The organism is Alteromonas sp. K632G (assembly GCF_017653625.1).
Lineage (GTDB): Bacteria > Pseudomonadota > Gammaproteobacteria > Enterobacterales > Alteromonadaceae > Alteromonas > Alteromonas naphthalenivorans.
This window is the reverse complement of record NZ_JAGGDM010000001.1, coordinates 57,672-115,342: the sequence shown is the minus strand read 5'-3', so window position 1 is coordinate 115,342 and position 57,671 is coordinate 57,672. Positions and strand designations below refer to the sequence as shown.

The 57,671-nt window shown below is 43.4% G+C and carries 54 protein-coding genes (2 of these 54 cut by a window edge); 22 read left to right on the top strand and 32 right to left on the bottom strand.

From position 1 onward, the window contains the following. Positions 1 to 1,728 carry the start of a phosphoribosylformylglycinamidine synthase gene (purL, locus tag J5X92_RS00525; protein WP_208804194.1) on the bottom strand. Its footprint begins 2,172 nt before the window's first position, so 1,728 of the gene's 3,900 nt are visible here — the first part of the coding sequence; it begins with the start codon at positions 1,726 to 1,728; the stop codon falls past the left edge of the window. A 176-nt stretch (positions 1,729 to 1,904) separates the two neighbouring features. Between purL and mltF the strand changes: the two genes are divergently transcribed. Further along, on the top strand, positions 1,905 to 3,272 hold the full coding sequence (gene mltF, locus J5X92_RS00520) for a membrane-bound lytic murein transglycosylase MltF (RefSeq protein WP_013785168.1): 1,368 nt from the start codon (positions 1,905 to 1,907) through the stop codon (positions 3,270 to 3,272). A 292-nt stretch (positions 3,273 to 3,564) separates the two neighbouring features. Here the strand turns inward: mltF and tadA are convergent, their stop codons facing one another. Next, on the bottom strand, positions 3,565 to 4,107 hold the full coding sequence (gene tadA, locus J5X92_RS00515; protein ID WP_126872023.1) for a tRNA adenosine(34) deaminase TadA: 543 nt from the start codon (positions 4,105 to 4,107) through the stop codon (positions 3,565 to 3,567). 396 nt (positions 4,108 to 4,503) lie between these two features. Here tadA and J5X92_RS00510 point away from each other — a divergent pair, with 396 nt between their 5' ends. Continuing rightward, positions 4,504 to 4,731 (top strand): hypothetical protein, encoded by a 228-nt coding sequence (locus J5X92_RS00510; RefSeq protein WP_126872083.1) that lies wholly within the window; start codon positions 4,504 to 4,506, stop codon positions 4,729 to 4,731. Between the two features lie 93 nt (positions 4,732 to 4,824). Here the strand turns inward: J5X92_RS00510 and J5X92_RS00505 are convergent, their stop codons facing one another. After that, positions 4,825 to 6,792 (bottom strand): cation:proton antiporter, encoded by a 1,968-nt coding sequence (locus J5X92_RS00505; protein ID WP_013785171.1) that lies wholly within the window; start codon positions 6,790 to 6,792, stop codon positions 4,825 to 4,827. Between the two features lie 262 nt (positions 6,793 to 7,054). Between J5X92_RS00505 and J5X92_RS21350 the strand changes: the two genes are divergently transcribed. Further along, positions 7,055 to 7,954, top strand: coding sequence for a GGDEF domain-containing protein (locus J5X92_RS21350; protein WP_013785172.1), 900 nt, complete (start codon positions 7,055 to 7,057; stop codon positions 7,952 to 7,954). 331 nt (positions 7,955 to 8,285) lie between these two features. On the opposite strand, the gene tilS is transcribed toward J5X92_RS21350, so the two are convergent. The 17 genes from tilS to rpsB form a co-directional block, all read right to left on the bottom strand. After that, on the bottom strand, positions 8,286 to 9,599 hold the full coding sequence (tilS, locus tag J5X92_RS00495) for a tRNA lysidine(34) synthetase TilS (protein WP_126872024.1): 1,314 nt from the start codon (positions 9,597 to 9,599) through the stop codon (positions 8,286 to 8,288). Positions 9,600 to 9,630: 31 nt separating this feature from the next. Continuing rightward, positions 9,631 to 10,587, bottom strand: coding sequence for an acetyl-CoA carboxylase carboxyl transferase subunit alpha (accA, locus tag J5X92_RS00490; protein ID WP_013785174.1), 957 nt, complete (start codon positions 10,585 to 10,587; stop codon positions 9,631 to 9,633). A gap of 68 nt (positions 10,588 to 10,655) precedes the next feature. Further along, the gene (dnaE, locus tag J5X92_RS00485) at positions 10,656 to 14,120 is read right to left on the bottom strand and encodes a DNA polymerase III subunit alpha (protein WP_208804192.1); all 3,465 of its coding nucleotides are present in this window, start codon (positions 14,118 to 14,120) and stop codon (positions 10,656 to 10,658) included. Positions 14,121 to 14,122: 2 nt separating this feature from the next. After that, positions 14,123 to 14,698: a ribonuclease HII gene (gene rnhB / locus J5X92_RS00480; RefSeq protein ID WP_129736955.1), complete on the bottom strand. Its 576-nt coding sequence runs from the start codon at positions 14,696 to 14,698 to the stop codon at positions 14,123 to 14,125. Beyond that, entirely contained in the window at positions 14,691 to 15,839 is a 1,149-nt protein-coding gene (gene lpxB, locus J5X92_RS00475; protein WP_208804190.1) for a lipid-A-disaccharide synthase, read from the bottom strand. Before lpxB ends, rnhB begins: the two co-directional genes overlap by 8 nt. Positions 15,840 to 15,854: 15 nt before the next feature. After that, a complete protein-coding gene (lpxA, locus tag J5X92_RS00470) occupies positions 15,855 to 16,625 on the bottom strand; it encodes an acyl-ACP--UDP-N-acetylglucosamine O-acyltransferase (RefSeq protein WP_126872026.1) in 771 nt (256 codons plus the stop codon). A 1-nt stretch (position 16,626) separates the two neighbouring features. Continuing rightward, on the bottom strand, positions 16,627 to 17,076 hold the full coding sequence (gene fabZ / locus J5X92_RS00465; protein ID WP_013785179.1) for a 3-hydroxyacyl-ACP dehydratase FabZ: 450 nt from the start codon (positions 17,074 to 17,076) through the stop codon (positions 16,627 to 16,629). Between the two features lie 174 nt (positions 17,077 to 17,250). Then, positions 17,251 to 17,766 carry an OmpH family outer membrane protein gene (locus J5X92_RS00460; protein ID WP_208804189.1) on the bottom strand — a complete coding sequence of 172 codons (516 nt, stop codon included), beginning with the start codon at positions 17,764 to 17,766 and terminating at the stop codon, positions 17,251 to 17,253. Between the two features lie 56 nt (positions 17,767 to 17,822). Beyond that, a complete protein-coding gene (gene bamA, locus J5X92_RS00455; RefSeq protein ID WP_208804186.1) occupies positions 17,823 to 20,300 on the bottom strand; it encodes an outer membrane protein assembly factor BamA in 2,478 nt (825 codons plus the stop codon). Positions 20,301 to 20,358: 58 nt separating this feature from the next. Next, complete coding sequence (rseP, locus tag J5X92_RS00450) at positions 20,359 to 21,711, bottom strand: sigma E protease regulator RseP (protein WP_208804184.1); 1,353 nt, start codon at positions 21,709 to 21,711, stop codon at positions 20,359 to 20,361. Beyond that, complete coding sequence (gene ispC / locus J5X92_RS00445; protein ID WP_208804182.1) at positions 21,705 to 22,892, bottom strand: 1-deoxy-D-xylulose-5-phosphate reductoisomerase; 1,188 nt, start codon at positions 22,890 to 22,892, stop codon at positions 21,705 to 21,707. The genes rseP and ispC overlap by 7 nt, the downstream gene beginning before the upstream one ends. Further along, a complete protein-coding gene (locus tag J5X92_RS00440; protein ID WP_208804180.1) occupies positions 22,892 to 23,755 on the bottom strand; it encodes a phosphatidate cytidylyltransferase in 864 nt (287 codons plus the stop codon). Before J5X92_RS00440 ends, ispC begins: the two co-directional genes overlap by 1 nt. Before the next feature lie 54 nt (positions 23,756 to 23,809). Beyond that, positions 23,810 to 24,592 (bottom strand): polyprenyl diphosphate synthase, encoded by a 783-nt coding sequence (uppS, locus tag J5X92_RS00435; protein ID WP_013785185.1) that lies wholly within the window; start codon positions 24,590 to 24,592, stop codon positions 23,810 to 23,812. Positions 24,593 to 24,600: 8 nt separating this feature from the next. Beyond that, the gene (gene frr / locus J5X92_RS00430; protein WP_013785186.1) at positions 24,601 to 25,158 is read right to left on the bottom strand and encodes a ribosome recycling factor; all 558 of its coding nucleotides are present in this window, start codon (positions 25,156 to 25,158) and stop codon (positions 24,601 to 24,603) included. A gap of 22 nt (positions 25,159 to 25,180) precedes the next feature. Further along, complete coding sequence (gene pyrH, locus J5X92_RS00425; RefSeq protein WP_013785187.1) at positions 25,181 to 25,918, bottom strand: UMP kinase; 738 nt, start codon at positions 25,916 to 25,918, stop codon at positions 25,181 to 25,183. 241 nt (positions 25,919 to 26,159) lie between these two features. After that, entirely contained in the window at positions 26,160 to 27,032 is an 873-nt protein-coding gene (tsf, locus tag J5X92_RS00420) for a translation elongation factor Ts (RefSeq protein WP_013785188.1), read from the bottom strand. A gap of 123 nt (positions 27,033 to 27,155) precedes the next feature. Beyond that, the gene (rpsB, locus tag J5X92_RS00415; protein WP_013785189.1) at positions 27,156 to 27,887 is read right to left on the bottom strand and encodes a 30S ribosomal protein S2; all 732 of its coding nucleotides are present in this window, start codon (positions 27,885 to 27,887) and stop codon (positions 27,156 to 27,158) included. Positions 27,888 to 28,249: 362 nt separating this feature from the next. Here rpsB and map point away from each other — a divergent pair, with 362 nt between their 5' ends. The 3 genes from map to dapD all read left to right on the top strand — a co-directional run bounded on the left by map (position 28,250) and on the right by dapD (position 33,000). Continuing rightward, positions 28,250 to 29,044: a type I methionyl aminopeptidase gene (gene map, locus J5X92_RS00410; RefSeq protein WP_013785190.1), complete on the top strand. Its 795-nt coding sequence runs from the start codon at positions 28,250 to 28,252 to the stop codon at positions 29,042 to 29,044. A gap of 483 nt (positions 29,045 to 29,527) precedes the next feature. Next, on the top strand, positions 29,528 to 32,179 hold the full coding sequence (glnD, locus tag J5X92_RS00405; RefSeq protein WP_013785191.1) for a [protein-PII] uridylyltransferase: 2,652 nt from the start codon (positions 29,528 to 29,530) through the stop codon (positions 32,177 to 32,179). Further along, entirely contained in the window at positions 32,176 to 33,000 is an 825-nt protein-coding gene (dapD, locus tag J5X92_RS00400) for a 2,3,4,5-tetrahydropyridine-2,6-dicarboxylate N-succinyltransferase (RefSeq protein WP_013785192.1), read from the top strand. Before glnD ends, dapD begins: the two co-directional genes overlap by 4 nt. 85 nt (positions 33,001 to 33,085) lie before the next feature. Here the strand turns inward: dapD and J5X92_RS00395 are convergent, their stop codons facing one another. From J5X92_RS00395 to J5X92_RS00385, 3 genes are all read right to left on the bottom strand, one after another. After that, the gene (locus tag J5X92_RS00395; protein ID WP_013785193.1) at positions 33,086 to 33,535 is read right to left on the bottom strand and encodes a flavodoxin; all 450 of its coding nucleotides are present in this window, start codon (positions 33,533 to 33,535) and stop codon (positions 33,086 to 33,088) included. Positions 33,536 to 33,603: 68 nt separating this feature from the next. Then, complete coding sequence (gene truC, locus J5X92_RS00390; protein WP_208804178.1) at positions 33,604 to 34,401, bottom strand: tRNA pseudouridine(65) synthase TruC; 798 nt, start codon at positions 34,399 to 34,401, stop codon at positions 33,604 to 33,606. 3 nt (positions 34,402 to 34,404) lie between these two features. Then, positions 34,405 to 34,788: a YqcC family protein gene (locus J5X92_RS00385; RefSeq protein WP_208804176.1), complete on the bottom strand. Its 384-nt coding sequence runs from the start codon at positions 34,786 to 34,788 to the stop codon at positions 34,405 to 34,407. 102 nt (positions 34,789 to 34,890) lie between these two features. Here J5X92_RS00385 and J5X92_RS00380 point away from each other — a divergent pair, with 102 nt between their 5' ends. Together J5X92_RS00380 and J5X92_RS00375 are read left to right on the top strand one after the other, a co-directional pair. Beyond that, positions 34,891 to 35,937: a DUF3549 family protein gene (locus J5X92_RS00380; RefSeq protein ID WP_208804174.1), complete on the top strand. Its 1,047-nt coding sequence runs from the start codon at positions 34,891 to 34,893 to the stop codon at positions 35,935 to 35,937. 3 nt (positions 35,938 to 35,940) lie between these two features. Then, on the top strand, positions 35,941 to 36,246 hold the full coding sequence (locus J5X92_RS00375; RefSeq protein ID WP_013785197.1) for a DUF3301 domain-containing protein: 306 nt from the start codon (positions 35,941 to 35,943) through the stop codon (positions 36,244 to 36,246). Positions 36,247 to 36,816: 570 nt separating this feature from the next. On the opposite strand, the gene J5X92_RS00370 is transcribed toward J5X92_RS00375, so the two are convergent. Beyond that, the gene (locus J5X92_RS00370; protein ID WP_158306774.1) at positions 36,817 to 36,984 is read right to left on the bottom strand and encodes a hypothetical protein; all 168 of its coding nucleotides are present in this window, start codon (positions 36,982 to 36,984) and stop codon (positions 36,817 to 36,819) included. Positions 36,985 to 37,328: 344 nt separating this feature from the next. On the opposite strand from J5X92_RS00370, the gene J5X92_RS00365 reads away from it, so the two are divergent. Both J5X92_RS00365 and J5X92_RS00360 read left to right on the top strand, forming a co-directional pair. Further along, positions 37,329 to 37,742, top strand: a complete 414-nt coding sequence (locus J5X92_RS00365) for a S24 family peptidase (protein ID WP_013785200.1) — start codon at positions 37,329 to 37,331, stop codon at positions 37,740 to 37,742. Next, the gene (locus tag J5X92_RS00360) at positions 37,742 to 38,998 is read left to right on the top strand and encodes a Y-family DNA polymerase (RefSeq protein WP_013785201.1); all 1,257 of its coding nucleotides are present in this window, start codon (positions 37,742 to 37,744) and stop codon (positions 38,996 to 38,998) included. The genes J5X92_RS00365 and J5X92_RS00360 overlap by 1 nt, the downstream gene beginning before the upstream one ends. A gap of 58 nt (positions 38,999 to 39,056) precedes the next feature. On the opposite strand, the gene J5X92_RS00355 is transcribed toward J5X92_RS00360, so the two are convergent. From J5X92_RS00355 to J5X92_RS00345, 3 genes are all read right to left on the bottom strand, one after another. After that, positions 39,057 to 39,485, bottom strand: a complete 429-nt coding sequence (locus tag J5X92_RS00355) for a GFA family protein (RefSeq protein WP_126872031.1) — start codon at positions 39,483 to 39,485, stop codon at positions 39,057 to 39,059. Between the two features lie 67 nt (positions 39,486 to 39,552). After that, a complete protein-coding gene (locus J5X92_RS00350; RefSeq protein ID WP_126872084.1) occupies positions 39,553 to 40,215 on the bottom strand; it encodes a GNAT family N-acetyltransferase in 663 nt (220 codons plus the stop codon). A gap of 141 nt (positions 40,216 to 40,356) precedes the next feature. Further along, positions 40,357 to 40,722 (bottom strand): DUF3192 domain-containing protein, encoded by a 366-nt coding sequence (locus tag J5X92_RS00345; RefSeq protein WP_013785204.1) that lies wholly within the window; start codon positions 40,720 to 40,722, stop codon positions 40,357 to 40,359. Positions 40,723 to 40,967: 245 nt separating this feature from the next. Here J5X92_RS00345 and J5X92_RS00340 point away from each other — a divergent pair, with 245 nt between their 5' ends. After that, on the top strand, positions 40,968 to 41,258 hold the full coding sequence (locus J5X92_RS00340) for a hypothetical protein (protein WP_013785205.1): 291 nt from the start codon (positions 40,968 to 40,970) through the stop codon (positions 41,256 to 41,258). A 106-nt stretch (positions 41,259 to 41,364) separates the two neighbouring features. On the opposite strand, the gene syd is transcribed toward J5X92_RS00340, so the two are convergent. Continuing rightward, complete coding sequence (syd, locus tag J5X92_RS00335) at positions 41,365 to 41,922, bottom strand: SecY-interacting protein (RefSeq protein ID WP_013785206.1); 558 nt, start codon at positions 41,920 to 41,922, stop codon at positions 41,365 to 41,367. Positions 41,923 to 42,021: 99 nt separating this feature from the next. On the opposite strand from syd, the gene queF reads away from it, so the two are divergent. The 7 genes from queF (at position 42,022) to J5X92_RS00300 (ending at position 49,821) form a co-directional block, all read left to right on the top strand. Continuing rightward, a complete protein-coding gene (gene queF / locus J5X92_RS00330; protein ID WP_013785207.1) occupies positions 42,022 to 42,873 on the top strand; it encodes an NADPH-dependent 7-cyano-7-deazaguanine reductase QueF in 852 nt (283 codons plus the stop codon). Positions 42,874 to 42,945: 72 nt separating this feature from the next. Beyond that, the gene (locus tag J5X92_RS00325; protein WP_013785208.1) at positions 42,946 to 44,499 is read left to right on the top strand and encodes a GGDEF domain-containing protein; all 1,554 of its coding nucleotides are present in this window, start codon (positions 42,946 to 42,948) and stop codon (positions 44,497 to 44,499) included. Between the two features lie 2 nt (positions 44,500 to 44,501). Beyond that, the gene (gene ppnN / locus J5X92_RS00320; RefSeq protein WP_041452576.1) at positions 44,502 to 45,860 is read left to right on the top strand and encodes a nucleotide 5'-monophosphate nucleosidase PpnN; all 1,359 of its coding nucleotides are present in this window, start codon (positions 44,502 to 44,504) and stop codon (positions 45,858 to 45,860) included. A gap of 166 nt (positions 45,861 to 46,026) precedes the next feature. Beyond that, positions 46,027 to 46,401, top strand: a complete 375-nt coding sequence (locus J5X92_RS00315; protein WP_129736873.1) for a DUF3192 domain-containing protein — start codon at positions 46,027 to 46,029, stop codon at positions 46,399 to 46,401. Beyond that, positions 46,358 to 48,064, top strand: coding sequence for a histidine kinase (locus J5X92_RS00310; RefSeq protein ID WP_208804172.1), 1,707 nt, complete (start codon positions 46,358 to 46,360; stop codon positions 48,062 to 48,064). The genes J5X92_RS00315 and J5X92_RS00310 overlap by 44 nt, the downstream gene beginning before the upstream one ends. 201 nt (positions 48,065 to 48,265) lie before the next feature. Next, positions 48,266 to 49,273: an isocitrate dehydrogenase gene (locus tag J5X92_RS00305; RefSeq protein WP_129736869.1), complete on the top strand. Its 1,008-nt coding sequence runs from the start codon at positions 48,266 to 48,268 to the stop codon at positions 49,271 to 49,273. Positions 49,274 to 49,503: 230 nt separating this feature from the next. Next, complete coding sequence (locus J5X92_RS00300; RefSeq protein WP_129736867.1) at positions 49,504 to 49,821, top strand: helix-hairpin-helix domain-containing protein; 318 nt, start codon at positions 49,504 to 49,506, stop codon at positions 49,819 to 49,821. Positions 49,822 to 49,931: 110 nt separating this feature from the next. On the opposite strand, the gene galU is transcribed toward J5X92_RS00300, so the two are convergent. From galU to wecA, 4 genes are all read right to left on the bottom strand, one after another. Then, positions 49,932 to 50,825 carry a UTP--glucose-1-phosphate uridylyltransferase GalU gene (gene galU / locus J5X92_RS00295; protein ID WP_129736865.1) on the bottom strand — a complete coding sequence of 298 codons (894 nt, stop codon included), beginning with the start codon at positions 50,823 to 50,825 and terminating at the stop codon, positions 49,932 to 49,934. 383 nt (positions 50,826 to 51,208) lie between these two features. After that, positions 51,209 to 52,078: a glycosyltransferase family 2 protein gene (locus tag J5X92_RS00290; RefSeq protein ID WP_208804170.1), complete on the bottom strand. Its 870-nt coding sequence runs from the start codon at positions 52,076 to 52,078 to the stop codon at positions 51,209 to 51,211. Continuing rightward, a complete protein-coding gene (locus J5X92_RS00285; protein WP_208804169.1) occupies positions 52,075 to 52,962 on the bottom strand; it encodes a glycosyltransferase in 888 nt (295 codons plus the stop codon). Before J5X92_RS00285 ends, J5X92_RS00290 begins: the two co-directional genes overlap by 4 nt. A gap of 127 nt (positions 52,963 to 53,089) precedes the next feature. Beyond that, complete coding sequence (gene wecA / locus J5X92_RS00280; RefSeq protein WP_208804167.1) at positions 53,090 to 54,145, bottom strand: UDP-N-acetylglucosamine--undecaprenyl-phosphate N-acetylglucosaminephosphotransferase; 1,056 nt, start codon at positions 54,143 to 54,145, stop codon at positions 53,090 to 53,092. Positions 54,146 to 54,565: 420 nt separating this feature from the next. Here wecA and J5X92_RS00275 point away from each other — a divergent pair, with 420 nt between their 5' ends. The 4 genes in view from J5X92_RS00275 to J5X92_RS00260 are tightly spaced (at most 49 nt apart) and all read left to right on the top strand, a layout consistent with a single transcriptional unit that may run on beyond the window. Continuing rightward, complete coding sequence (locus J5X92_RS00275; RefSeq protein ID WP_208804165.1) at positions 54,566 to 54,970, top strand: hypothetical protein; 405 nt, start codon at positions 54,566 to 54,568, stop codon at positions 54,968 to 54,970. 49 nt (positions 54,971 to 55,019) lie between these two features. Beyond that, positions 55,020 to 56,798, top strand: coding sequence for a polysaccharide biosynthesis/export family protein (locus tag J5X92_RS00270; protein WP_260563427.1), 1,779 nt, complete (start codon positions 55,020 to 55,022; stop codon positions 56,796 to 56,798). A 41-nt stretch (positions 56,799 to 56,839) separates the two neighbouring features. After that, complete coding sequence (locus tag J5X92_RS00265) at positions 56,840 to 57,580, top strand: ABC transporter permease (protein WP_232363143.1); 741 nt, start codon at positions 56,840 to 56,842, stop codon at positions 57,578 to 57,580. Then, positions 57,577 to 57,671 carry the start of an ABC transporter ATP-binding protein gene (locus J5X92_RS00260; RefSeq protein WP_013785221.1) on the top strand. Its footprint extends 580 nt past the window's final position, so the window shows 95 of its 675 coding nt (coding positions 1-95); it begins with the start codon at positions 57,577 to 57,579; the stop codon falls past the right edge of the window. The genes J5X92_RS00265 and J5X92_RS00260 overlap by 4 nt, the downstream gene beginning before the upstream one ends.

Below are 57,671 nucleotides of genomic sequence, written 5' to 3'. Positions count from 1 at the left end.
TACAACGTAAGGTGCGCGTTCACGGGCGCAAATCGCCTCAAACACCGGCATGTTTTCTGGTGCTACTGACATCACGTAACGTTCTTGTGATTCGTTACACCATAATTCTAGTGGTGTCATACCTGGTTCGTCAGATAATACATTACGCAGTTCAAACTTACCGCCACGTCCGCCATCGTTAACTAATTCAGGCAGCGCGTTCGATAAACCACCCGCGCCCACATCGTGAATAAACTGGATAGGATTGTTATCACCTAACTGCCAGCACGCATCAATAACTTCTTGGCAACGACGCTCCATTTCTGGGTTTTCACGCTGTACCGAAGCAAAGTCTAAATCTTCATTTGACTGACCTGATGCCATGGAAGAAGCTGCGCCCCCACCAAGGCCAATGTTCATTGCAGGGCCGCCAAGTACGATAAGTTTGGCACCTACGGTAATTTCGCCTTTTTCAATATGCTCACGGCGAATATTACCTAAGCCACCAGCAAGCATAATAGGCTTGTGGTAACCACGTACTTCAACGCCATTAAAGCTATTCACTTCTTGCTCGTAGGTACGGAAATAACCAAGCAAATTCGGACGACCAAATTCATTATTAAATGCAGCGCCACCTAGTGGGCCATCTAGCATAATATCTAACGCGCTCACGATACGTTGTGGTTTACCGTAGTCTTTTTCCCACGGCTGTTCTAACCCTGGAATACGTAAGTTAGACACACTAAAACCACCCAAACCTGCTTTTGGCTTAGAACCACGACCGGTAGCACCTTCATCACGAATTTCACCACCTGAGCCTGTTGCCGCACCTGGGAAAGGTGAAATAGCGGTTGGGTGGTTATGGGTTTCTACCTTCATCAGAATATCGATACTCTCATGATGGTATTCATATTGATGAGTTTGTGGGTTCGGGAAGAAACGCCCTGCTTCCCATCCAGACATAACAGCAGCGTTGTCTTTATAGGCCGAATAAACATGATCGGGTAACACTTCAAATGTGTTCTTGATCATTTTGAACAAGGATTTTTCTTGCTCTTGACCGTCGATGGTCCAACTGGCGTTGAAAATCTTATGGCGGCAATGTTCAGAGTTCGCTTGCGCAAACATGTAAAGCTCTACGTCGGTAGGATTGCGCGCCAAACGCGTAAAGCTTTCGAATAAATACTCTATTTCATCATCAGCCAGTGCTAAACCAAGTTGAATATTGGCATCCACAAGCGCTTGCTTGCCATCTTCGAGTATCGCTACTGATGTAAAGGTTTTCGCCTTAGTATGTGCAAACAATACTTCTGCCGCTGCTGTATTAGGAAAAACAGTTTCCGTCATGCGATCATGCAAGTGGGCAGCAAGAAGACTATAGTCAGCATCGCTAAGCGGTTGCGCTGCTTCTATATAAAAAGCACAGCCTCGCTCTATACGATTAATCGTGTTCAGACTACAATTGTTTGCGATATCAGTTGCTTTGGTAGACCAAGGAGAGATGGTGCCTGGTCGGGGTGTTACCACGAAGAGATTGCCAGTTGGCGTTTGGGTTTGTCGGGCAGGCCCGTAGGTAAGCAGCTTTTTAAGTATTTCTAATTGCTGCTGCGAGAGTTCACCTTCTGAATCGATAAGGTGAATATATTCGCTATATAGGTTTTTCACCTTAATGCCGGATTGACCCAGCTTTGCAATCAGTTTAGTTTGGTGAAACTCTGATAGTGCGGGAGCGCCTCGAAGGACCAACATATTGCTTTACCTGGTTGTTCAGAAACAACGACCATCAATGGGACGCGTTGCCTCTGTAATTGATGAATATTTCGGCGCGGATTATAGAGGATTTATGTTCTATTGGTAACCTTCAACATAGGCTATGTTGCAGTTTTTTTTCTCAAAACCCAATTTACAACAATAAGAAAAGGTTTATGCCGTTACAACAATACAAAAAGCGATTAAAAACAACTTTTTTTATCGCATTATGCTTTTTCGCTTCAAGTTGTGGCTCTCCTACCGTTCCGAACGCTCTGTTGTCATTAATTGAGCGCGGTTCAATAAAGGTAGGCACGCTTTATGGCGCGGCGACTTATTATAATGGCGCCGAAGGTCCGCAAGGTTTTGAATATGAATTACTTGCCGGCTTTTCAGATTATGTCGGGGTAACGCTCGACTTATATCCTTTCTACAGTTACGACGCGATGCTAGAGCAACTTGCTGAAGGCAACCTAGATATTGTGGCCACAGGTGACGCGGTTACCGATGCCTTACTGATGCGCTTCACCTATGGTCCTGCATATCAAACTGTTGCGCAACACTTGGTATACCGCGCGGGCACCACACGACCTCGAGAACTTGATAGCCTTGTCGACCCTGTTGTAGCAGTGTCGGGAAGCAGTCAAGCGCAGCTACTTGCAGTATTAAACGGCGCTAGTGAATCCCTGTTAGTCACTACAGAAGATTCTGATGCCGAGGAACTGCTACAAAAAGTGGCTACAGGTGAAATTGCCTATACCCTTGCAGATAGTAACCGTCTTGCGCTGCAACGAAGACGACACCCTAATTTGGCCGTAGGCCTAACCGTACGAGAAGAAATGCCAATGGCATGGGCGCTAAACCCTGAATTAGATGATTCTATTAAAGCCGCCATTATTGAATATTTTGGTACCGTGCATCAATCAGGGTGGTTTACCGTATTAGAAGAAAAGTATTTTGGTCACATTAGGCAATTTGACTACGTAGACAGTCGTGCATTTAATCAATCCGCCGAGTCGCTGTTAAAAGATTACAAAAGTATGTTTCAGCAATATGCAGGTGATTTGGATTGGCGCCTATTAGCCGCAATGAGTTATCAAGAAAGCCACTGGGATCCTGATGCAATCTCTCGTACTGGCGTTCGCGGTTTAATGATGCTGACCATGGACACGGCTAATGACTGGGATGTTGAAGATCGTACCGACGCAGAACAAAGTATTCGCGGTGGCTCTCGCTACTTCGCCAGCTTATTAGGACGAATTCCTGCAAGAATTGGCGACCCGGATAGAACTTGGATGGCAATGGCGGCGTATAACCTTGGCCTAGGTCATTTAGAAGATGCCCGAATTCTTACAGAGCGTCAGGGCGGCAATCCAGATTTGTGGGTAGATGTAAAACAACGGCTTCCACAGCTAAGGCAAAAGAAGTACTACAGAACAACACGTTATGGGTACGCTCGGGGCGATGAAGCGCTTCAGTATGTAGACAATATTCGCCGATATTACGACAGTCTTCTTTGGCTAGATGAACAAGGAAGAATTTAGCTGGCGCCATATTGAATTTTGTCATTATGATGTCATCTAAGATAAGTAATATCGAATGTACCTAGCCTTTTCGGCTAGCTAAGGCATAAGTGCAGAAATGATGAAATGATGAAATGAAATCATGCCTTATTCAATTTCCCAATTTGTATTAACAAGGAGGGCAAAATGAAAAGAAACAAATTATTTAGGAAAGGAATAAAATTGAAAAATAATAATAGACGTAGAGTGATGCTAAAAAGAATGCATCAAAAAGTACTACAACGCCGCAAACTGTTTGTCACCAGTGAGATGTTTACTCAGTTGACCCGCAATTCTTAAGCGCCGCTTGTTTGGCTTTTTTATCTAGTTTTATCTGCGCTCGACGACGTTTAAAAAATGCTGAAATCTTATCAGCACAGTCGTCGGCCAACACCCCTGATATGACATCTACCTGATGATTGAGTGATGGATGGTTCAAAATATTCATCACTGACCCTGCCGCCCCAGTCTTAGCATCGCTGGCACCATATACCACTCGCTTAATTCTGGCGTGAACCAACATTCCTGCGCACATTGAACATGGCTCTAAAGTGACATAAAGCGTGGCATCGGTAGTACGGTAGTTTTGTAAGTGCTTTGCCGCCATTCTTACCGCATTCATTTCTGCGTGAGCGGAAGGATCGCTATCTGTGATAGGCGTATTCCACCCTTCACCTATTAATTCACCATTGTGTACAACACAAGCCCCTACCGGCACCTCTCCCATTGCTTCTGCTTTATCCGCTAGGCTAAGGGCGTGCTGCATCCACTTTGTATGCTTTACCATGCGTTTAGAGTTGTTAATTTCGTCATTCATTCGTTAATTTAACTAATTTTTTGTGAATTAGATTTTCACCAACATAATCCAATTAATAGAAATTACTATAAACAATTGATTTATAGTTAATTTATAACAATGGCAGCCATCTTGCTATCTTTGTTATAGACATACTTGCGAATTACAGAGTGATAACGTAAATACAAACTTGTCCATCGGCTTATTCTATATGAAGTAGCTCAAAAGCTTTAATGTACAGTTACGTATTTATTTACACTTTTTTCCCAAAAAGCGTATTTATAAGCGCTATAGTAACGAAAAAAGTGGGTTTAGCGTAGTCGCTTTGTAAGCTTGGCTTGTAGGAAAGAATACAATTTTTCACCTACACTGAGTGCAGAACAATTCAAAACAAACTGAAGGGAAAGTTCCATGAATATGACCGCCATTGCTATTGTTGCTATTATCGCTTGGGCTATTGTGAGCATCACAGACTCAGTAAAAACAAAAAAGTCGAATAAAGTATCTGACAAGGCATCGAAAGCTTATGAAGCCGAAATCGCATCACTCAAAGAACGGGTTTCTGTGCTTGAAAAAATTGTAACCGATGAAAAATACGACCTGAAAAAACAGTTTGCCGACTTGGAAAAAGACAAAGTTGCATAGGCTTTTTGTAAAACGCTTTTCCTAAGTGCCTTTTTGAAAGCGTGTTCGTACTTCGAATTTTTATCAGAACGGTCTAAAGCATTCTGTTGTCGGCTAGCTGCCTTCCAGTAGTTTTCTCTCAGCGCGTTCTACGCGCCGAGGTTTGCCGGCAATAACCAGCACATCATGGGGTTGCAACACAGCTTCATGGTCGGGATCTTTTACCTCGGTGCCATTTCTTCTTAATCCCCGTACACGAACCCGCATTTTGGCAAAGTCGATATCTTTAATTTTGCTTCCCATGCATGCAGCATGTTCTGAAAGCACCACAGCGTGTATGAATTCGAGTTTATCCTCAGTGCCGTAGCTAATTTCAGTCGTTTCCCCTGGGTAGAATCCATGCAAGTGATCGTAGCGTCCTTTTCGTTCCGCGCGAACACGCTTTAAGATTCGAGACATGGGCACACCGGCGTAATGCAGTACTTGAGAAATAAGCATCAAACTACCTTCTTGCAACTCGGGTACGACTTGATTTGCCCCCGCAGAATATAAACCATCTAACTGATAGTCTCGCTTAGTTCGCACCATAACATCTGCGGTGTTATCTATTTGATGGGTGCCACTAATAACTTGTTTTGCTTTATCAGGTTGGTCAAAGGTGACTAAGATAAGCTTTGCTTTTTCAACATTGGCGCTACTAAGAATGTCTTTTTTACTGGCATCGCCAAACAGCACTGGCTCACCAGCGTTCCTACTTTCATGCACACGAACTGGGTCCATATCAATCGCTATAAATGCAATGCCTTCCATCTTCAGCATGCGAGCTACCGATTGCCCCACCCTGCCAAAGCCACAAATCACAACATGGTTGGTTAAATCGTTATCCACTATTAACGTATTGTGCGCATTGTCTTCACTCTTATTGGCCACAATACGCTTTGCAAATACCAAACTGTTGTTCATTAACCAAGGCGTTAGCGCCATGCTCAATACCCCCATGCTCACAATGAGAGAAGATTGCCCAGTGGTAAGCACACCATAAGTGGTCGCCAATGCAGCAATAACGAAACTAAACTCGCCAATTTGACATAACTTAATACCCGCCGACCATGCATCCAGAGGATTAGTTTTCACAAACGCAGCGGCCATTCTTACCATAAGAATTTTGATAATCATCAGCCCAACAACGCCAAGAACAATGGTAAAGAAGTTACTCCACAGCACATTTATATCGAGCTGCATGCCAACGGTAACGAAAAACAATCCCATTAAAATATCGCGAAAGGGGCGAATATCGGCTTCAAGTTGGTATTTGTATTGGCTCTCCCCTAGCATCATTCCCGCAAGGAAAGCCCCTAGCGCCATCGATAACCCAAAGTAATAGGTTAGGCCGCCAGCCAATAGCGCGATTAAAATTGTGGTAAGAACAAAGAGCTCATCGGTGCGGGTTTTGGCTATTTCTCTAAAGACCCAAGGCAACACCCACTTGCCTACCGACATTAAAAACGCGATGACAAATATACCTTTTAACAAGGCTTCACCTAAGGCAAACGCAATGCTCACCTCGCCGCTTTGAGCAAGCAAGGGAATAGCAATAAGGAATGGAACAACGGCAAGGTCTTGAAATAGCAGAATACTAACAGCCAGCTGGGTTCTTCTGTTATTGAGAATACCCATTTCAGTTGCTTGTTTGATGACTATAGCGGTAGAGCTTAGTGCCAGCGCTCCACCAATAATAATGGAAGCTTTGATAGGTAACCCGAATAAATAAGGAATGCTGGTAAATACAGCGGTGGTCAGCAGCATTTGACCACCCCCAACGCCAAATACTAATGAGCGCATGGCCACTAGCTTTGGTAGGGAAAATTCCAGCCCTAGTGAGAAGAGCAAAAAAACGATGCCGGTTTCAGCCAGCAAATGCATTTCTTGAGGGTGAGCGAAAAGCGCAAAGAGCTGTGGGCCCGCTAATATACCTGCAAATAAATACGCTAAAATTGGCGGTAAATGGATGCGCTTAAAAATAGCCACACTACAAACGGCAATAAACATTAACGCGATCACGTTCAAAAAACCGGCACTCACTTCACATCTCCCTACCGTTAATTTGAGGCTTTAATGTTCCGCGCTGGTTAAAACTTACGCACATCTAAATTAAAATACGACTGAACATCAAAGTATTACAGCAGCCCTAGCGACCCTACATTTTTAATAGCCTATATCGCAAAGCAATATTGCAGGAATTGGCATTAAGCTTGCTAATACCTACTAACAAATTAGCATAAGCGGCAAATTTTGACACTTTCCACTTATGTATATTTTTCCGTATTGCTAAAGGGGCATTTCCGTGGATTTCTCTACTACTATCTACGATAGCACACAACATGACAATTTTTATCCTCCTGCTAGCACGGGTCAGGCGTTATCTGCCAGTGAAATAACCTCCTTCATCAGCGAGATTTTGTCTACGTTGGAATTGGAAAAGCTTGGTGAAATTTACTTTCGCCAATTGAATGGTTTTTTCTCATTGACCGGTTTAAGCTTATCGGATTTAGACACCCGTTGGGTATACGGAAATGCCAAACTATCGTCAACACTTGTGGCGATACCATTGCCAGGTGTTACCTCTCAGGAAGGTAAACCCGCAACTGCGCATTATTATTTCGCAGTACCGCTTTCCCTTTCTGAACGTAATGCACTAGAGCAACTTCATGAACTATTTGCTAAACAAGTCGCTCAAGCACAATCTTTTTTACGCCTACACCAGATGACGACTAAAGACGTGCTAACTGGCTTGGGGAATCGCTCAGGCTTCGATCAGGCACTAATACGTCAGTTAGGATGGGCTCAGCGTCACGAGGAAGGCTTTTCATTGCTTGTCATAGACTTAGATAATTTCAAATCGGTTAATGACAGCCACGGTCACCGAGAAGGTGATAACGTTTTAGTCCATGTAGCGTCTCAGTTACAACAAGTACTAAGAGATGAAGATGAAGCATTTCGATTTGGTGGCGACGAGTTCTGCTGCCTTTTAGATTGCCAAACACAATTTCAGTTAGAATGTGCCGCATCGCGTATTCAGCTTAGTATCAACCAATCAAGTTACTTAAGACGCATGAATGTATCGTGCAGTTTAGGTGGCGCTATTTACCGTGAGGGTGACGATACCGGTAAGCTTTTTGACCGCGCCGATGCTGCGTTATACAAAGTGAAGCAATCTGGTAAAAATAACTACTTAGCCGCTTAAGCCACGGGGGTCGTATACCCCGTTAATGACGCTTATTGCGCGTTCGATGAAAACGATAGTAGCAGTCATAGCGAGGGCGATGTTCATAGCGGGGCGATGTTAGTGTTAGCACCCTGCAAAAAACTACGGCAAGTACCTCATCGGAATATTGGTAGCTAATTGAGTGTTTATTGCGGCAGAGGCTGCATGCGTTTTAACATATATTAGCTATAACAAATATATCTAAGCAAATAAGCGTGTTTTGGCACGGTGGTTATTTAATAAATTCACATCTTTGCCCACTGGCAAATATTTGCCGACTCTGCCACCTTATTACTCACGAATATAGACTTTAGTCTATATTCACTAGTTCAACGGTTATTGTCGATGGCATGGTGTTCAAAGTAACAACTTTCTGATTTACGACCAACGCAACCACCTCATCATCTAAAAAGAGTAGAGGCACTTCGGCTCTCTCCCACGTAGGGACTTTCCATTGCTTAAACCAATCTTTAAGTAACTTCGATACCTGTGCACTTTTGGGTTTTACGCGAAGCCCCTTCACGCCAGTTTTAATCATTACTGCGCCCAATGCGTTATGGACCACCCTTAATGTTAGTGGTTCTCTCAACCAATACAGTTCGGTGTCGACACTATCTGTTATGTCCATGGCTTGCGGTACTTGAGTGTTGCGCTTTGATAGCCAGTATAGGTCATTATTGAACCTGGCGAGCTTGCCCCAAGAAAACGACACTTCTGGCGCAGCATCTTGTTTCGCCATTAGCATATTTTCTATTTGCATTAGTTGCGCTTGAGAGGGAAGCAACGCTGATTGTTTTGAAAACCATTGGCGCAATACGGCTCGTTGCCAGTTTTTAGATAAGGTAAGCAGCTCTGCGCCTTTTAACTGAGTATCTGTCACTAAGCACTGACTAAGATATATTTCAGCCTGCTCTGTTACTAAGGCCGTTTGCTCTGCACATAGCTGGGCACTTCTTAGTGCAGTATTGGATAATTGAGGCCATCGCTCAGATAACGCAGGGATAATCTGATTGCGGAGGAAATTACGATCGTAGCGATCATCGGCATTTGACTCATCATTGACCCACTGCAAATCAAGGCGATTCGCGGCATCAACAATATCGCTTTTCTGAAGTGCTAACATGGGACGAAGGGTAAGTACCCCATTTCGCCATTGTTGCGCTCCCATGCCTGACAACCCTTGTGGCCCCGCACCGCGCTTTAACTGCAACAGTACAGTTTCTAGTTGATCTTCAGCGTGTTGTCCTAATAAGAGTACCCCATTGTGGGTATGGCAAAACTCATGAAGCACTTTATAGCGTGCATCTCTGGCTTCAGCTTCAAGACTCTTACGAGCGCCATTATCAACGGCAACGTGGTAATGCGTAAGCGGAATCGATAATTTGTCGCATTCAGATTGGCAGTGGCGTAACCACGTATCGGCATTATTGCTCAACCCATGATGTATATGAACGGCATGCACTGGTGTAGAAGTTTGCTTGCGAAAGACATGCAAGGCGTGAAGTAATAAAGAGGAGTCCACCCCTCCGCTGTAAGCAACAACGAGAAGAGGTGGCGCTCTAAATGAAGTATCAGCAAGTGCTGCGGTGATAGACTCGCAGATGTGATTTACAATCTCACTCACTTGCTAGGCTCATTCTACTCGCTTCGTTTAACTAGCAGTAGCCGAAAGACATAAGGCGTTGATAACGCTCTTCCATCAAGTCGGCGGTATCTAAGCTCTTAAGTTGACTTAATTGCTGTTTAAGCACGGCTTTTAAGTTCGCAGCCATACTAGTATGGTCTCGGTGAGCGCCGCCTAACGGCTCTTCAACAATACTATTAATTAAGCCAAGCTCTTTAATCTGGCCTGCACTTACGCCCATTGCTTCTGCGGCTAATGGTGCTTTTTCTGCACTTTTCCACAAAATTGACGCACAACCTTCCGGCGAAATAACCGAGTACGTGGAATACTGAAGCATATTCACACGATCACCCACACCTATCGCTAAAGCACCACCAGAACCACCTTCACCAATAACGGTACAAATGATGGGCACCGTAAGTTCTGCCATTTCAAACAGATTTTTCGCGATAGCCTCACTTTGACCGCGCTCTTCAGCGCCCACACCTGGGTAAGCCCCGGGGGTATCGATGAAAGTAATAATTGGTAAATTGAAACGCTCTGCCATTTTCATCAAACGGAGTGCTTTACGATAACCTTCAGGTTTAGGCATACCAAAGTTACGTTTAATTTTTTCGTTGGTGTCGCGCCCTTTTTGATGCCCAATCACCATCACAGGTTGCCCATCTAACATAGCTGGGCCGCCAAGAATGGCTTTGTCGTCAGCGAAAGCTCTATCACCCGCTAATTCATCGAAGTCGGTAAAAATACGCGGAATGTAATCTAGCGTATAAGGGCGCATAGGGTGACGGGCCAGTTGTGATACTTGCCACGCGCCTAAGTCAGAAAAAATCTTTTTTGTTAGCTCTGCGCTTTTACCACGCAGCTTGTTAATATCTTCTTCAATACCAACATCGAATTCACCGCCTTGATTTACTAACCTAAGCTCTTCAATTTTTGCTTCTAATTCGGCTATCGGCTGTTCAAAGTCCAAAAACTGTATACTCATTGTATGTCCTATTCGTACTGCGCTTGTCAATGCCAACGCGAGATAGTCAATCTATCGAACTCTACCCATTAATGGTAGAGGATTGAAACGGCTTTTTCTCCCAAACATTGTTTGAGATCGTGCAAAAGTTGATCTTCTGGTGTAACAAACCACCGTGCACCGCACGTAATCAGTGCTTCAGCATCAGGATGGGTTACTAATAAATGCACCGGGCAACTTCCGCCTTTAAAGGCCTGCAAGATAGATTGCATTTGATTAATCTTTTTCGGTTCAAGCAACTGGGTCTCAACATTTAACGCCAATGCTCTCGCGTTTTTCTCCCGTGCTTGAACAATGTCCATTACATCACGGGCGGTGATTGTATTGCCCCCAGAGAAATCATCAAAGCTGACCTGTCCCTTTATAAGCAATATTTTGTCAGTTTCTAGCATAGATTCATACTGTTCGAAGGTATCTGGGAAAAAACGAGCGTCTATTCGCGCGCTTTTATCATCAAGTGTGACAATAGCCCAGCGTCTTCCCCGTTTATTGGTCATTACCCTAACCCCAAGCACTAGGCCAACTGCATTCGCCATTTGCTCCTTGCCTGTGGGTTTTAAGTCAACCAACCTTCCATCAGTGTAATGCCTAATTTCTTCTACGTATTGATTAATAGGGTGCCCTGTAAGGTATAAACCTAAGGTATCTTTTTCACCTTCCAACCATACTTTTTCTGGCCACAACGGAACATCGGCAAAAGCTTGCTCTACTTCATCAGGCTCAGTCGTTAGCAATCCGAACATGTCTGACTGCCCAAAGGATTCCGCTTTGGCATGCTGCCCTGCGGCTGCGATAGCATCAGGTAAAGATGCCATGAGTGCAGCCCTGTGAGGCCCTAAATTGTCTAACGCGCCGGCAAGTACTAGTTTTTCCAATACCCGTTTATTAACGCGCTTAATATCAATTTTTGCACAAAAATCGAATAAATCTTTAAACGCACCTTGGTTTTCTCTGGCTTCGATAATGGCTTCAATGGGGCCTTCACCTACCCCTTTAATGGCGCCAATGCCGTAAACAATTCTGCCTTTTTCATCGACGGTGAACTTATGCTTACCTGCATTTAAGTCTGGGGGCAATAACTCAAGACCCATTCGACTGCATTCATCAACCAAGGTAACAATTTTATCGGTATTATCCATATCGGCCGACATTACTGCGGCCATGAATTCAGCAGGATAATGGGCTTTCAACCATAAGGTTTGATAAGACACCAAGGCGTAAGCAGCAGAGTGAGATTTGTTAAACCCGTAGCCGGCGAATTTTTCTACCAAGTCGAAAATTTTCATCGCCAAATCTGGGTCGATGTTATTGTTCCTCGAGCCTTCAGCGAACGCGCCACGTTGCTTAGCCATTTCTTCTGGCTTTTTCTTACCCATAGCACGACGTAACAAATCGGCGCCACCTAGGGAATAGCCCGCCATTTCCTGCGCAATCTGCATTACCTGTTCTTGATACAAGATAATGCCGTAGGTAGGCTCCAGAATTTCTTGCAAACATTCGTGTTGGTATTCAGCATCGGGATAAGAAATAGCTTCACGGCCATGCTTACGGTCGATAAAGTTATCTACCATGCCCGACTGCAAAGGACCCGGTCTAAATAGGGCTACCAATGCGATAATATCTTCAAAACTATCTGGCTTAAGACGTTTTATTAGCTCTTTCATACCTCGGGATTCCAACTGGAACACCGCGGTAGTTTCCGCATTTAGCAGGGTACGAAAGCTTTTTGCATCCGCCAAAGGAATAGAGGTAATATCAATGTCAATACCCTTCCCTTCCTTCACCATATCAATGGCCCACTGGATAATGGTTAGCGTACGTAATCCAAGGAAGTCGAACTTGACTAGCCCTGCGGTTTCAACATCGTTTTTATCGAACTGAGTAACAGGGTTATTACCTTCATCGTCGCAGTATAGCGGCGCAAAATCGGTAATAGTGGTTGGCGCAATAACTACACCACCAGCGTGTTTACCTGCATTTCGCGTTACGCCTTCTAAAATGCGCGCCATATCGATGAGATCTTTAACCTCCTCGTCTTGGTCGTACACTTCGGGCAAACGAGGCTCGGCAGCAAACGCTTTTTCAAGGGTCATACCAGGGTCTGGTGGAATAAGCTTTGAAATACGGTCCACAAAACCGTAAGGGTGACCTAGTACTCGGCCCACATCGCGCACCACGGCTTTTGCCGCCATGGTACCAAAGGTAATAATCTGCGATACCGCCTGACGACCATAAAGCTCGGCAACGTGGTCGATAACTTCATCTCGTCTATCCATACAGAAATCAACATCGAAATCCGGCATTGATACCCGTTCTGGGTTAAGGAATCGTTCGAATAGCAAGTCGAATTCAAGCGGGTCGAGGTCGGTAATATCTAATGCGTAAGCCACTAGAGAGCCCGCACCAGAACCACGACCTGGGCCTACTGGAATATTGTTGTCCTTACTCCACTGAATGAACTCCATTACGATAAGGAAGTAGCCAGGGAAACCCATTTGGTTGATTACTTCTAACTCGATACGGAGCCTGTCGTCGTACTCGGGGCGTTTTTCTGCCCGTACTTGTTCATCAGGAAACAGAAACGCTAACCTGCGCTCAAGCCCTTCTTCCGACACTTTGACTAAGAAATCTTCAGTGGTCATGCCACCAGTAGGAAACTGGGGCAAAAAGTATTCGTCTAATCGTACTGTAACGTTGCATCGCTTAGCGATTTCAACCGTATTTTCTATGGCCTCAGGAATATCACTGAACAGCTCCACCATTTCTTCGCTGGTACGAAGATATTGCTGGTCGCTGTAACGTTTAGGTCGGCGAGTATCATCTAAGGTGTAGCCATCATGAATACATACTCGTATTTCGTGGGCGTCGTACCCTTCTCTATCAATGAAACACACTTCATTGGTGGCCACCACAGGCAGACCTTCCCGTTCAGCACATTCCACCGCACGATGTAAATAATCTTCTTCGCCAGGGCGGCCGGTACGAATTAGCTCAAGATAAAAACGGTCTGGGAAATGGGTTTGATAAAAGGCTAGCGATTCTGCCAACAAGCCGGTGTTATTTTTAGTCAGTGCAACACCAACATCCCCTAACTGGGCACCAGAAAGTATGATAACGCCTTCTGCATGTTCAATAAGCCAGTCTTGATCTATAACCGCTCTGTGAGCAACATGACCTCGCAAATAGGCCTTAGAAATAAGAACCGTAATGTTCTTATAGCCCTCATTATTCATCGCAAGCAAGGTAAGACGGAAAGGCTCATCGCCAAAAGCTTCATTAGTCACCCAAAAATCGGTACCAATAATAGGCTTAATGCCAAGCCCATGCGCGCCGGAATAGAACTTTACCAAACCACACATATTCATTTGGTCGGTAATTGCCACAGCAGGCATGTTGTACTCAGACACTTTGCCAAGTATGGGCTTAACCTTATTAAGCCCATCCATCATGGAATAATCGCTGTGTACGCGTAAATGAATAAAAGGCGAGGACATAATTATTGAATCTCTTGTAGTAGTGCCTTAACTGGTTTAAAGCTTTTGCGATAACCATCAATCACGCCATGGGTGGCGAGTGCTTCAAAATGCGCTTTTGTAGGATAACCCTTATGGCCAGCAAAACCATACTCAGGATGTAATTCATCAAGTGCCAGCATATCGTTATCACGTTCTACTTTGGCGATGATGGAAGCGGCAGAAATTTCAGCGTGTAAGCTATCGCCTTTGACCACAGCTTCTGCAGCATAAGGCCAATCAGGCAAACGGTTACCATCAACACGAACAAAGTCTGGCGTTACCGCTAAGCCTTCGACAGCGCGCTTCATGGCTAACATGGTAGCATGGAGAATATTTAGGGTGTCGATTTCTTCTGGTGTGGCGCGCCCGATGTGCCAATAAAGCGCTTTCGCTTTTATTTCAGCGGCTAACGCAATGCGCTTTTTTTCACTGAGCTTTTTAGAGTCGGTTAACCCTACTATGGGGTTGGCTGGGTCGAGTATAACGGCGGCGGTTACCACATCCCCAACAAGAGGGCCTCTACCAACTTCATCTACGCCGGCTATTAACTTATGCAAACAATTCCTCCACTACAGCTTGTGCTGCTGTTTTATCAGCATTGCATTTTAGCGTATGGTGGAGGTCGGTGAAACGGGAAATTAAGTCAGTGTTGTCACTGTCGAAATAAGTAAGGGCATGCTGGCTTAATGTATCTGGGTTAACGTCTTCTTGAAGCAGTTCTGGCACTAACGCTTCATTAGCCAATAAATTGGGTAAAGCGAAAAAAGGCGCTTTATACAAACGCTGCATTATTTTATAGGTTATTGGCGACAATTTATATGCCACTACCATGGGGCGTTTGCACAACATAGCTTCCAACGTAGCGGTGCCAGATGCGAGCAATATAACATTACTGGCAATCATAGCGTCGCGAGACGTACCCTCAGTAACGTGAATAGGCAGCCTTTCACTGGCATTATTAGCCTCTTTCAACATACCATTAATTTGCTCAAGCCGATGCACATTCGCAGCGGGAATAACAAACTCAATATCGGGTCTCTGCGAGGCTATTTTTTCCATCGTCTCGATAAAAATAGGGAGAAGCGTATCGACTTCACCACGACGAGAACCAGGCAACACAGCTAATACCGCTTTATCGATAGGTAAATTAAGTGTATTGCGAGAAGCTTGTTGGTCAGGCGTTAAAGCAATGCTATCAGCCATGGTGTGGCCAACAAAGGTATAGGGCACATCGTATTTATCATAAACCTGTTGCTCGAAAGGAAACAAACCCAGCACTCGCCCTGCCGCCTTAGCAATTTTATGCACCCGCTTTTCACGCCACGCCCAAATAGTTGGGCTAACGTAATGAATGGTTTTAACACCTTTGGATTTAAGTTCTTTTTCTACCCTCAGGTTAAAATCTGGAGCATCTATGCCAACAAAAATATCAGGCGGGTTATCAGAGAAATACGCGAGCAGCGCTTTTTTGACTTTTAAAATAGCGGGTAGATGAGACAGTACTTCAACTAACCCCATTACTGATAAGGTTTCCATATCAAATAAGCTATGAAAACCTTGAGCTTGCATATTAGGCCCGCCTATTCCCTCAATAATAGCATCAGGGTATAGGCGTTTTAATTCGGCGACCATACCAGCAGCGAGTACATCGCCTGACGGCTCGCCTGCCACCATCGCGATACGCAAAGGTTTACTCATGATAGCGGGCTCATGTTATCTAATGATACCGCGCTCTGCGTTCTTTAAAAACGCAGTCATAAGTGCAACACCGCTAGAACCTGCTTCTTGCGAAGAAAGAACCTCTACCGCTTCGGCCACCGTGTTACCTTCACGGTAAATAACTTTATAGGCACGTTTAATCGCCATTATTTCATCTTTATCGAAACCGCGACGACGTAAACCTTCAGAGTTGATGCCCTGAGGAATATTTTTTGTACCGCTGACCATCACAAAAGGAGGTGTATCGCGAAGAATAATACCGCCAGCGCCTAAGAACGCATGTGCACCCACTTTACAAAATTGGTGAATACCAACCGCACCGCCCACAATAACGAAATCATCAATATGAACATGCCCGGCAACGGCAACGTTATTGGCTAAAATAATATCATTACCTAACACACAATCATGGGCAATGTGTGAATTAACCATAAACAAGCATCGTGAACCAATAATAGTTTCGCTGTTATCTTGAATGGTGCCACGATGCACAGTCACGCCTTCACGGAACTCGTTGTCATCACCAATAATTAAATTTGTGGGTTCACCAGCATATTTTTTGTCTTGGCAATCTTCACCAATAGATGAAAATTGATAGAAAGTATTATTCTTGCCAATGCGGGTGGTGCCGCGAACGACCACATGGGACTTCAATACACAGCCATCGCCAATCGTCACATCATCATCAATCACGCAAAATGGACCAATAGTGACGTTTTCGCCAATAGATGCTTTATCTGAAATTACCGCAGTAGGATGGATCACGTTAGGTCATCTCTCTCATTGCACACATAAACTCTGCAACACATACATTTTCGCCATCAACAGTTGCAACGCCTTTAAACTTCCAGATGCCCCGTCTTTCTTTTACCAAGGCAACATCAAACTCTAGTTTGTCTCCAGGTACAACAGGACGCTTAAATCGAGCGTTGTCAATTCCTGCATATAAATACAATTTATCATTTTGGCCCATGGTCTTAAAACCAAGAACGCCCGCGGCTTGTGCCATGGCTTCTAGAATCAGCACGCCTGGAAATATAGGGCGGCCTGGGAAGTGCCCGGTAAAGCAAGGCTCGTTAAAAGTGATATTTTTATACGCTTTAATTGATTCACCCAGAACGTAGTCTGTTACTCGATCAACCAACAGGAACGGGTATCTGTGAGGAAGTAACGACAGAATTTCCTGGATTTCTATGGTATTGAGTGAAGTGGTCAAAAACTATCTCCTATAGTGCAAGCATGACCTAAAAACTGTTTCATGGTCACAAACTCGCCGTAAATTACTAAAACGGCGGCAACCATACGCTGTTAGGCGCAAAAAACAAATCAGACCAACCCCTTTCGGGCGTTGGTCTGATGAAATTAGCGACAAACTGTAAGCATTTCTGCCTTAGTTTACTTTGCTAACCTGTTCTAATACTTGCTCTGACATGTCGTATTGTTCTTTTACGAAAGGCGTTGCCGTTGCGTTAAGTACAATGTCATAACCTTCTTTAGCGGCAACTGAATCAATAGCTTGCTTGATAAGGCTGAATAATTTGTTTTGTTCTTCGTTACTACGACGCTGAATGTTTTGCTTAAGCGGTTGTGCTTTTTCTGCTAACTCTTCACGTACAGCCAACATTTTTTGCTCAAGTTCTTTCTTTTCTTGAGCACTCATTGTTGCTGCGTCGCGTTGTAGACGTTCTGCGAAAAACTGACCATCACGTTGAAGCTGATTAACTTCTTCAATGCGGTCTTTAAACTCCACCTGAATGGCGTTTTGAATTTCAGCAGCCTGAGGCATAGCTTGAAAAATGCCCTGAACATCAACAACAGCAATTTTTTGCTCTGCCATTACTGAAGTACTAACTAGTGCGCTACCAAGCATTGCACCTGCAACAATATGTTTAACCAACTGTTTCAAAAGGAACTCCTTTTATCCATCTTTTTATCTGGGTGCCAATGGCCCCGTTTAATATTTTAGAATGTCTGACCGATATTAAAGGTGAAGAATTTAGCATCATCACCCTCACGTTCTTGAATAGCTCTTGAGAAGCTAAATACCATCGGCCCCATTGGTGAGATCCATTGTACCGAAATACCAGCAGAACTACGATACAGTGACCAATCAGAATAGTCTATCAACGAACCATACTGAGTACTAGACTGACTAAAGTCTTTGTATTCGTCGTAATCGAACTCAGTATCCCACACGTTGCCCACATCCACAAATAGACTAGTTCGTACCGAGTTATCCATATCGGCTTCAACAAACGGTGTTGGAACGATTAACTCGATACCACCCAATGCCATAGCGTTACCACCAAGGCTTCGGCTTGATAATGTAATTACATCATCAATAGGGTCTGTTGGGTAAACTTCGCCATCAGGCCCGGTTAAAGAGCCACTTGGCGAGCGAATGATACCACGCGGACCTACGGTGTTGTTTTCAAATCCACGAAGTGAATCCGCACCACCTGCGGTGAAGTTTTCGGTAAAGGGCAATATTTGCTCGTTACCGTCTACATCGCCATAGCCGTTACCGTAACCCATTCTAATTCTTGCAAGTACTGACCAACGCTGATTTCTAGACAGTGGGAAATACCACTTCCCATCAAACAAGGTTTTGAAGTAGTTTACATCTGAATTAGGTGTAGTGATACTAAATGAGGCACGCTGTGACGAGCCAGCCGTAGGGAATAAACCACGGTTTAATGTACTACGACTCCAACTTACGCTGGCAAGATAGCTATGGTATTTAATGGGCGCATCAGGATCATCTCCGTCAAGGAACTGATTATAAAACTGTTCCGTTTGCTCATAATAACCACGGTTATAAAGCTCTACGTTGCTGTACGTTAGCCCGAAGTTGATTCGGTTAAATTCATTTATCGGATAACCGACATTTGCACCTACAGACCACTGCTTAGAGTTGTACTGGATAACGTTAAAGTCTGAGCCATCAAATTCACTATACCCTAATGAACCCCCTAAGCTTATGCCATCAATAGTAAAATACGGGTCGTTATACGTGATTTGTGCTGAACGTTGATAAGAAACCGTACTTAAGTTCAAGCCTACACGCTTACCTGTACCCAAGAAGTTATCTTGCTGTATACCCGCTTGAAGGCTTAACTTGGTTTGGTCACCGTAACCGATACCTGCGTTAAATGAGCCAGAAGGTTGCTCTTTAACGTTGAAGTTAACGTCTACTTGATCGTCTTGGCCTGGAATTCGAATGGTTTCAAACTCAACCTCTTCCATATACGTCAAACGAGATAATTGGTTCTTGGATGACTCAAGTAAGTTATTTGATAACCATGTACCTTCCATTTGGCTTACGTTCTGACGTAAAACGTTATCAGCAGTAACAACGTTACCGTTGAACTTGATACGTTTAACGTAAATACGTTTGCCGGGGTCTACTGACAAGGTCAGTTTCACCGTTTTATCTTCATCGTTAATGTTTGGTACTGTGGTCACTGTTGGATAAGCGTAACCAAATCGACCAAGGTACTTACTGATAAATTCTTCTGTATAAGTTACCTCGGCTTGATTGTAGAGCTCACCTGGCGTTAGTGGTAATACACGTTTAATATATTCTTCATGACCCAGAACATCACCCACTAGCTCGACTTCAGAGATAGTGTACTGTTCGCCTTCACTTACGTTCATTGCCACGTAAATGCCCGACTTTTCAGGCGTCATGGATACTTGTGTAGAATCCACGTTGAAGCGTAGGTAACCACGATCTAAATAGTGGTTACGTAATGATTCCATATCACCTTGCAACGTTTGTTGCTGATAGCGAGTTTCTGACAAGAAATCCCACCATGGTGTATCGAACTGTAGCTCGAACTGATCCATCAACTCTGCATCAGTAAAAATCTCGTTACCAACGATGTTGATTTGTTGAATTTTAGCCGCATCACCTTCTTCAAAAAGTAATTTCAAATCGACACGATTTCGAGGAAGCGGTGTAATAATCGCTGTTACGTCAGCGTTATATTTACCAATGCTGTAAAAGAAATCTTTCAAGCCATTTTCAATTGACGTTAGAACGGTTTTATCTAAAGGCTCGCCTAAGCGTACGCCATTGCCATCTAAGCTTTCTTGGAGCTGCTCATCTTTAATATCATCGTTGCCCTCAAAAATAATGTTACTTATTGTGGGCCGTTCGGCTACGCGTACTACCAATGTGTTGCCGTCACGCAGAATTTCGACGTTCTCGAAATGCGTTGATGAGTACAGAGAACGGATAAGCTGAGTTACCCGGAAGGTATTTAGCTCATCACCAACCTGAACTGGCAAATAGGTTAAGGCTGCACCTAGTGCTACCCGTTGTAGACCTTCTACTCGAATATCTTCTACAACGAATTCACTATTCTGCGCCGCAGCATTGGCAAAGCTAGCACTGGAAAAAATGGCTCCGGCTGCTACTAACTGTTTTAACTTCATCTATTTTTCTTTTCCTGGCCGCGTTTTATGTTAGCTGTTTTATGTTTCCTGACTTTCATCAGGCTATGCGAGCAATATCGTTCATAATAGCGATACCCATTATCATAAACAGAAGCACGCCACCGATTCTGTAACCCCACTCCTGTACCGCATCAGGTACAGGCTTGCCGGTAAGCCATTCCACGATGTAAAACATCAGGTGACCACCATCTAGCATGGGCAAGGGTAGTAAATTAATTATGCCTAAATTCACACTGATTAAGGCAAGAAAGCTCAAAAAGTAAGCCAAGCCGTAACCGGCACTGGTTCCTGCTCCTTGAGCGATGGATATAGGCCCACTTAAATTTTTCACCGAAACATCGCCGGTAACCAATTTGCCTATCATCTCAACACTGAGTGTCATTAAGCGCCACGTTTTATCTAGCGCTCTTCCAACGGCCTCTACTATGCCATATTGATGGGTAAACACATACCCTTCAGGCCAAGCTTCAAACGTTGGACTGACCCCTAAATACCCAGTTTGCCCTTCTGGTGTATCGCGGCGCGCTATCGTTGCACGCAGTTGCTGGGGTTGTCCATCCCTTTCAATCGACAATACAACCGAATCTCCAGGGCTTTCAACAATCACATCAACTAATGCCTGCCACGTGGTTAATTCATCACCATTTAAAGCGAGTAATTTATCACCTGGTTGCAAACCAGCCTTTTGTGCTGCACTGTCCTCTCCAACAAAACCCACTTCCAAAGTTGGATTAGGACGAAAAGGGGTTATTCCTAGACTGCTTAAAGGAGACTCGCTATCAGGGTCAAAGTTCCAACCCTCAAGTGTAAATGTTACTTCTTTTTCTGTTTTATCTTGGGTCAATACAGTAACTAGCGCTGATTCTTGACCAATATAAGACACCACTTCAAGGTTCACCGCCTCCCAGTCTGGAGTACTACGGGAGCCTACTTTAATGACTTCATCGCCTTTCTCAATACCTGCTTGAGCAGCAATACTTTCAGGCTCAATATTACCAATAACGGGTTTTACGGTTTGTAGGCCAATTAAAAACATCAACCACAATGCAAACACAGCAAAAATAAAATTCACGCCAGGCCCAGCAAAAATAATGGCCATGCGCTGCAATACTGGCTTATGGTTAAACGCTTTGTGTTCTAATTCTGGGGGTACATCGTCAATTCGCCCATCAAGCATGCGTACATAGCCACCAAGCGGGATCATAGCAATCACATACTCAGTGCCAGTTTTACTGATTTTACGCCAAAGCGGCTTGCCAAAACCAATAGAAAAACGCTCAACTTGCACACCGCAACGCCGCGCTATATAGAAGTGGCCCCACTCATGTACCGCGACTAAAATACCTAACGCGACAATAAATGCACCTAAGCTCCATAAAAATCCTAACACGTGAACTTACCTCTAATGACTTGGTCTGCTGCCGCGCGGGCGGCAGTATCCTGTTCAAGGATTTGTTGGATAGATGAAACGGTTACTGGTTCCATTTTGTTTAGGGTTTCTTCATTGACTACTGCAATATCCGTAAACCCTATTTTCCCCTCTAGAAAAGAGGCAACCGCTATTTCATTTGCAGCATTTAAACGGGTGGTAGCTGCCTGCCCTTCTCTACATGCATCAATGGCGAGTTTTAAATTAGGATAGCGCGTGAAACACGGCGTTTCGAAACTAAAATTAGCCATATCGGAAAAATCTAATGGCTTAACACCAGCATCAATGCGAGATGGGTAGGCAAGACCATAAGCAATGGGGGTACGCATATCTGGGTTACCCAGCTGCGCTATAACCGAACCGTCTACATACTGCACCATCGAATGAATAAAACTTTGTGGGTGGACCACCACTTGAATGTCGTCTGGTGAAGCACCAAATAACCAACAGGCCTCGATAAACTCAAGCCCCTTGTTCATCATAGTGGCCGAATCTATCGTGATTTTACGCCCCATAGACCAATTAGGGTGGCTGCTCGCTTCATCAATCGTAATAGCATTAAAGGAACTCAATTCACGCTCTCTGAAAGGTCCCCCTGAGCCTGTTAGCAAAATCTTGCTAATACCCGCCTTCTCCAATTCGCCATACTCATAACCTTGAGGGAGACATTGAAAGATAGCGTTATGCTCACTGTCTATAGGTAAAATTTCAGCGCCGCTTTGTGTTGCAGCATCAATAAATAATGCACCAGACATCACTAGCGCTTCTTTATTTGCTAATAATACCTTCTTACCCGCTTTCACAGCCGCTAATGTAGGTAGCAAACCTGCCGCCCCCACTATGGCCGCCATCACAGTATCGACTTCGGCTGCGCAAGACACGTCTTCTAAAGCTTTAGCGCCACAGAGTATTTCGGCGGTGATATTGTATTCTGTCGCTAGCGTGCAAGCCTCTTTGTACCTAGCTTCATCAGCAACCACCACGAATCGAGGCGAGCACTTCTGCGCTTGCTGCATAAGTAATTCAAGCTGACCATTGCCAGTAATGGCAAAGGTGCGGTATTTTTCAGGATGACGATTAATAACATCGAGGGTATTACAACCAATAGAGCCGGTTGCCCCTAAAACGGTAACGGTTTGCATCACGCCATCCACGTTACATAGCAGAACGCAAAGACCGGAAATGCAGCAGTTAAGCTATCGATTCTGTCAAGCACTCCGCCGTGTCCAGGCAAGATTTTTCCACTATCTTTAATACCCGCACAGCGTTTTAGCATACTTTCGTTAAGGTCACCTAATGCTGAAACCGCCACGGTAACGCCGCCGATAATGAGGTGCAACCAAATGCGGGAAGGCTCAACCTGATAGTGCAATGCAGCAAAAGCAATAATGGCAAATGAAGCTGCAATGCCGCCTATAAGACCTTCTAAACTTTTACCTGGAGAAACATTAGGACGTAACTTGTGGCGACCAAATTTAACGCCTACGAAGAAAGCGCCAATATCAGCAGCCCATACAATACCCAACACGTAAAAGATGAGTGATGCGCCATAAAATGGGTCTACATCATGCAAACTAGTACGAAGGGCAATAACCGCCACCCAAGTTGGAATTAAGGTAAGTAAGCCGAACACGGTGCGTACAGTGCGGCTTTCACGCCAAAACTTGGTGTATTTTGGGTATGCCAGCACCATGAAAAGAGAAACTATCCACCACACCACTGCTATACCTAAAATTCCGTGATATAAATCGTGAAGTTGACCTTGATACCAAATAACACTGGTATCAACAATTAAGGATAAGCTAATGCAGATAGCGAATGCTGCTGCCATAAAGAGTATTTTTTTAGGACGCTCACATATGCCGGACATATTAGCCCATTCATAAGCCCCTATGGCAACCACACCGGAAATCGCAATTTCAAACCAGAAGATAGGCAGAAACAGTATGGAAAATAGCGCCAAAGGCGCGAGAATTAACGCTGTTATTATTCTTTGTTTTAGCATAATTGGCTCTCGGCTCCTGTGCTCAGGCCTGCCCTGATGCCTGCCTGCATAGAATTAGCTGCTGGCAGTATCAATTTGTTCACCGGTAAGACCGAATCGTCGTTGGCGAACATTAAAATCATCTACGGCTAATTGAAAAACATCTTCATTGAAGTCTGGCCATAGCACATCGGTAAAATATAATTCGGCGTACGCACACTGCCATAATAAAAAGTTGCTGATTCGGTGTTCACCACCTGTGCGTATAAGAAGATCGAGTTCAGGAAGGCTTGCCGTAGAGGTATGTTGATTAAAAACCGCCTCATCAATGTCTTGAAGGGACATTTCGCCTTGCTTAACTTTTTCAGCCACTTCTTTTGCAGCGTTAACAATGTCCCATCTGCCACCGTAATTAGCTGCGATATTAAGGACAAGATCGTTATTGCCAGAAGTCATTTCTTCCGCTTTGCGGATCTTTCCAACCAACTTGCTATCAAAAGCACTTAAATCGCCTATTACTTTTAAGCGAACGCCATTTTTATGGAGTCGTTTGGCTTCACTGTTTAATACTAAATTGAACAGTTCCATCAATACACTGACTTCTTCTTCGGGACGCTTCCAGTTTTCACTTGAAAAAGCGAACAAGGTTAAAGACTCAATGCCAGTTTGACGAGCAAAGCGTACCACTGCTCGAACAGACTCAACACCTGCCTTGTGCCCGAAGGTACGAATTTTCCCTTTCTTTTGCGCCCAACGACCATTGCCATCCATAATGATAGCAACATGTTTAGGGCCAACAACGGATGCTGGCCCTACTGTATCAGTCGTTTTGGCTGCGTTTGACCGCTTCCCAATCATAATACTTGTTACACTTCCATCAGTTCTTTTTCTTTAACAGCAAGCATGCCGTCAACTTTCTTAATGAAGTCATTCGTTAAAGACTGAATATTTTCTTCCGCTGCGCGGCTTTCATCTTCGCTGATTTCTTTCTCTTTAAGTAATTCCTTTACGTCGCTGTTAGCGTCGCGGCGAATATTTCGAATTGAAACTCGACCGTTTTCTGCTTCATTACGCACTACGCGAATAAGGTCTTTACGACGCTCTTCGGTAAGCGGAGGAAGTGGAATTCGAATAGAACCACCAGCGCTCATTGGGTTTAATCCCAAATCTGCCTGCATAATTGCTTTTTCAACAGCTTGAATAGCACTTTTATCAAAAACGGTCAGTGCTAATGTACGGCTGTCTTCCGCAATGACGTTAGCGACTTGCTTTAGCGGTGTATCTGTACCGTAGTAAGGTACCATAATGCCATCTAATAAGCTTGGATGAGCACGGCCTGTACGAATTTTGCTAAACTGGCCTTTAAGTGCACTGATGCTTTTATCCATACGCTCTTGCGCATCTAATTCAATTTCATCAATCACGTTATATTTCCTATTTTCTTAATTAACTATTGTCAGCGTGACAAATTAGGGTGCCAACTTGCTCACCCATAACGACACGTTTCAAACAACCTGCTTCGTTCATGTTAAATACACGAATAGGAAGGCTGTGATCTCTAGCAAGTGTGAACGCTGACAGGTCCATCACTTTTAATTCTTTCTCAAGGACTTCTTGATAAGAAAGTTGATCGTACAAAGTAGCATCTGGATTCTTAACCGGATCATCGCTATAAACGCCATCAACTTTTGTGGCTTTTAGCACGGCATCGGCTTCAATTTCAATTCCGCGAAGACAGGCGGCTGAATCGGTCGTAAAGAAAGGATTGCCTGTGCCCGCAGAAAAGATAACCACGCGGCCAGATTTTAATAAGCTAATCGCTTCTGCCCAGTTGTAAGCATCGCACACGCCGTTCAAAGGAATAGCTGACATCATACGCGCATTAACAAAGGCACGATGCAGTGCATCACGCATGGCTAAGCCGTTCATTACGGTAGCAAGCATACCCATGTGGTCGCCTACAACGCGGTTCATGCCTGCTTTTGCAAGCCCTTCGCCGCGGAACAAGTTTCCGCCACCAATAACCAAGCCTACTTGAACACCTAGTTCAACAAGTTCTTTGATTTCTTGGGCCATACGGTCAAGTACTTTAGGATCGATACCAAAGCCTTCTTCACCCATAAGGGCTTCGCCACTTAGCTTTAACAGAATGCGTCGATATGCTGATTTCGGTGTGATACTCATTATTCGATATGTCCTCGTAAACCCATTTTGTCTTATGCTTTTCTATTATTTACACACTGCTTTTGCAGGTAAAAAGAATAGGACAAAATGCTTTCGTAAGCGTTTAAAGATTTTACCGTTTTGCACTCTACCTTACCTTAGCAAAACCGTAACCCGCGGGTAGTAGCTATAAAAAAGCACCTCCGAAGAGGTGCCTTGTAGTTTATCTGACATTAACACAATGCAAAAGATAAACGCCCAATTATTTCTTGGCCGCTTCCATTTGTGCTGCAACTTCTGCTGCAAAGTCTTCGGTTTTCTTCTCGATACCTTCACCAACTTCGAAACGTACGAAGTTAACAACATCAGCAGAGTTGTTTTTAAGCAACTCAGCAACGCTGATTGAAGGATCTTTAACGAAAGGCTGACCAGTTAAGCTTACTTCACCAGTAAACTTCTTCATGCGGCCTGCAACCATCTTCTCTGCGATATCAGCTGGCTTACCAGACTGCATTGCAATACCGATTTGGATTTCTTTCTCTTTCTCAACAACTTCAGCTGGAACATTTTCAGGCTTAACGAACTGAGGGCTAGCCGCTGCAACGTGCATTGCAATGTCTTTAGCCAACTCTTCGCTGCCACCAGTAAGAATTGAGATTACGCCGATACGACCGCCGTGCACGTATGCACCTAGTGTATCGCCTTCAACGTTAATAACGCGACGAGGAGAGATGTTTTCACCGATTTTCGCCACTAATGTGTCACGAACGTCGCTTACTTTAGCACCGTTAAGTTCAGACGCATTCAACGTGTCGATATCGTTGATGTTGTTCGCGGCTGCTATTTCTAGCAACTCGTTACCAAACTTAAGGAAACCTTCGTCACGTGCTACGAAATCTGTTTCACAGTTAATTTCAAGCATAGTCGCGCGACCGTCTTGAACTTTAGTAAGGATTACACCTTCAGCTGCGATACGGCCTGCTTTTTTAGCTGCTTTCGCTTGGCCTGATTTACGCATGTTTTCAATGGCTAGCTCAATGTCACCATCCGTTTCAACCAGGGCTTTCTTACAATCCAGCATACCTGCGCCTGTACGCTCGCGCAGTTCTTTAACTAGTGCTGCAGTCACTGCCATTTTTCAATTCCTCAGCAATAAATATAAATTCGGTTAGGTAAAAGGGGCGTTATCGCCCCTCTCAATACGTTTCGTATTGTTGCACTATCATATGCTTTTGATATGACAGTAAAGCGAACAGAATTACTCTGCTGCTTCTACGAAGTCGTCTTGCTCAGCTTGTGCTTCAAGGTTGCTTTCGCGACCAGAAATCACAGCGTTAGCAGCGGCATCCAAGTAAAGTTGAACTGCGCGGATTGCATCGTCGTTACCAGGAATGATGTAATCAACACCATCTGGGTTAGAGTTAGTATCCACAACACCAACAACTGGAATACCCAGGTTACGTGCTTCTGTGATAGCAATGTGCTCGTGGTCTGCATCGACAACAAAGATAGCGTCTGGCAAGCCGCCCATATCTTTGATACCGCCAAGGCTGTTTTCAAGCTTTTCCATTTCACGCTGAAGCATTAGGGCTTCTTTTTTGGTCAGCTTTTCGAAAGTACCGTCTTGGCTTTTCTGCTCAAGTTCTTTCAAACGCTTGATTGATTGACGAACTGTTTTCCAGTTAGTCAACATACCACCTAACCAACGCTTGTTAACGTAAAACTGGTCACATTTAACAGCTGCATCTTTTACCGCATCGCCAGCAGCGCGCTTAGTACCTACGAAAAGGATTTTCCCTTTCTTAGATGCTACGCTTGATAGGTAGTTAAGAGCGTTGTTGAAAAGTGGAACTGTTTTTTCAAGGTTGATGATATGAACTTTGTTACGTGCGCCAAAGATGTATGGTTTCATCTTAGGGTTCCAGTAACGAGTTTGGTGACCGAAATGCACACCGGCTTTCAGCATGTCACGCATTGAAACATTTGCCATTTTAATTTCCTCTCGGGGTTAGGCCTCCATATACCCATTGTATCGATCCCACCTAAGTAAATAAGTAGAACACCCCGATACGCAGTGTTGGTATATGTGTGTTTTAATTAAATTTAATTTACCCTTTTGACCAAACGCTTTTAAGGGCATTCCGTCAGGGCGCGCGCTTTATACCATATTACGCATACCCACTCAAGTTTTACTGCCAGTTTTGCCATTACTTGCATTCTTTAAGACTGCCCCTATACACATTCAATCCTAATGGCTAAAATATACCTATATAGATATATTCTGTGCGTTAACCTCTGCCCTATTTTACAAGCGGTAGCGTAACGGCCTAAATAAACGAATAGAGAGACGCTGTGTCAGCAATTATTAAGACCTCTGAAGAAATCGAAAAAATGCGCGTGGCTGGAAAACTAGCAGCCGATGTACTCACTATGATTGGACCCTATGTAAAAAAGGGTGTAACGACAGATGAGTTAAATACAATTTGTCATGATTACATTGTTAATGAGCAGCAAGCTATTCCTGCGCCATTAAACTATGGTCACCCGCCTTTCCCTAAATCAATTTGTACGTCTGTAAACCATTGCATCTGCCATGGCATCCCCTCGGACAAAAAATTGAAAGATGGTGACGTTATTAATATCGATGTCACTGTTATTAAAGATGGTTACCACGGTGATACTTCTAAGATGTTTACCGTTGGAAAGCCAACGATTATGGCAGAGCGTTTAAGCCGAGTTACACAAGAATGCTTATATAAAGCGATTAAAGAAGTAAAACCGGGTATGACATTGGGCGATATTGGTCATATCTGCCAAACCCACGCAGAAGCGCATAACTATTCAATCGTGCGCGAGTACTGTGGTCATGGTATTGGCGCGAGTTTCCACGAAGAGCCACAAATCGTGCATTACGGTAAGCCTGGCACTGGCGATGTGCTTGAGGCGGGCATGTGCTTCACCATTGAACCTATGGTGAATGCAGGTAAGCGTTACTCAAAAATTCTTCCTGACCAGTGGACGGTAGTAACCAAAGACAGAAGTTTAAGTGCACAATGGGAGCATACCTTACTGGTTACCGAAGACGGTGTGGAAGTATTAACATTGCGTGACGAAGAAGACCTTCCGCGAGTGATTTCACACAGTTAACGTTTTGCACACTGACAAATAATGGTCAGTTTCGATAAGCACTCTTTATTTAGTGTTTGAATCGCCTATATAAACATATAGCAGCTTAACTTTTTTGGTTGCTATATGTTTTTATACTTCTACTACGCCTTCATGCTTTTTTCCTTTCTTTCGTTGTTGGTTACGAATGTACATCACAGGTTTTTAGCAGGAACGACAGCACACTAGTTACCACGCTATTCCTCTGAGCTATCGCATTGACTGTTACTTTCAGTCCTATTGCTATCAGTCCTATTGCTATCAGCCCTATTGCTATCAGTCCTATTGCCCGCCTTGAAAATAGCGCTGTCATATTTCATCTTATGCTTGCAGCATACCTATAACATTTTCGTATATTTATTCACAATATTGCCTTGGGTATGCAACTAATCGGCACTGCGATTTCGTTTCATTTCATGGTAAGGTTCAGTGTGTTCAAAAAGCTGTACGCATAGAAGGTGTAATTTGACGCTGCAATCCCTAATAAAAAATATTGATCAAATAACGTCGGTTGACGACTTAGTTGCCATCAAGTCGTGTGTAGAAGATAGCTATGCATGGATAAAAGCGTCATTCGATAGCATTCCTGTTAACCAACTTGTGACTGGGCGTGCACAATTCGTTGATGCCCTTTTGTGCCATTTGTGGCACCTCTACGGTTTAGACAATGAAAGTGAATTAGCATTATGTGCCGTAGGTGGCTATGGACGCGGGCACCTTCAACCTTATTCCGACATTGATTTGCTGATAGTGAGCAAACGAACCCTTAAGCCCGACACCCAAGAAAAAGTCAGTCGTTTTATTACTCTGCTTTGGGATATTAAGCTTGATGTGGGTCAGTCAGTACGTACCATCAAAGAAACCGTCAGCCTTGCCAAAGACGACATTTCCATTGCCACTAACCTCGTAGAAAGTCGATTGCTTTGCGGCAGCGAATCTATTTTTGAAAAGCTGTGGGATGAAGTAAACGGGCGAAATTCTTGGTCGAGTAAAGCGTTTTTCTCGGCCAAGTACGATGAACAAAAGCGACGTCACGCTAAATTTAACGGTACAGCGTACAACCTAGAGCCTAACATCAAAGAAAACCCAGGCTGTTTAAGGGATATCCAGTCTATTGGTTGGGTGGCAAAAAAACACTTTAAAGAATATGACGGCTGGAACCTAGTGGGGCACGGCTACTTTACCGAGCAAGAACACAGCGAATTAATCACCTGTAGAATGCATTTGTGGAAAATGCGTTGTGCCTTACATTTGGTTGCAGGGCGAAGTGAAAACCGCCTTCTTTTTGATTACCAACCTGATGTTGCCGCCATGCTGGGGTATGGAGAAGAAGGAAAAAGTTCAGTTGAAAAGATGATGCGTGACTTCTTCCGCACCGTTGCCCGAGTTTCTGAATTGAACCAAATGCTTTTGCAACGGTTCAAGTATGACATGCTTAATCAGAGTGTTCAGCGTACCGCGATTATTAACGAAGATTTCGAATTACTCGATAATATGATTTCGCCTCGCCATGAGAATGCTTTTTCTTCGCCAGAAGCCATTTTAGACTTTTTAAATGTGGTCACTAATACCCCTGAAGTTCAAGGTTTAAGCACCACTTGTATTCGCCAAATAAGAAACGCACATCGTACATTTGAGAATGCTTACTTTGTTGAGCGCCCCGCTTGCCGTGAAAAGCTCATGGTCTTGCTAAAACAACCCGACTTTTTTAATTTTGGTTGGGACATTATGCATCAGTACGGCATTTTACAAGCTTACTTACCTGAGTGGGATGCCATTGTAGGGATGATGCAATTTGATTTGTTTCACGCCTACACAGTGGATGAACATACGCACCGCTTAGTGAAGCACGTGAATTATTTTTTCTCGAAAGAGAACAAAGATTTTCCACGCTGTGGCCGTATCTGTCGCAATCTAGACAAGCCAGAAGTATTGTATATTGCTGCTATATTTCACGATATCGCTAAAGGTCGTAACGGCGACCACTCAACGCTAGGCGCCATTGATGTTGCTAAGTTCTGTGAACAGCATGATGTACCGGCGAACGACGCGGCCATGATAAGCTGGCTAGTGGAAAACCACCTGCTAATGTCGGTAGTGGCGCAGCGCAGAGACATTTACGATCCAGACGTTATCAGTGAATTTGCTGGCGCGGTAAGAAGCCACAACCACTTAAATTTACTTTATACCCTTACCCTTGCAGACATTCGGGCAACCAACGATAATTTGTGGAATGATTGGAAAGCATCTCTGCTTAGAGAACTTTATTTAATGACGCAAAAAGCATTAGATAACGGGTTACAGTGCCAAGTAACATTAAGTGAGCGAGTGACTACTCACAAATATCAAGCGCAACAAATTCTGCACGAACGCAGGGTTAGCTCTGAATCCATTGATGGATTATGGGCGCGGTTAGATGATGACTATTTTGTACGATTCAAGCCCACCCAAATTGCATGGCATACCGAAGAAATCGTTAAGGCTCAGGATGATTGGCTAACACCAGATAGCGACCAGCTTCTCGTTAAAGCCAATGACAACAGTGCAAAAGGCGGCACGGAAATTTTTCTTTTCGGTAAAGATAGAAAAGCCTTATTTGCACAAGTAGCTTCCGTTTTAGACAGTCGTAATTGCTCTATTCACGACGCCCATGTTACCGTAACCCGCGATGGCTATGTGTTTGACAGTATGTTGGTGCTTGAAAATGATGGTTCCAGGCTAACATCTGAGTCCCGAATTCAATCGCTAGAAAAAGCGATTAGCACCCAGCTTGAAAAACCAGGCCGTTCACACGAAAATAAGCGTAAACTACCTCGACAAATGAAACAGCTAGACGTGCCTACTAAAGTACGCTTTTTCGGGGTGAGCGATGAAGCGACACTCGTTGAGTTAGAAGCACTAGACGCGCCAGGCATATTAGCTAAAATTGGCCATGCTTTTGTTGATACTAATGTCACCTTGAAGCTGGCAAAAATTGCTACTATCGGCGAGCGCGCAGAAGATATATTTATTGTCAGTAATGATGCTGGCAAAGCATTAACCCAAGAACAACAAGTGAGCTTGAAAAAGCGTATCTTGTTTAAACTCGATCAACTTGAAGATATCACGATACCATGAATGAATTGAAAGCCATTATTGAAGACGCCTTCGAAAACCGCGACAACATTAGCCCTTCTTCTGCTCCAGCAGAAGTGAAACAAGCCGTTGCTGATGCTATTGCATTGCTTAATAGCGGAAAAGCGCGTGTAGCTGAAAAAATCGCGGGCGAGTGGGTTGTTCATCAGTGGTTAAAGAAAGCCGTTTTGCTTTTCTTCCGCCTACATAACAACGACGTTATTGAAGGTGCTGAGAGCCGTTACTACGACAAAGTACCGTTGAAATACAGCAACTATACTGCTGAACAATTTGCTAATGACGGCGCGCGTATTGTGCCTCCGGCTGCAGTCCGTACCGGTACCTTCGTGGGTAAAAATGCGGTTGTTATGCCTTCATACGTAAACATTGGTGCATTCGTTGACGAAGGCACCATGGTAGATACATGGGCAACGGTTGGTTCTTGCGCACAAATTGGTAAGAACGTTCACTTATCTGGCGGCGTAGGCATTGGTGGTGTTTTAGAGCCACTTCAAGCGAACCCTACTATCATTGAAGATAACTGCTTTATTGGCGCACGTTCTGAAATTGTTGAAGGCGTTATTGTTGAAGAAGGCGCAGTTATTTCAATGGGCGTTTACATTAGCCAAAGCACCCGTATTTACGACCGTGAAACCGGCGAAGTACATTATGGCCGCGTACCTGCGGGCTCTGTAGTAGTTTCAGGTAACATGCCAAGCCCAGACGGAAAGTACAGCCTATATGCTGCCATTATCGTGAAGAAAGTAGATGCTAAAACCCGTGCAAAAGTAGGTATTAATGCCCTACTACGTGGTGTTGAATAAGTCTGTATTCACGTATTAAACGTTTTGCATTAAAAAAGGGCGCCTAGCGCCCTTTTCTATTTTTTGAGATTATTGTCGAACCCCGTTACACGCCTAACTGAGCTTTAATACCATTAACCCACTCAATAACCATGGTTTCAGGTTCAAGGGTCTCAAGGGCATCCACTTCTAGCATGTCGGCTACTGCTTTACCTTGCAGCTCTAATAACAATTCATTGAATTGACGACCGGCTCCACAAAAACTTTCCCCGTAACTACTATCACCTAACGCAGCAACAGCAAAAGGCTTGTCGTTTAGCAATGGAAACTCGTCTTTCAAATCAGAGAAGACAAATTCTAAGTTTGGTGGAACATCGCCTTGGCCAGTCGTAGAAGTAATCAATAAGATAGCGTCGGCATCGGTAAAGTCGCTTACTGAAGGATCGCTCTCAAGCTCGCAATCTACACCTTGCTCTGCAAGATTTTCTTCAACTTGCTCTGCTACATGTTGCGCATTGCCATACACGGTACCTGCAAAAATTTTTAGTGTTGCCATTACTTCCTCATTATCTTTTCAAATCGTGTGGGTTTCCCGTTTAAGCATCACACTTTCTAGCCCAAACCTTAAACCTGATATTCTTGCCACGCATCTAACACTCGTTGCATTTCTGAATGCATTCTAACAGACACCGATAGCCACTTTCCGGTTATCGGGTGATAAAAACCCATCTGCGTACAACTTAAGGCCAAATTCTGAAAACTAAAGTGTGTTTGCAAAAATTTGTTCTGTTTTCCGTCTCCGTGGGTGGTATCTCCCAAAATAGGGTGCCTAATATGTACCATATGACGACGCAATTGATGTTTGCGTCCTGTCGAGGGCAAAAGTTTTACTAATGAATAGCGGGCGGTTTCATATTTACCTACGGCGAAAGGTAATTCATAGTTCGCTAAACTTTCGTATACCGTTGTGGCTTGCTGAGGTGCCTGCTGCGGGCGCTTATGTTTATCGGCAATTTTATCGTAACGATATTTGAGCGCATAATCGATGAGCCCTGAATGTTTAACATAACCACGAACAATAGCGTGATACTGCTTTTGCACCTGCTTATTCATCAACTGCTGGCCAAGCAGCGCCGCTGTTTTACTGTCAAAACTAAACAATAGTACACCGGATGTGGGCCTATCTAGTCGGTGAGCGGGAAATACGTGCTTGTTGAGCTGATCCCTTAATGTCTGCACGGCGAAGCGAGTTTCATGCCTGTCGATAGGACTTCTGTGCACTAATAAACCCGGCGGTTTATCAATGGCCACGATATGCTCATCTTGATATAAAATATTAAGCGGCGGGTATGGCTGCACACTATTGCTGCCAGCCTTTTCACTTGGGGTTTCACATTGGGTAAATGGAAATTCTTCAGGCATAAATTACTTCTTATTAGGTTCGGTTAGTTTATCAAGAGCAAGCAACGAAACTAAGATAGATTCGGGGCAGTTTGGCACATACATATGCGCCGCAGGGGAAATTGCCATCTTCCCTGGTAACTGACCCATCGCTATTAAGTTATGACATTTAGGCACAAAAACATACGCCAGCCATTCGAAAAAAGACAGGGTATCAATAGCAAAAGGGACAGTACTGGCTAATTGCGCCTTGCTAGGTGATTTGTTCGGCCACGTTTTAGTTTGGCGCATCGCTGTTTCTAGCGTATTTAAATGATACTCGAATTCTTCTATTAACTTCATCGTCATTACATGGTTTAAGGTTTGCCGTATAAATCTGGACGGCAGTATACCAGAGGCAGCACGCATTCCGCTCACACCTTTAAATGAACAATGCCGTTGCCTGTCGACAACTAAAATATGCTAAACTTTGCGCCCTAAAATCAGTTTTATGAAGTGAGAAAGCCTGAAATGAACGCAAACAGTATTAACTCTATCAGCGAATTTTTATTGCATGCAGGTACAGAATATATTGTTTTTGATATGGGTCGAAGACTTACCGCTTTAGACAATCAGGCGTTTTTGGATATTGAGAATGGCTCAACTGTTGCGCCCTTCCCTCGTCAACAACATGCGTGGTTCGGCATTGTTTTTTGGAATAAAAATAGCTCAAATCAGCACTATATTTGGTTTATCAAACTCCCTCTAGACGAGCAGGGATTAGTGGTAGCGGCTTCAAGAAACCATTTTCTGCAAATTATTGTCGATGCACTAGGCCAATCAATTTCTGATGATTCTGAAGCGGCTAACACATTGCCAGATAATCCTTATTCATTTGTGCCCGCGCAGTCATTACTTGCGCAATTTAATGCACTGGTTCGTGCGAAGCTGAATCAACCAATTAGCGCCAGCGCACAGCATGTTATCGCCTATGTGAAAGCGCCTCAGGTGGCTGACTGGCAAACCATTCCCTTACAGGCAATTGCGGATGTGGTCATCAGATTAGACTCAATGGAAAACGCGCAAGAAGTGCAAGGCAGTGTGCTGCGTAACTTTTCACTTTTTGCCGAACCATTTCAACGGGCTTTTATGGAAATGGCCGAAGTTGCGAACGTACCTGCCCCCCTTAACCAATGCATGCTTTCAGTGTTAGACGGTGATGAAATAAGTTTAGCCGCCCTACGGGGTTTGTCTTGTGAGACCAAAAACGACACTATATATACGCAATTAGTGTCGCACTTTGAAGCTAAGAAATTGAATCGCTTGGATATATTAAGTGTTATTGCTGCCCGCCATTTTCAGCAAATGGACGAGAAATTACTGCTGCTATTTTTTGAAGCCGTTGCCGAGGTCGATAACCAAGAAAACTATAATGGCGACGTATTCCGCGGCTTCTTCTCTGATCTTGTTCAAGTGCCCCAGTTACGTGAATTAGTACTAGGCATACTAAGAACCCCAGAACGCAGTGACTTACTGGCCAGCGCAATTGGCACGCTGTTTTCTCAAACTAAGGGGTAATGAATGACACTTCTTGAATTAACCTTATGGTTGGGCTTAGGCTTTGTCGCCTTTCAGTTTTGGCGCATACGAAGTATTTCCGAATTTACTGATAGTTACCTGCGCCAGTACTGTAAAAACAATCAACTGCAACTGCTCAGTATTGCCAGAGCCAAAACCCGCATTACCTTCAACTACAGCAAGCCTGATTGGCATAATATCTTTGTGTTTGAATTTTCCGGTAATGGTGAAGACAGATACAGCGGAGAAGTGGAGTTAGTAGGCAAACATATTATAAGAACTACCTTACCACCTCACAGAGTTAATTAAGTTCTTCGGATTCGTTAGCCCGCTATAGTATTAGGTATGAACGAGATGACTATGCCGAGCGGAATGGGCGTCTTTAAACGTGAGCGTTTTAGTGGCAACGCCAAAAATTACGCAAAAAAAAGGGGTAGCCTCTCTGCTACCCCTTTTCCTGGAATTTTGAGTTTCCCTCTCTGCGTTCCTTTGCGACTAAAATCTTCCCGATTAAAATCCATATACGCCCCTTTCCATCTTCTCTCGCGTGTTCCCGTGCGAGTTACCCATCCTTGCGTAAATCCCTTTCCATTTATCCTAAGCATCCCACCTATCCTGCACGTGGGGGCCTCATCCTAAGGCTGTTCCTTGCCAGCAAAAGCTAGTGTTCCTATCCTTTCATCCTTTCTACATTACACATCCTGTGCAACTAGCTCAATCCTTAAGCGGTCCGTTCGTTCCTGAGCTGCCTTGCTCTTGCGCATCCTGCGCAAACTATCCTTGCTTAAGCCTTCCAAGCTTTCCTTTACGATATATCCTATATCTTTCCTTTTTATGACGATCCTTCGCCAAATCCTTTCTACTTCCTGTTGCGATTCCTTATCGCTTGCGCTTTCCTTGCTTGTCTCTTTGGCAATTCCATTTCAGCACGTCCGGTGCGCTTATCATCCCTGTGATGCTTCCTGCTATTCCATCTCCCCTCACTCCTGTTAAGGGATTCTCTTCCTTAAGTTGTCCAAGGTTGTCCTTAAAATCATCCTGACTCATCGTGTTTCCCTGTGACGCCATTAATAATATCCCTACCAAGAATTCCCGCTAGGCAGAATTACAATAAATTAAGGAGAAAATAAGGAGTTAATATGATCTGAAAATGAAAAACCTATAAAAATCAACAACGTTAGACTTTAGTCTAGATATAAACCACGAAAAAAAACCCACATTTCCTACACTTTTGTAGGAAATGTCGTACAAAGCTTGTCGTCATTATGACCAATTGCGAATTTTGCCGGTCATTACAGTCGCCATTAAGACGAGTATTTTCTGTACTGAGATTGATTGATGAGTATGAACCCACTAAAATACTGTACAAATAAACAGTATTTTTGAAGTGTATGCTTAAATTTATTCCTATCACTGCACAAGCGGGCATCGTAGGCTTCGAGTCGCCTGCTGCAGAATATACCGAACTAGGCTTGAGTCTAGATTCTCTGCTTATTGATAAACCTGCTGCTACCTTCATTGGCTACGCACAAGGCAAGTCGATGATGGACGATGGCATTCATGACGGCGACCTGCTGATTGTCTCAAGAGCTGAAGATATTTCTGACATGTGCATTATTGTGGCGACCTTAAACGGTGAGTTCGTCTGTAAGCGTGTAGACAAACGCCACGGCTGCTTGCGTTCTTCATCACCCTTGTACAAACCTTACTTTTTAAAAGAAGGCGATGAATTTTCAATAGAAGGGGTGGTAACGCGCTCCATTAGGCTTCACAAAAAACTCTCCCGTCGACTAGGAGGTGAGTAGTGTTTGCGCTAGTAGATGTCACTTCTATGTATGCATCGGTCGAGAAAATCTACAACCCTAATCTGCGAAACAAACCCGTTATGGTGTTGAGCAATAACGATGGCTGCGTGGTCGCAGCCTGCCCTATTGCCAAAAGATTAGGATTTAAAAAGTTCGTTCCCTATTTTCAGGTGAAAGAGGAAGCAAAAAAAGCAGGGGTTGTTGTTTGCTCGTCTAACTATGAGCTTTATGCCGATGTGTCTTCAAAAATGTTTTCTGTCATGTCTCAATTCTGTGATGAATTGCACGAATACAGTATTGATGAAGCTTTCATGCGCTTTTCGCCACGCCTACATGATAGTGAATGGCTGGCCCTAGGCTATGAGATAAGAAAAACTATTTGGCGTGAGGTAAAGCTTCCCGTGGGCGTTGGATTTGGCCCCACTCCAACCCTTGCTAAAGCAGCTAATCACGCTGCAAAAAAGCTGGACGGCTTTCGAGGTTCAGCGGTTATTAATACGCAGCAAGAAAAGCAGGCATTATTACCCCGCATGGCAGTAGCAGATGTATGGGGTATTGGTGGGCGCTTGGAAAAACGATTGATGGCCATGGGTATTAATAATGCCTATACACTGTCACAACAATCCCCCGCTAAAATGCGTAAGTATTTTTCTATTGTGCTAGAAAATACAGTGAGAGAACTTCAGGGTGAACTAAGAATGACGTGGGATGAGATAAGACCCGCTAAAAAAGAAATTTACAGCACCCGTAGTTTTGGAAAGAGAGTTACCACACAAGATGAATTGAGAGCAGCGTTAGCCACCCACGCTGAAATAGCCACTAAAAAACTACGCGCTCAACACTCACTCGCTCACAGCGCCACCTTCTTTGCGGCAAATTCGCCTCATGACGATAGCAGATATGTTAAGCAGTCGGCGCTTTCCAGCTTTGCTGTTCCTACCAATGATACTCGACATATTATTCACGCAGCGTCTGATGCGCTCAATAAACTGTTTATTCCAGGCGTGCGTTACTACAAAGTGGGTGTGGGTCTGTTGGACATTTGCGACGAAAAATATCGCCAAGACGATTTATTTACACCCAGTACGGACAACTCGGCATTAATGGCAGTGCTTGACAGTACAAACGCTAGATATGGCAGAAACACGATGCATTTTGGGGCTAGGGGCTTTCAACAAAATTTTGCCATGAAAAGAGACTTCTTAACGAAAAGAGCCACTACCCGATGGGAAGAGATCCCGCGCATTAAATGTTGATACGTCGGATAGCTTCTTTCCCGTGTTAATAGCGGTGCATGCTTTGCCTGTTGGTAACTCAAGACTGTTGAGCGAAATACGCCAGAATTTCAGCCTTGGTCATTTCTTTTGTTTTATTAGAAAAGCAATAGTAGTGCGGGCGTTGATCGCTGAAGTACTGCATATCCATTTCTAACCCATCTAGTGCTTGAAATATACCGACAGGAATATTGTACTCACCGGTCTCATTGAGCTTGTAAAATAGATGAGTACCACAGTTGCCACAAAAACCGCGAGAAGCCCAATCTGACGACCGGTGAATGCTAACGTTATTACCACTAGAGGTCGTGTCTTCGAATTTGACCTGCGTACCGCATTGTAATGCAAACAGCGCCGAACCGCCCCACTGTCTGCAAGAATCACAATGGCAAACAGTGAATTTAGGGTTAATATTCTCCGCCATTACGGTAATAGCCCCGCACAGGCAACTTCCTTGCGCACTTAGCATTTGCATACCACCTTATTTATTAAACAACGTAAAGTCCTCACCCAGTTTACGCATTTTTTATGACAATTTATGCAGGCTTTCGCCTAAACATTACATCGCCTTTTACGTGAGATAGGCTTAGCTCTCCCACCACATCATAGTTATCGTCGTTAAAAAAGGGCTTGTGTTTAGCTACTGTAACAAACACTGCTACCCCTTCACTTTTAGCATCTTCTTCCACTACGCTGTCAATAGCACCTAATAGTGTATGACCTAGTCCATGGTGTTGATAATCAGGGTGAACGGCAATAAAACTTAGCATATGAAAGTTAACCGCAGGGACTAGTGCGCGAACTTTTTCTTCTTTTTCTAGCATTTGCTTTGTGCCGAAAAGGCCAGCGGTAAGTAGCATACGCAAACGCCAATGCCAGTAACGCCCAGAACCAAATGCAGCGTCTGGCGCGGTAAGGCATGCGACCGCGAGTAGTCGCTCGCCATCGAACAGCCCTACAATAGGTTGCTCTGCCACCCAAAAAGCGTTTAACTCTTCTCTGATAGCAGAGCGCAACCGACTCTCATAACCTTCTTTTTCAGCCTGAAATATGTCGCTAAAAAGTGGATCATCTACGTACGCATTAAATAATATAGAAGCAGCAACCTTCAAATCATCTACACCAAGGTAAATGGCTTTGATAGCTTCAAGGGATGACACAAGTGGCTCTAATGCTTCATTGACCCCTTGTGCATTCATCGCTTGGCCGTCGGTTAGTGTGTCATTTGTCATAGGTGCAGCCCTCAATAATCTATAAATTAATAGTCACAGAATGCAAAAAGTGACCAATTAATGGTCACTTTACGGCAAAAACACCAAGATGTTAAATTAATGCTACTCTTAATTCATTAGGTGGTAAGCGCTATCACCCCACCCTACTAGGCCACTATCTTTAAATACTATTGGCGTACATTCATCTTTCGTTGTTATGCCATCACCCATGGTTCTTTGAGTACGATAAAACAATACGCGATAGGTACCGTCTTGCTTTTCATAAAGCTCGTTGAAATCAGCCACCCCCATTTTTCTTAATACGCTTTCATAGCTCATTCCTGTTTCAAGGTTCGAGATATGTTTGCGGTTATTGTATTCTCGGTCTTCTACATCAGTACCATAATGGCTATCACTCCCCCCACCTACAGATACCACGCAACCAGTAAGTAAGAATGATGATGCTAATGCGAGTGGTAAGATAATCGATTTCATGTGATTTCCTCTGATTTTTATCGTTTGTAGTTTTGTTATATGCAATTAGGTAATCAAGAATGAGACCAATTGTTTAAGCTTCTGATTTTAATAGCTTTAGTTAAATTTAGTGATTATTAAATTCATAACACGTGGTTTATTATATTAATTAGTGGTCAGTTTGACACAATTTATTGGTTAAAAACCCTAGCGAAATCAAGCTTAAGTGGATAAGCTGGACGTCTTGTAATTTATTGGCGAATGAAATGTCACTGCAAAATAATAATCTGCAGAAATTAATGATTGTATGTCAGCAAATGGTGCAAAAAGGGACATCGCCTTCTGTGGCACTACTTAGAGCAAAAGCGCCTTTTAAAGCATCGGTAACAGAGGCTATTGAAGCTATCAAACATTTTAATGCTGCGAATGGCGCATCAGATCCTGCATCTATTAACGGGAAGGAAGTAGAAACCATTGCGTCGCTTTCAAAACGGGTGGCGTTGCTTGAACAGCAAATGGCGATGCTACAAAAGCGGCTAGAAGCATCTATTGAGTAAGCCTAAACACTTAATAAAGTCCCTGACGTCACTAGCTTTAAACGCCACCTTCATTGGTAACGACTACATGCCGTGTCTTTTTTCAGCACGGCATGACACAAAAAACTCATTCAGCTCGTAGTGTGGCTATGAATGCCGGCAGGCTTGGCGAAATGACTTTTTGTGGTGGCCTTCCAACTTGTTCTAACACCACTTCTCCAGTGCTATTTAACACACTCAAAACAAAATCATCTTCATCGGTTAATGCAAAAAAGAGTGTTGGCGCTTGTTTCAGTCTCTTTTTCATTAATAGGTGTCCAATTAAATTTTGTTGAAGCCGCTCAAAGTCTTCTTCATTCCAAACTTGCAATAACTCACAAGCCCCATGCTCTGCAGCTACTGGTAAATTGTTACTGAAAAATTGGGTAAAGAACTGACAAAAATCAGCGTTGAGCTTAATGTCTAATGCCTCTTCAACATTCTTAAAACTTAGCGCAGACTGCTGACTGTCACTTTGGCGCTTGGGCTCCCACGGTACCAATTCACCCTCATCACCCTGCTTTAAGTAGCAAGGTGAGGGCCATTGACTATCATAAGGTATAGTCAGCAGACTGCCACTGCGCTCATGATGGGAAGTGAAAGCACCGATAAGTTGGGTTAATTCATTACTAATTGTTAAGGCCATTATGGGGTTACACCAATATTTTTGAGGTACACTATAGGTATAAGGTGCCAAGTTCAAGTAAGACGGCACATCTAAAACGGTTAGAATATATAGGTAAATATGACTTCGAAGGTAAACGATAAAATTTCTATTTCAGCGCCCAAGGATCTTTCATTGGGGAAGCAGGTTGAATATGAATTTCATTACAACCCTAACCTACTTCAGGGCGTACCCCGTAGCTTAAGCCGAGATACGTTATCGTTGAACGCTGAAGCCCTGCCCTTTACAGGTATTGATACATGGACTGGGTATGAATTGTCTTGGCTCAACAAAAAAGGAAAGCCTCACGTAGCCTTGCTTGAATGTAATGTACCTATTACTTCTGCAAATCTCATAGAGTCGAAGTCATTCAAGTTATATTTAAATAGCTTTAATCAAACCGCTTTTGAAAGCCCTGAAGATGTGCGAGCCACACTGGCATCCGACCTATCAAAATGTGCGGGTGAGCCCGTGATGGTCAGCTTAACGCTTCCCAATCAATTCAATACATTAACTTTTAAAGAATTTGAAGGTGTACTGCTTGATGAACTTGATATCTCAGTTGAAACTTACGAGCCTGACACATCGCTGTTAAAAGTAACGGACGAGAAAAAGGCTGAAAGTTTGGTTTCCCACTTACTTAAATCGAATTGCCTTATTACCAGTCAGCCTGACTGGGCCAGTGTGCAAATTCGTTATGAAGGGAGAAGCATAGATCACGAAGGCTTACTAAAATATTTGATTAGCTTCAGGCAGCACAATGAATTTCATGAACAGTGTGTAGAGCGAATTTACTGTGACATTATGCAACACTGCCAACCTGAGAAGTTGACAGTATGCGCGCGTTACACAAGACGTGGAGGGCTCGACATAAACCCTTTCCGCTCTAATTTTGAAACGCCCTACGCAAATAAAAGGCAAGCTCGCCAATAATTTAGCGCACAGATTTAATAGAATCATTAAATGTGCAGGATGACTTCACCTAAGGTTGAGTAAACAACAATTATGGACGCCAAACAGCTTCAAACTTATAAGCAACACAATACGCTACTTTCACAATTTATCGTTCGCTTGTCTGCCTTTTATGAAGGGTTTTCCGACAAAGTTGATAGCGAACTACAAATATTGAGAGGGCATTTGTCCGGCACGCCAAACTTTACTCTTGCTACGGTAAGCATCAACAAGCTTAATAGCGCGCTTCAACATCAAGAACTGACATTAAAAAAATACAGTATTGAAACTGTGGCTTTGCTGGAAAGTGCAACTAAGCGTCTTCAAAAAGTAGTGTTTGAAGATGAAGTGCTTCAAAAACGAGCCACACAGCAATTGATAACTCTGAACCAGCCGGTAGGGGATATTTTTAGTATTTACAAGCTATTCCAGCAGGCTATTGAGTTGCATCATGCGGCATTGGCGAGTAGTGCAGCCAGTGAGCTTGAAGCTGGAAAGAATAAGGGTGAAGCACCTGCACTGGAAAATAGTAAAGAAAGCAATAAAGACAATACGGTGAACCCGCTTTATAAGTCTATTTTAGAGGAACTAAACCAACTTATTGCCAGCTATGCCCAGCGCCAACCTGACGACAGTCAATTAGTTGATATACAGAAAAAACTGACGGAAGGTATGTCGGAAGACCAATTGCTTAAAAGCTGTGTTGTTATCCTTCGAATGATAGTACAAGACGCCATGGCTGAGGCCAGCCTAACTGGCAAGGTTATTCAAAGCTTGCATAACTCCATAGGCAAAATGGGAGGAGACATTCAGCTAAGCATGGAAAATAGCCGGACTCAGTTTGAGCAACGACAAGTCGGTAATGCGCAGCTTCAGTCGCATATTGAAAGTATTGAAGAGGCGGTATCACACAGCGACTCTTTGGAGTCTCTAAAAGAACACACACAATTCTGTGTTCAAAATATTGCCAGCACATTGAATGAACAAGCGCAATTAGACTCACAAGGTCAAGCATCGTTAATGGGGTTACTTGGCTCAATGCAAAGCAGAATTGAGCAGCTGCAAAAACAAACCCTAACCTATAAAAAGAAACTGGCTGAGCAAATGATGCTGAGCCAAACCGACCCGCTTACCCGCTTACCTAATCGCCAAGCTTACAATGAAAAGTTATCGAAAGCAGTTCAGTCTTGGCAAGATAACGGTGATGATTTAGCGGTGGCCGTCATCGATATAGACCACTTTAAGTCAATCAACGACCGTTTCGGTCATGCTGCCGGCGATAAAACACTACAAGTGGTAGGAAAGAACCTTAAACAACAATTAACAGAGAACACCTTTATGGCGCGCTGGGGCGGTGAAGAATTTGTTTTACTTCTACCCGGTATGAATAAACAAAAAGTCATCAGTTTACTTGAAACCATGAGAACGAAACTGGCCTCTTTACCGTTTAAGTTTAAGCAAGAAAAAGTCACTATAACGGCATCATTTGGTGCTTCATTTTTCAATAAAGGTGACACCCCAGACGCTGTTTTTGAACGTGCTGATAACTTGCTCTACCAAGCTAAAAATAGCGGTCGCAACCGCGTTATTACTGACAGAGACGAATAAGTATGAAGAAAGTGCAGTTAAATCCTGTTGGTTGGATGAGTCAGTTGTCGCAAATTGAAGTGGCTCAATTACAAGATACAACAAATAGTGCACTGTATGGCATGTTCAGAAACTGTTGCTTAGCAGTACTAAATAGTGGTGTCGATGAAGATGATTACGAAGTGCTTTTTGCGCCTTACGAAAATTTCGATATCAAGCTGGTACGTAGAGAACGCGGCGTTAAAATTGAATTGGTAAATCCACCAGAAGTTGCTTTTGTGGATGACACTTTAGTTACTGGTGTACATGAGCACATCTTTGCCGTGCTTCGCGATCTGCTTTATATGGGTAATAAGTATGCGTTTACCCACAAAAGTGCGCCAGCCGATAGTGTGAGCATTACCGACATGGTGTTTGACATGTTGCGCCATGCACAGGCACTTGAAGGAAACGATAGCCTTAATACGGTGGTGTGCTGGGGCGGGCATTCTATTAATCTAACTGAGTATAAATATACAAAAGAAGTGGGCTACCAGTTAGGGCTCAGAGAAATGAATATTTGTACAGGCTGTGGCCCAGGTGCAATGAAAGGGCCCATGAAAGGGGCTACCATTGGGCATGCTAAACAACGATATAAGGAAGGCCGTTACATTGGTATCTCTGAACCTAGCATTATCGCAGCAGAGCCACCCAATGCGATTGTTAATGAACTCGTCATCATGCCAGATATTGAAAAGCGCCTTGAGGCCTTTGTTCGCCTAGCCCACGGCATTGTGATTTTCCCCGGCGGCGTTGGCACCGCTGAGGAGTTACTTTATCTGCTTGGCATATTAATGAATGAACGAAATGCCCAGCAGCCCTTCCCTGTCATCCTTACCGGTCCAGCGGGTTCTGAGACTTACTTTGAAGCCATTGATGAATTCATCGGTACGACGATAGGGAAAGAAGCACAGAGCAAATACCAGATCATTGTTGACGATCCTGAAGAAGTTGCTCGGGTTATGCGCACAGGGCTTGGGAGAGTTAAAAAGTACCGAGAAGCAATGGGCGATGCCTACAGCTTTAATTGGTCACTAAAGATAGAAGAAGACTTTCAGCGTCCATTTATTCCTACGCATCAAACCATGTCAGATTTAGCGTTACATCATGATCAGGATAATGCTTCGCTAGCGATAGCGCTAAGGCAAGCATTCTCAGGTATTGTGGCTGGTAACGTTAAGGCAGAAGGGATTCAGCACATTAAACAGCATGGGCCATTTAGGCTGACAGGTGATGCAACGTTGATGGAGCGGGTTGATACACTATTAGAATCTTTTGTTTCTCAACAGAGAATGAAGCTTCCCGGCTCTGCATACACACCGTGCTATACCATTGAGAAATAGCTAGACGCATTTCCTTACGTTTAACACTTACCGTCCATGAACTTTTTACGGTACACTGTAGACTTAAGTAGTTATTCAAATAAAGGAACTGCGAAATTACAGTTTGTAACCTATATACATGTTGTAAATTGTTTATTTTAGCGCAGAAAAACGAAAAGTTAGGGTTATGAACTCCAAGGTAATTCGACTCATTTTTGCTGGCATAGCATTGTATGCAGCTTTTGTATTTCTAGTGATTTCAGTTTATCCCGATAAACCTGAAAATATGGACTGGAAAGACCGCGAAGAGTATAACCGCGTACAAATTACCAAGTTAAAGCTGGGTAGTACCCGAGAGGAAGTGCTGGCTTTACTTGGTTCGCCTGATATTACCGAAGCCAAGCGACAGAATGATAATGCCATTCAAGTGATGTTTTACCGTACCCAGCACGTTCGTGCTGATGGTTTAACCACTCAAGATGAATGCACGCCATTATTGTTTGAAAACGAAAAACTCATTGCGTGGGGCGACGGGGCGTATTCAAGTTACCAGCAAAGCTAGCCAAATGGAGCTCAATGATGCTTCTGAGCTTTCTGACGCTCTGCTTTCGTTACCTGCACCGACATCGACGCCCCAAAAAATCGTTAATACTTGTCTTCAACGCGCTAAGCTTACCCTCTCATTCACTCAAGCTCACCCCGCCATTCCTTTAGCGCTTCAAAAATGCACAAGTGATATTGATGCCCTCACCCGTCACATATTGAACCTTGCACTGTATGGCAAGCTTAATAATTATAACGACCATTTTTTACAGCATATAATCGCAGCTCACTTGGCTACGTATTATTTAGTAGCATCAAATCTTGCTTCTTCTAATGTGGCTAATACCTCAAAAGAGCAGATAATTGGTCAGAAAAAAGCGTTGCTTACCTTCATCAACGACCATCACCTCACCATGTGGCGACAGATTATCGCGTTACAAAAAGTGCTTTTCAGCTCACAATCCATAAAATATGTTGGCGAAGCAAAATTAACATCACTGCAACGCATAAGCCTGATAACCAGCGTGTTTTCTTATTGTACTGACAGTCACTCGAGGTCGAGTCTTCTGGCGTTTATCGCTCAGCGTGTACCCACCGTGCAGCGAACTTTCTTGCATCCTATTGCATCACTCATTTCAATACCTTCGCCTGGAGCTAGGGTATACGTAAAAGCGCACCCCGCTATTGTGATAGATATACAAAAACAGCATGCGCTTGTACATTCACCAAGTAGGAATGAGAATGAGAAAATACTATGGGTTAAGCGTAATACGCTTTTAGCCCCTAAAGACCTGTATCTGAGCTTCGAAGATTTCACAAATCAATATCTAGCTTGTGAGAACGCGCTAAGCGTGAAAGGAGAGCAGCCTTTTTTACCCACAACCTTCCCTATTCAGCGCCCCCCCTTAGCCTTGATAGAGATTATTGATGAATTGCAAAAAGCTGATGTAGATGTACCTAATTTATGTCAAAAGGTAGAGAAAGTACCCAGCTTCCAGCAGTTCTTGCTTTCCACTGCTAGCCTAGACAATCGCCTTAAACTCCCGGTTACAAGCCTTAAACAAGCAATACTAACCTATGGTTTGGAAAGAGTGGGCGATATGCTGGTACAACATGCCTTAATAGAACGCTTAACCCAACATCAATATCCATTGCTTGCCATCAGCAAACAATTTACCTCTTTGGCGTGTGGTATTGCGGCGCAGTTAGCATCAATAACAAAAACTAAATTTGCCCCTCAATCAGCCGCTCTAGTGACCACGTTTTTGTGTGCGCCTTTATTTACACTGCCAGGATTAAAAATAGCGACTCAACTACCCGTTAATCACAAAGACTATTTTCAGATAGATAACGCTTTCAAGGTTAAAGGGGTTTCTTCATGGCACACTATTTCAGGTGAACTTGCAGGAAATTGGCACCAAAGTGCGACATGGCGAGCGTTGATCCATCAGTCAGGTCGGCGCCACGCAGAGGTGGCCGCTTCTTTGAAAAAGGAACATGCCATTTTACAACTGTCTTTCGGTCTTGCCAGAGAGTACTTATTCCCGTTGAATGCACGAGATGCCGCCACTGACAACACCTTCGATACACTGCGAAGAACCATAGACTTGAAAAGTGAAGATGTTTGCCGCGTGATGGAAAGACTTGGCGAATATCTGTTTTGCCCACTTAATTTGCACTAGTAAAATTAATCTTTACGAATGGCTATAACTTAGCCCCGCTATCGTATAAAATACGCCGCTTAGCGCCGCTTCAACGAGCTACCCCTAATTTTCATAATAATAATAAGATGAGGCGGTCTTCTTTGGCGCGTTTCGCTCGCTAAGCTAAAATGTAGTAAACCTAACGATTTTGACAATAGAATTATCAGAGGATCCTTCCACATGACTCAGCAACACATTACAGTCATTCGCGGTGACGGCATTGGCCCAGACATTATTGATGCAACCACTAAAATTTTAGATAAAGTGGGCTGTGATTTTGCCTATGACTACGCAGATGCAGGCTTAGTTGCCCTTGAAGAGCATGGTGAACTTCTGCCACAAGCAACACTTGACCTTATTGCTAAAAATAAAGTGGCACTTAAAGGCCCACTAACTACACCAGTTGGCGAAGGTTTCACATCAATTAACGTTAGCTTACGTAAGCAATTTAAACTTTACGCAAACTTACGCCCTGTGATTTCGTTCAAAGGCACTAAAGCGCGTTACGAAGATATTGATATTATTACCGTGCGTGAAAACACTCAAGGTATGTATTCGGGTCTTGGACAAGTGGTTTCAGAAGACGGTAACGAAGCTGAAGCGATGAGTAAAATCACCCGTGACGGCGCTGAAAAAATCGTAACTTTCGCATACGAATTAGCGCGTCGTGAAGGCCGTAAGAAAGTTACTGCCGTTCACAAAGCTAATATCTTGAAGTCTACTTCGGGTTTATTTTTAAAAGTAGCTCGTGAAGTGGGCGAACGTTACCCAGATATCGAATCTACAGAAATGATTGTAGATAATACCTGTATGCAATTGGTAATGAACCCACATCAGTTCGACGTAATTGTTACGACTAACTTATTTGGTGATATCCTTTCTGACTTATGTGCAGGACTTGTTGGCGGACTTGGTATGGCTCCTGGCGCTAACATCGGTGAAGACTGTGCTATTTTCGAAGCTGTTCATGGTTCTGCTCCTGATATTGCTGGTAAGAACTTGGCTAACCCAACATCAGTTATTCTTGCAGCGGCTCAAATGCTTGAATACTTGAACATGGGTGATAAGGCAGAAAAGATTCGTAGCGCATTAAAAGATGTTATTGAATCTGGCGACCGCACTACTCGCGACCTTGGTGGTGAAGCCGGTACAAATGAATTTACTCAAGCGTTAATTGACCGCCTTTAAGGCTAAATAGACGTCATTGATAAAGCGGGCTTCAAGCCCGCTTTTTTTGTACCTGTCTCTTACTGCATACATTCTTCTCTTCACTCCTCCCCCATACAAAAAAGAAAAAGAAGCCTTAAACTAGTGATGGCCGTTTGACAAAACTGTCCCAAAACTGGTCTTTTCATATTTATCTCTGTAGGTAACATCAACGCTGTACAAATGGTGTACACCCCAAACAAGGAATGACAATGAAAAGACAATTAACAAGCTTACTGGTTTTATCTGCGCTATTTATTTACACACCAGCCATATCGGCTGCCCCATTAGATAATGATGCTTCATCATCAATGGTAAGTGTTGGTATTGCTGAAAAAATCGACCTTAATATCGCGAGTATTGAAGAGCTTCAAACATTACCCGGCGTAGGTATTTCTAAGGCAAAGGCGATTATCGCTTACCGTCAAGATGTTGGGCCGTTTTTAGAAGTCGCCCAAATAACTGAAGTAAAGGGCATTGGTGAAAAGATGCTATCTAAGTTACAAGGTTATGTTGTAGTAAAAGACTAAAAAACACAATTGGTGTTACTCAGTTTGGAAAACACGCACAAAAAAGCGCGCCATGAGCGCGCTTTTAAATAGCTGTAATTTTAGATACTGTGATCCTAGATACTGTAACCCTAGATGCTAAGGCTAGCAATATACTCTTTAAATTCTTGGCCTAACGCAGGGTGTCTAAGCGCGTACTCTACGTTAGCTTTCATGTAACCTAGTTTACTACCACAATCATGGCTCTTACCTTTCATGTAGTAAGCGTCAACCTGTTCAACCTTCATTAGTGCATCTATAGCATCTGTAAGTTGAATTTCGTCGCCGGCACCAGGAGGAGTGAACTCTAGTAAGTCCCAAATCTTCTCAGATAGCACGTAGCGACCTACGACAGCTAAATCAGACGGAGCTTCATCAAGCGCAGGTTTTTCTACCATTCTGTGGATTTTCGCAGACTCACCGGGCTCAATGGCTGCGCCATCAAGGTCCGCAATACCAAACTTGGTTACATCTTCTTGAGGAACTTGCTCTACCATAACTTGGCTAACACGGGTGGTGTTAAACTTAGCAACCATGTCTGCAAGATTATCTTTTTTCGGATCACTTGCTGCATCGTCAATAATCACATCTGGTAATACTACTGCAAAAGGTGCATCACCAATGATAGGACGGGCACACAATACAGCGTGACCGAGACCATTCGCTACACCTTGGCGTATATGCATGATGGTGACATCTTTCGGACAAATTGACTGTACTTCTTCAAGTATCTGACGCTTAACACGCTTTTCCAATGTGGCTTCAAGCTCAAAAGACGTATCGAAATGGTTTTCAATACTGTTCTTACTAGCGTGGGTTACCAATATAATTTCTTTTATCCCTGCTGCGACACATTCTTTCACAACATATTGAATAAGCGGCTTATCTACCACTGGAAGCATTTCCTTAGGAATTGCTTTTGTAGCAGGAAGCATTCGGGTACCTAGACCCGCAACTGGAATAACGGCTTTCTTTACTTGACTCATAATTTAATGTCCTTGTACTGATAATCCTCAACCTAAAATGAAGTATGCAATCCACATTCCATACTCACAACTTCATTTTGGCTCGAAACGATTACGCTTCAATAAAGCTTAAAGTTCACTTCATAACGATTTCTATTATAAAAATAAAAAGCTTCATCATGAAGCACATATTTAAATTCGTATCACATATAACTGGTGCTGATCAGCCCAACATCATTGAAAAATAATGTTTTTGAAATAAAAGAATTTGACTAATCAACGCCCCTTTTTAATTCAGCGCAATGCACCAAAAGTTATCATCTGCACATATTTAGTGAAACCTTACATTCATTTAGCAGTACTTTAGAGTTCCAACTAAAACCATTGCATAAACAACGTAGAGCCTACTTTATGCTAGGCTCATGAATCTTTCCTTTCTTCGCACTAATACCGTCGGCCAGTCCTTTCAGTAAATAGTGCCCACGCTTTTTCCCATCAGGAAAGTAGAATCGATTAACAATATATCGAAGCGGTATTGCGGGAAGATGACGGCACTTCCAATAAAGTGGTACATATCCCCTTCGCGCTAAGAGTAATACGTTCCTCATTTGATAGTAAAGTCGAATAGGTGCGCCTTGCTTAAATGTTACGCCTAGCACCTTTACACGGTCATCGCCCTGACGGTGCGGCATGCATACTGATAAAGACTGAAATATAGAAAAACCGAGCTTATTGGCGCGCCAGCACCACTCATGATCCACACCGTCTATGAATAGGCCTGTTTCTTTGTTTCCGACTGTAGAAAATGCTGAAGAAGATAGCATCATACCTGAAGCAATGATTTGTTTTACTTCTCTAACCTTGCTATCGATTTGACGTCCCTTTTGAATTCGGCCTACGGCAACCTTATCAGTAAATTGACAATGTATTGAAGGGCCAAGTGCCGCTATTTTATGGGATTGCTCAAGTTCGTGGTACTGAGCTAATAAGTCTACTGCCATATTTACCGTAAATAGACTATCTTGATCTAGCACTACCGCATGTGAAAGACCATTTTCAAATAGATAATTGAGGCCTACATTCTGAGCCTCGGCAATGCCTACGTTATCAGGATAATGGAAGTACTGGCAGTGAGAAGACAGCGATAAGACAGTTTTCTCAGAAGAATTGTCGACTAATACAATCGGCCATTCACAGTGAATGAACCCATCGATAAGTGATTGCACATGTTGAATATCAGGGTGATAAAGTACAACGACGATTCCACAGTTCAATGTTTACCAAACCTATCCAATAAATGACGATCGAGTTTATACGCTAATTTAACGACTTTCCCTGGCATCAATCGAAGCGCTAGCACACCACATGCATATGCAGCATTGTAAGGCGTTAACTTTTTTAGTTTAAGCATGGCATTGAACCTTGCTCTAAATTCGTTGAGTGATTTACTAAAGCCTCTGCGCTTATAAAAGTTGTTTACGCGTCTGAAGTTCAATAAACGATCTTTAAGGTTTCTAAATACAAAGCCGTTAGAAGCCAGGGTTACCCAAAGAAAGTAGTCTTGTGTGTTCATTAGGTTGCTGTCGTATCTATAACCCTGTTCAAACACCGTGTAACGTATTACTACAGTTGGATGATTCAGTGAACACCGCCGTGGTAATATGCTGACAATTTGCCTATGTGATGAAGGCATAACTCGCGCCCCCACTTTGCCACCGTGCTCGTTTATTTCTGTCAGTGCTGAACCCAGTACTGATATATAAGCATGCTTTCGCAAATAATTTATTTGCCGTGCGAGTCGAGTAGAAATCGAGATATCATCCGCATCCATTCTCACGAAGTAGGAAGGGTTCAACGATAATCCCCATTCGGCCGCTTTGTTCATGCAGCTAGCCAAACCCGGTTTAACCACATTTTGAGCTAGTATAATCCTATGATCAGAAAAGGCTTTATCTTTGAGTTTATTCATCATCTTAACGGTAATTTCCCCGTCAATTACAATGATAAAGACAAAATCTTGATAGGTCTGATTGAGGATACTATCAATTGCTTGCTCTACCCACTCAACCTTGTCTCCCCCGTAAACCGCCATGGCGACTAAGGTTTCAACACGTTTTTTCTTATAGTTGTTGTGAAGAATTGAAAGGTTTGAGTCCAAACAGAATTACCAATTTTAAAGCGTTGATACATGGGAAAGTAAAAGAAAAGCGCTTTCTAATCTTATTACACCGGCGTTCGAAATTTGTTTCTAGCATTCAATTTATCAACGCATTAGAAATATTACTCTAACGCTTTTTGATAAAGCGAAGTACGCTCCAAATGTTCTGAATGACGATACTATACAAGACAAGTAAACAAATAAAACCCCAAAACATGACGTATTCAGGCACAAGGTGTATTTCACCCAAGATCCCAATTACGCAATAACAGGCGCCCATGCATAGTATCGCGATGAGAGATTGACGACTAGATAACCCAGCACGCATAAAAATGTTATGTAAGTGCTGGCGGTCGGGACGGAGCATAGATTGCCCCTTGCGTGCACGGCGGTACATAATAGCTGCCATATCCATCAATGGCAGTCCAACCAACCACACGGCGGTAATTGGTCTAAATGCAGCACTATCACCTTGGGTATGGTCGACTAATAACCATACTATTGTTAGGCCCACGAACATACTGCCCGCATCACCCATAAATATTTTATTTCCTTTAAAACCCTTCCAACTTAAGTTAAAGGCTAAAAAAGGTACGATGGCAGCCACAATAATTAACGGTTCCATAATGGCAGCACCGTTGCCAGTAGCAGTGAGAAACCCCGCCAAGGTAAGCAGGATGACCAAACTCATGCCTCCTGCAAGACCATCTATACCATCAATCATATTAAAGGCATTGATAACACCCACTACGCAAATAACAGTAAAGAAATACCCACTTATATCTAACGCAATATCGCCATTACCAAAAATATTACCTAACGAGGTGACATAATTTTGCGCACTCCACGCCATAATTGAAGCCACACCGAATTGACACATTAGACGTCCTTTGGCACTTAAGTCGAAACGGTCGTCAAGCATACCAAGAAGCACAACAAAAGCAGAAGCAGTAAAAAATAGAGGATTATTTTTCATCCATACATCAGTAGCAACACTCGCAACCAATACCGCCATAAAGATGGCGACGCCGCCAGTCAATGGGATAATGCCCGCATGGCGCTTTCTTGCGCTTGGTTGATCAACCAAGCCAAATTGATGTGCTAACGGTGTCATCACCACTAACAAAATGAGAGCTACAAAAAACGCAGTAAAAAGGGGAACAAACTGCAGGTACGCTAACATATTAAACAAAACCTCGTGCCACCACGGCCCATACCACCAACAATCAGTGCTTCACTGATAGGTGTTCTTCTAAAGTGTGACATGTGAACCAAATTGGTATCCATATTAAAACAACGTCCTTTAACGACCTACCGAGGGTTTCATTCTTTTATTTAAACAGGATAGGAAAACCCTCTCTATCATAATAAACATTCTTTGTTGTAACCACCCTTAGTAGTAAAAACTTTTGTAACAGAATGAATTCAGGCTAATCAACACAACACTTTGAACAAATTTCATACACAATGTCTTGTGAACACTGACTTTAGAGCAAATATGCATCCATCAAAATGCAATTCATGTCGAACCCGTGACGAAAGCATGTTTTTTTTTATTCTTATGGTATCCTAGCGCCAAATTGCTATATGGATATGACAGTCAATGTTAAATACGCAAAAAAGGGCTTTCTTACTCGTTGCGCTTACCAGCTTGCTCGCGGCGTGCAGTAATGTGCCTAAATCGACAACCGCCGATATTCCACTAGTACACGCTTCGCTAGCATACTCTTTGTCTGCCGAAGAAGGTGTAGCAATAAGCATTCCAAATTTAAATTCTTCGTTTAGTCAGGGCCAGAGCATTCAAATTATGCTTGAAGGCATTGATTACGAGGCGACTAAATTGTATACCTCGGCAACCGGTAACGACTGCATTCGCTTTCAAGCTACACTTTCTGCCACCCAGTCCAAAAATGAATATACCAAAGACAAGGTTACCGTTTGTAAACGCGACGGAGCTTGGTCTATTTTGAGCCCATTAGTAGCCTCGGCTCAATCACGAGGAGAATAAGTTGAAGTTGTTAAATTTAGTTTCTTTTACCGCTGCAGCTGTACTTTCAATCAGTTTATTTTCTCAAACAGTTTACGCGCAGAGTGCGGAACAAATAGAACAGTTAAGACAACGCGCCCAACAAACAGGCTCGTCATCAACCTCTAGTACTGCAGCTGGCGTGTCCCCTCTCAGCGTTCAGAGTCAACGTACACTGCCCGGCGCAGGTAGCGCACAAAGTACAATGGGGCAATTTAGCACTCAGCCAAGAGACGGCCTTTCTCTTCCGGGTGAGCCGACTATTGAAAGTGTTTTCCCCCAACAAAAAGCAATGGCTAACCCACCGTTTGCTGCGAACCTTTTTCTTGGCGGCTTCGAGTCAGAAAGAACCACAGGTTTAAACGATAACTACTTGGTTGCGCCTGGGGATAAAATTTCTATATGGCTTTGGGGTGCAATCAATTATTCAGATGTTTCTACTGTTGATAACCAAGGCAACATATTTATACCCAATATTGGCCCAATTCGGGTTGCTAACACGCCAGCGGGTTCAGTAAACCAGACAGTCAGTAGTAAAATTCGTCAGGTTTATACCAACGATGTAAACGTATACGTCAACCTACTTACTTCAACACCTGTGGCAGTCTATGTTTCTGGTCCAATTTTACGTCCTGGGCAATATGCGGGCTTAGCATCTGATAGTGTTCTGTATTACTTGAAACGGGCGGGAGGTATCGATTTTCAACGTGGTAGCTTCCGTAAAATAGATGTTATTCGCGACAACGAAGTTATTGCAACCGCTGATTTATATGCATTTTTCAGGAACGGCAAGCTTCCAAAAATTTCTTTTAAAGATGGTGACACCATATTAGTTCGCCCTATCGGCAATACTATCGTGGTGGAAACCGGTGCCAGAAATAGTTTCACCTTTGAGTTTTCAGATGAGGAACTCACTGGCGAGGTAGTGAACTACTTTGCACGACCGGGTGAATTTGCTTCTCATGCTTCTGTCGCTGGCGTAAGAGATAATAAACAGTTTGCACGTTACTTAAGCTTAACCGACTTTGAAAGCTTGCCTTTAAAAGCCGGCGATACAGTAGAGTACGTGGCTGATAATGAAGCACAAATTTATCGTATTAATGTAGCTGGCGCATTTTCAGGTGCATCACAATTGATGGTAGACAAAGGTACACGCTTGCTTGATGTGCTTGATCATATTGAAGCTGATACAACCTTGTCCGATACGCAGAATATTTATCTCCTGCGAGAAAGTGTTGCTATAAAGCAAAGAGAAATTATCGAGCAAGGCTTAGAGCGATTAGAGCGCAGTATGTATACTGCTCCTATCAGTTCTACCGGTGAAGGTGCTATTCGCGCACAGGAAGCTCAACTTGTAGCTGATTTTATTGCCAGAGCACGCCAAGTTGAACCCCAAGGCCGCGTGGTTGTGTCTGAAAATGGCGACACTGCGAACATTCTTTTAGAACCTAATGATACGATTGTGATCCCAGAAATTACGGATCTTATTCATATTGGTGGCGAAGTTTTACTCCCTCAATCGGTTGTATTTAACCCTGACGCAGATACTGAAGATTATATTGCATGGGCTGGCGGTTTTACCGAACGGGCTGAAGATGAGCGTATCTTGATTGTGCGCAAAAATGGCAACGTTGCGTTTGCTAATATTGATAATGGTATTTTAACGGCTAACGGCAGTGGCGCTAAATTATTACCTGGCGATCAAATCATTGTGCTGCCGGCTATTGATACCAAAGTGCTTCAGGCAGTAAAAGATATTACGCAAATTGTCTATCAAATCGCCATTGCTGCGAACGTAGCCACAGACTAGTTATGGTAACGTTCAAAGAACAAGTTTACGCTTGGAGAAGTGTGATTTTCGCACTTTTCCTGCGTGAGTTTCAAAGTAAGTTCAATGATAAATTTGGGCTCAGCTGGGCCTTTATAGAGCCTTTTATTTTCATTGCTGCCCTTTCGTTTATAAGAGGCTTGATCAGCGGCGACGATGTTCACTCTATACCATTATTCATATTCATGATGATTGGTTTAGTTGGCCTTCAGACACTTACCTCCAATCTTCAGTCAGTATCAACGTCCATTCGACGAAATAAACCATTATATGCATTTAGGCAGGTTCAACCGCTTGCGGCTATAGTGACTGCGGGCTTTGTTGAATTATCAATTAAAACCGTAGTGATTGCACTACTTGCTTTAGCACTCTATTTACTCGGTGACGGCTTCAAGATTCATGACCCACTGCTATTTATCACCCTTTACATCCTACTTTGGTTATTTTCTGTTTCAATTGGTTTAGTGTTTGGTATTGCGGTTGCTTTCGTTCCTGAAGTAGACAAAATAAAATCAATGCTTACACGCCCCCTTATGTTTATTTCCTGTGTATTTTTCAGCCTTCAAGATATGCCCGAATACCTCTGGCCGTATTTCACTTGGAATCCACTAGTCCACTTTAACGAGCTTGCTCGGTATGCTTGTTTTGAGTCTTACGGACATAAAGGGGTATCGTTTAGCTTTGTGGTAGAAATTACCATTGTATTCTTATTCTTGAGTCTTTCTCTGTATCACATTACGTGGAAAAAGGTATTGTCACGATGATCAAACTAGAGAACGTGACAAAAAGCTACCCGAGTAAAATGGGGCCCCAATATATATTTAAAAATCTTAACTTTGACTTTCCAACCGAGAA

Bases quoted from the DNA above. Each gene is read 5' to 3' on its own strand.
- mltF (WP_013785168.1), top strand. From the start codon at position 1,905: ATGCCGTTACAACAATACAAAAAGCGATTAAAAACAACTTTTTTTATC.
- tadA (WP_126872023.1), bottom strand. From the start codon at position 4,107: ATGAATGACGAAATTAACAACTCTAAACGCATGGTAAAGCATACAAAG.
- J5X92_RS00510 (WP_126872083.1), top strand. From the start codon at position 4,504: ATGACCGCCATTGCTATTGTTGCTATTATCGCTTGGGCTATTGTGAGC.
- accA (WP_013785174.1), bottom strand. From the start codon at position 10,587: ATGAGTATACAGTTTTTGGACTTTGAACAGCCGATAGCCGAATTAGAA.
- dnaE (WP_208804192.1), bottom strand. From the start codon at position 14,120: ATGTCCTCGCCTTTTATTCATTTACGCGTACACAGCGATTATTCCATG.
- lpxB (WP_208804190.1), bottom strand. From the start codon at position 15,839: ATGAGTAAACCTTTGCGTATCGCGATGGTGGCAGGCGAGCCGTCAGGC.
- bamA (WP_208804186.1), bottom strand. From the start codon at position 20,300: ATGAAGTTAAAACAGTTAGTAGCAGCCGGAGCCATTTTTTCCAGTGCT.
- ispC (WP_208804182.1), bottom strand. From the start codon at position 22,892: ATGCAAACCGTTACCGTTTTAGGGGCAACCGGCTCTATTGGTTGTAAT.
- J5X92_RS00440 (WP_208804180.1), bottom strand. From the start codon at position 23,755: ATGCTAAAACAAAGAATAATAACAGCGTTAATTCTCGCGCCTTTGGCG.
- uppS (WP_013785185.1), bottom strand. From the start codon at position 24,592: ATGATTGGGAAGCGGTCAAACGCAGCCAAAACGACTGATACAGTAGGG.
- pyrH (WP_013785187.1), bottom strand. From the start codon at position 25,918: ATGAGTATCACACCGAAATCAGCATATCGACGCATTCTGTTAAAGCTA.
- tsf (WP_013785188.1), bottom strand. From the start codon at position 27,032: ATGGCAGTGACTGCAGCACTAGTTAAAGAACTGCGCGAGCGTACAGGC.
- rpsB (WP_013785189.1), bottom strand. From the start codon at position 27,887: ATGGCAAATGTTTCAATGCGTGACATGCTGAAAGCCGGTGTGCATTTC.
- dapD (WP_013785192.1), top strand. From the start codon at position 32,176: ATGAATGAATTGAAAGCCATTATTGAAGACGCCTTCGAAAACCGCGAC.
- J5X92_RS00395 (WP_013785193.1), bottom strand. From the start codon at position 33,535: ATGGCAACACTAAAAATTTTTGCAGGTACCGTGTATGGCAATGCGCAA.
- truC (WP_208804178.1), bottom strand. From the start codon at position 34,401: ATGCCTGAAGAATTTCCATTTACCCAATGTGAAACCCCAAGTGAAAAG.
- J5X92_RS00385 (WP_208804176.1), bottom strand. From the start codon at position 34,788: ATGCGTGCTGCCTCTGGTATACTGCCGTCCAGATTTATACGGCAAACC.
- J5X92_RS00380 (WP_208804174.1), top strand. From the start codon at position 34,891: ATGAACGCAAACAGTATTAACTCTATCAGCGAATTTTTATTGCATGCA.
- J5X92_RS00375 (WP_013785197.1), top strand. From the start codon at position 35,941: ATGACACTTCTTGAATTAACCTTATGGTTGGGCTTAGGCTTTGTCGCC.
- J5X92_RS00370 (WP_158306774.1), bottom strand. From the start codon at position 36,984: ATGAGTCAGGATGATTTTAAGGACAACCTTGGACAACTTAAGGAAGAG.
- J5X92_RS00365 (WP_013785200.1), top strand. From the start codon at position 37,329: ATGCTTAAATTTATTCCTATCACTGCACAAGCGGGCATCGTAGGCTTC.
- J5X92_RS00355 (WP_126872031.1), bottom strand. From the start codon at position 39,485: ATGCTAAGTGCGCAAGGAAGTTGCCTGTGCGGGGCTATTACCGTAATG.
- J5X92_RS00350 (WP_126872084.1), bottom strand. From the start codon at position 40,215: ATGAATGCACAAGGGGTCAATGAAGCATTAGAGCCACTTGTGTCATCC.
- J5X92_RS00345 (WP_013785204.1), bottom strand. From the start codon at position 40,722: ATGAAATCGATTATCTTACCACTCGCATTAGCATCATCATTCTTACTT.
- J5X92_RS00340 (WP_013785205.1), top strand. From the start codon at position 40,968: ATGTCACTGCAAAATAATAATCTGCAGAAATTAATGATTGTATGTCAG.
- syd (WP_013785206.1), bottom strand. From the start codon at position 41,922: ATGGCCTTAACAATTAGTAATGAATTAACCCAACTTATCGGTGCTTTC.
- queF (WP_013785207.1), top strand. From the start codon at position 42,022: ATGACTTCGAAGGTAAACGATAAAATTTCTATTTCAGCGCCCAAGGAT.
- J5X92_RS00325 (WP_013785208.1), top strand. From the start codon at position 42,946: ATGGACGCCAAACAGCTTCAAACTTATAAGCAACACAATACGCTACTT.
- ppnN (WP_041452576.1), top strand. From the start codon at position 44,502: ATGAAGAAAGTGCAGTTAAATCCTGTTGGTTGGATGAGTCAGTTGTCG.
- J5X92_RS00315 (WP_129736873.1), top strand. From the start codon at position 46,027: ATGAACTCCAAGGTAATTCGACTCATTTTTGCTGGCATAGCATTGTAT.
- J5X92_RS00305 (WP_129736869.1), top strand. From the start codon at position 48,266: ATGACTCAGCAACACATTACAGTCATTCGCGGTGACGGCATTGGCCCA.
- J5X92_RS00300 (WP_129736867.1), top strand. From the start codon at position 49,504: ATGAAAAGACAATTAACAAGCTTACTGGTTTTATCTGCGCTATTTATT.
- galU (WP_129736865.1), bottom strand. From the start codon at position 50,825: ATGAGTCAAGTAAAGAAAGCCGTTATTCCAGTTGCGGGTCTAGGTACC.
- wecA (WP_208804167.1), bottom strand. From the start codon at position 54,145: ATGTTAGCGTACCTGCAGTTTGTTCCCCTTTTTACTGCGTTTTTTGTA.
- J5X92_RS00275 (WP_208804165.1), top strand. From the start codon at position 54,566: ATGTTAAATACGCAAAAAAGGGCTTTCTTACTCGTTGCGCTTACCAGC.